General features: G+C 70.1%; 58 protein-coding genes (2 of these 58 only partly in view). 25 read left to right on the top strand and 33 right to left on the bottom strand.

Features of this window, described 5'->3' with window-relative positions:
• Both RTL41_RS05605 and RTL41_RS05600 read right to left on the bottom strand, forming a co-directional pair.
• A protein-coding gene (locus RTL41_RS05605) for a GNAT family N-acetyltransferase (RefSeq protein WP_312162191.1) crosses the window boundary here: on the bottom strand, positions 1 to 960 show its 5' portion. 177 nt of this gene lie to the left of the window's left edge; 960 of the gene's 1,137 nt are visible here — the first part of the coding sequence; it begins with the start codon at positions 958 to 960; its stop codon lies beyond the left edge, outside the window.
• A 73-nt stretch (positions 961 to 1,033) separates the two neighbouring features.
• Positions 1,034 to 1,531: a GAF domain-containing protein gene (locus RTL41_RS05600; protein ID WP_312162189.1), complete on the bottom strand. Its 498-nt coding sequence runs from the start codon at positions 1,529 to 1,531 to the stop codon at positions 1,034 to 1,036.
• Between the two features lie 66 nt (positions 1,532 to 1,597).
• Between RTL41_RS05600 and RTL41_RS05595 the strand changes: the two genes are divergently transcribed.
• The 3 genes from RTL41_RS05595 (at position 1,598) to RTL41_RS05585 (ending at position 6,128) form a co-directional block, all read left to right on the top strand.
• Positions 1,598 to 2,794: a Xaa-Pro peptidase family protein gene (locus RTL41_RS05595; protein ID WP_312162187.1), complete on the top strand. Its 1,197-nt coding sequence runs from the start codon at positions 1,598 to 1,600 to the stop codon at positions 2,792 to 2,794.
• Between the two features lie 176 nt (positions 2,795 to 2,970).
• On the top strand, positions 2,971 to 5,691 hold the full coding sequence (locus tag RTL41_RS05590; protein ID WP_312162185.1) for a TonB-dependent receptor: 2,721 nt from the start codon (positions 2,971 to 2,973) through the stop codon (positions 5,689 to 5,691).
• 59 nt (positions 5,692 to 5,750) lie between these two features.
• Positions 5,751 to 6,128 carry a DUF3597 domain-containing protein gene (locus RTL41_RS05585; RefSeq protein WP_312162183.1) on the top strand — a complete coding sequence of 126 codons (378 nt, stop codon included), beginning with the start codon at positions 5,751 to 5,753 and terminating at the stop codon, positions 6,126 to 6,128.
• A 60-nt stretch (positions 6,129 to 6,188) separates the two neighbouring features.
• Here the strand turns inward: RTL41_RS05585 and RTL41_RS05580 are convergent, their stop codons facing one another.
• From RTL41_RS05580 to RTL41_RS05520, 13 genes are all read right to left on the bottom strand, one after another.
• Entirely contained in the window at positions 6,189 to 6,704 is a 516-nt protein-coding gene (locus RTL41_RS05580; protein WP_312162181.1) for a prepilin peptidase, read from the bottom strand.
• Positions 6,691 to 7,569 carry a tetratricopeptide repeat protein gene (locus RTL41_RS05575; RefSeq protein WP_312162178.1) on the bottom strand — a complete coding sequence of 293 codons (879 nt, stop codon included), beginning with the start codon at positions 7,567 to 7,569 and terminating at the stop codon, positions 6,691 to 6,693. The genes RTL41_RS05580 and RTL41_RS05575 overlap by 14 nt, the downstream gene beginning before the upstream one ends.
• A gap of 1 nt (position 7,570) precedes the next feature.
• Positions 7,571 to 8,416: a LytR C-terminal domain-containing protein gene (locus RTL41_RS05570; RefSeq protein WP_312162176.1), complete on the bottom strand. Its 846-nt coding sequence runs from the start codon at positions 8,414 to 8,416 to the stop codon at positions 7,571 to 7,573.
• 11 nt (positions 8,417 to 8,427) lie between these two features.
• The gene (locus RTL41_RS05565; RefSeq protein WP_312162174.1) at positions 8,428 to 9,366 is read right to left on the bottom strand and encodes a type II secretion system F family protein; all 939 of its coding nucleotides are present in this window, start codon (positions 9,364 to 9,366) and stop codon (positions 8,428 to 8,430) included.
• Positions 9,367 to 9,373: 7 nt separating this feature from the next.
• The gene (locus RTL41_RS05560; protein WP_312162172.1) at positions 9,374 to 10,360 is read right to left on the bottom strand and encodes a type II secretion system F family protein; all 987 of its coding nucleotides are present in this window, start codon (positions 10,358 to 10,360) and stop codon (positions 9,374 to 9,376) included.
• Positions 10,361 to 11,704, bottom strand: coding sequence for a CpaF family protein (locus RTL41_RS05555; protein WP_312162170.1), 1,344 nt, complete (start codon positions 11,702 to 11,704; stop codon positions 10,361 to 10,363).
• Between the two features lie 5 nt (positions 11,705 to 11,709).
• Complete coding sequence (locus RTL41_RS05550) at positions 11,710 to 12,849, bottom strand: AAA family ATPase (RefSeq protein ID WP_312162168.1); 1,140 nt, start codon at positions 12,847 to 12,849, stop codon at positions 11,710 to 11,712.
• An 86-nt stretch (positions 12,850 to 12,935) separates the two neighbouring features.
• Complete coding sequence (locus RTL41_RS05545; protein ID WP_312162166.1) at positions 12,936 to 13,223, bottom strand: hypothetical protein; 288 nt, start codon at positions 13,221 to 13,223, stop codon at positions 12,936 to 12,938.
• 10 nt (positions 13,224 to 13,233) lie between these two features.
• Positions 13,234 to 14,685: a type II and III secretion system protein family protein gene (locus RTL41_RS05540; protein WP_312162165.1), complete on the bottom strand. Its 1,452-nt coding sequence runs from the start codon at positions 14,683 to 14,685 to the stop codon at positions 13,234 to 13,236.
• A gap of 45 nt (positions 14,686 to 14,730) precedes the next feature.
• Positions 14,731 to 15,579: a Flp pilus assembly protein CpaB gene (gene cpaB / locus RTL41_RS05535; RefSeq protein ID WP_312162163.1), complete on the bottom strand. Its 849-nt coding sequence runs from the start codon at positions 15,577 to 15,579 to the stop codon at positions 14,731 to 14,733.
• Positions 15,580 to 15,710: 131 nt separating this feature from the next.
• On the bottom strand, positions 15,711 to 15,887 hold the full coding sequence (locus RTL41_RS05530) for a Flp family type IVb pilin (RefSeq protein ID WP_312162160.1): 177 nt from the start codon (positions 15,885 to 15,887) through the stop codon (positions 15,711 to 15,713).
• Between the two features lie 391 nt (positions 15,888 to 16,278).
• A complete protein-coding gene (locus RTL41_RS05525; protein ID WP_312162158.1) occupies positions 16,279 to 17,274 on the bottom strand; it encodes an ABC transporter permease in 996 nt (331 codons plus the stop codon).
• Positions 17,271 to 18,221 (bottom strand): ATP-binding cassette domain-containing protein, encoded by a 951-nt coding sequence (locus RTL41_RS05520; protein ID WP_312162156.1) that lies wholly within the window; start codon positions 18,219 to 18,221, stop codon positions 17,271 to 17,273. Before RTL41_RS05520 ends, RTL41_RS05525 begins: the two co-directional genes overlap by 4 nt.
• 94 nt (positions 18,222 to 18,315) lie before the next feature.
• On the opposite strand from RTL41_RS05520, the gene RTL41_RS05515 reads away from it, so the two are divergent.
• Positions 18,316 to 18,504 (top strand): hypothetical protein, encoded by a 189-nt coding sequence (locus RTL41_RS05515; RefSeq protein ID WP_312162154.1) that lies wholly within the window; start codon positions 18,316 to 18,318, stop codon positions 18,502 to 18,504.
• 182 nt (positions 18,505 to 18,686) lie between these two features.
• On the opposite strand, the gene RTL41_RS05510 is transcribed toward RTL41_RS05515, so the two are convergent.
• The 6 genes from RTL41_RS05510 to RTL41_RS05485 all read right to left on the bottom strand — a co-directional run bounded on the left by RTL41_RS05510 (position 18,687) and on the right by RTL41_RS05485 (position 24,134).
• Positions 18,687 to 19,067, bottom strand: coding sequence for a TadE/TadG family type IV pilus assembly protein (locus RTL41_RS05510; RefSeq protein ID WP_312162153.1), 381 nt, complete (start codon positions 19,065 to 19,067; stop codon positions 18,687 to 18,689).
• Between the two features lies 1 nt (position 19,068).
• Positions 19,069 to 19,620, bottom strand: coding sequence for a TadE/TadG family type IV pilus assembly protein (locus tag RTL41_RS05505; protein ID WP_312162152.1), 552 nt, complete (start codon positions 19,618 to 19,620; stop codon positions 19,069 to 19,071).
• Positions 19,617 to 21,026 (bottom strand): pilus assembly protein TadG-related protein, encoded by a 1,410-nt coding sequence (locus tag RTL41_RS05500; protein ID WP_312162151.1) that lies wholly within the window; start codon positions 21,024 to 21,026, stop codon positions 19,617 to 19,619. Before RTL41_RS05500 ends, RTL41_RS05505 begins: the two co-directional genes overlap by 4 nt.
• Before the next feature lie 246 nt (positions 21,027 to 21,272).
• A complete protein-coding gene (locus tag RTL41_RS05495; protein ID WP_312162149.1) occupies positions 21,273 to 21,959 on the bottom strand; it encodes a response regulator transcription factor in 687 nt (228 codons plus the stop codon).
• Entirely contained in the window at positions 21,956 to 23,821 is a 1,866-nt protein-coding gene (locus RTL41_RS05490) for an ATP-binding protein (protein WP_312162147.1), read from the bottom strand. Before RTL41_RS05490 ends, RTL41_RS05495 begins: the two co-directional genes overlap by 4 nt.
• 124 nt (positions 23,822 to 23,945) lie before the next feature.
• Positions 23,946 to 24,134: a hypothetical protein gene (locus RTL41_RS05485; RefSeq protein WP_312162145.1), complete on the bottom strand. Its 189-nt coding sequence runs from the start codon at positions 24,132 to 24,134 to the stop codon at positions 23,946 to 23,948.
• A 222-nt stretch (positions 24,135 to 24,356) separates the two neighbouring features.
• On the opposite strand from RTL41_RS05485, the gene trhA reads away from it, so the two are divergent.
• Positions 24,357 to 25,022: a PAQR family membrane homeostasis protein TrhA gene (trhA, locus tag RTL41_RS05480; protein ID WP_312162144.1), complete on the top strand. Its 666-nt coding sequence runs from the start codon at positions 24,357 to 24,359 to the stop codon at positions 25,020 to 25,022.
• Between the two features lie 21 nt (positions 25,023 to 25,043).
• On the opposite strand, the gene RTL41_RS05475 is transcribed toward trhA, so the two are convergent.
• Positions 25,044 to 26,594: a PAS domain-containing protein gene (locus RTL41_RS05475; protein WP_312162142.1), complete on the bottom strand. Its 1,551-nt coding sequence runs from the start codon at positions 26,592 to 26,594 to the stop codon at positions 25,044 to 25,046.
• A 112-nt stretch (positions 26,595 to 26,706) separates the two neighbouring features.
• Here RTL41_RS05475 and RTL41_RS05470 point away from each other — a divergent pair, with 112 nt between their 5' ends.
• From RTL41_RS05470 to RTL41_RS05445, 6 genes are all read left to right on the top strand, one after another.
• The gene (locus tag RTL41_RS05470) at positions 26,707 to 27,414 is read left to right on the top strand and encodes a response regulator transcription factor (protein WP_312162141.1); all 708 of its coding nucleotides are present in this window, start codon (positions 26,707 to 26,709) and stop codon (positions 27,412 to 27,414) included.
• Between the two features lie 96 nt (positions 27,415 to 27,510).
• Complete coding sequence (locus RTL41_RS05465; RefSeq protein WP_312162139.1) at positions 27,511 to 28,830, top strand: DUF1254 domain-containing protein; 1,320 nt, start codon at positions 27,511 to 27,513, stop codon at positions 28,828 to 28,830.
• Positions 28,827 to 29,612 carry a DUF2092 domain-containing protein gene (locus RTL41_RS05460; protein ID WP_312162138.1) on the top strand — a complete coding sequence of 262 codons (786 nt, stop codon included), beginning with the start codon at positions 28,827 to 28,829 and terminating at the stop codon, positions 29,610 to 29,612. The genes RTL41_RS05465 and RTL41_RS05460 overlap by 4 nt, the downstream gene beginning before the upstream one ends.
• An 11-nt stretch (positions 29,613 to 29,623) precedes the next feature.
• A complete protein-coding gene (locus RTL41_RS05455; protein WP_312162136.1) occupies positions 29,624 to 30,184 on the top strand; it encodes a hypothetical protein in 561 nt (186 codons plus the stop codon).
• Positions 30,185 to 30,189: 5 nt separating this feature from the next.
• Positions 30,190 to 31,281 (top strand): BamA/TamA family outer membrane protein, encoded by a 1,092-nt coding sequence (locus RTL41_RS05450; RefSeq protein ID WP_312162134.1) that lies wholly within the window; start codon positions 30,190 to 30,192, stop codon positions 31,279 to 31,281.
• Between the two features lie 267 nt (positions 31,282 to 31,548).
• Positions 31,549 to 32,505 (top strand): formylglycine-generating enzyme family protein, encoded by a 957-nt coding sequence (locus RTL41_RS05445; RefSeq protein ID WP_312162132.1) that lies wholly within the window; start codon positions 31,549 to 31,551, stop codon positions 32,503 to 32,505.
• A 147-nt stretch (positions 32,506 to 32,652) separates the two neighbouring features.
• On the opposite strand, the gene RTL41_RS05440 is transcribed toward RTL41_RS05445, so the two are convergent.
• Genes RTL41_RS05440 through RTL41_RS05430 form a run of 3 tightly spaced genes read right to left on the bottom strand, consistent with a single transcriptional unit; the run spans position 32,653 to position 34,815 of the window.
• Positions 32,653 to 33,432, bottom strand: a complete 780-nt coding sequence (locus tag RTL41_RS05440) for a hypothetical protein (RefSeq protein WP_312162130.1) — start codon at positions 33,430 to 33,432, stop codon at positions 32,653 to 32,655.
• A 28-nt stretch (positions 33,433 to 33,460) separates the two neighbouring features.
• Positions 33,461 to 34,066: a hypothetical protein gene (locus tag RTL41_RS05435; RefSeq protein ID WP_312162129.1), complete on the bottom strand. Its 606-nt coding sequence runs from the start codon at positions 34,064 to 34,066 to the stop codon at positions 33,461 to 33,463.
• Entirely contained in the window at positions 34,063 to 34,815 is a 753-nt protein-coding gene (locus RTL41_RS05430; protein WP_312162128.1) for a DUF2092 domain-containing protein, read from the bottom strand. Before RTL41_RS05430 ends, RTL41_RS05435 begins: the two co-directional genes overlap by 4 nt.
• Before the next feature lie 246 nt (positions 34,816 to 35,061).
• Between RTL41_RS05430 and RTL41_RS05425 the strand changes: the two genes are divergently transcribed.
• Genes RTL41_RS05425 through psbQ form a run of 5 tightly spaced genes read left to right on the top strand, consistent with a single transcriptional unit; the run spans position 35,062 to position 37,895 of the window.
• Positions 35,062 to 35,430 carry a DUF1622 domain-containing protein gene (locus RTL41_RS05425; protein ID WP_312162127.1) on the top strand — a complete coding sequence of 123 codons (369 nt, stop codon included), beginning with the start codon at positions 35,062 to 35,064 and terminating at the stop codon, positions 35,428 to 35,430.
• On the top strand, positions 35,427 to 35,600 hold the full coding sequence (locus tag RTL41_RS05420) for a hypothetical protein (RefSeq protein WP_312162126.1): 174 nt from the start codon (positions 35,427 to 35,429) through the stop codon (positions 35,598 to 35,600). The genes RTL41_RS05425 and RTL41_RS05420 overlap by 4 nt, the downstream gene beginning before the upstream one ends.
• Complete coding sequence (locus RTL41_RS05415; RefSeq protein WP_312162125.1) at positions 35,593 to 36,192, top strand: DUF4136 domain-containing protein; 600 nt, start codon at positions 35,593 to 35,595, stop codon at positions 36,190 to 36,192. The genes RTL41_RS05420 and RTL41_RS05415 overlap by 8 nt, the downstream gene beginning before the upstream one ends.
• 36 nt (positions 36,193 to 36,228) lie before the next feature.
• Positions 36,229 to 37,092: a hypothetical protein gene (locus RTL41_RS05410; RefSeq protein WP_312162123.1), complete on the top strand. Its 864-nt coding sequence runs from the start codon at positions 36,229 to 36,231 to the stop codon at positions 37,090 to 37,092.
• 35 nt (positions 37,093 to 37,127) lie between these two features.
• Positions 37,128 to 37,895, top strand: coding sequence for a photosystem II protein PsbQ (gene psbQ, locus RTL41_RS05405; RefSeq protein WP_409418309.1), 768 nt, complete (start codon positions 37,128 to 37,130; stop codon positions 37,893 to 37,895).
• Between the two features lie 3 nt (positions 37,896 to 37,898).
• Here psbQ and RTL41_RS05400 read toward each other — a convergent pair whose 3' ends face one another.
• Together RTL41_RS05400 and RTL41_RS05395 are read right to left on the bottom strand one after the other, a co-directional pair.
• Positions 37,899 to 38,459, bottom strand: coding sequence for a gluconate 2-dehydrogenase subunit 3 family protein (locus RTL41_RS05400; RefSeq protein ID WP_312162119.1), 561 nt, complete (start codon positions 38,457 to 38,459; stop codon positions 37,899 to 37,901).
• Positions 38,459 to 40,192: a GMC family oxidoreductase gene (locus tag RTL41_RS05395; RefSeq protein ID WP_312162116.1), complete on the bottom strand. Its 1,734-nt coding sequence runs from the start codon at positions 40,190 to 40,192 to the stop codon at positions 38,459 to 38,461. The genes RTL41_RS05400 and RTL41_RS05395 overlap by 1 nt, the downstream gene beginning before the upstream one ends.
• A gap of 191 nt (positions 40,193 to 40,383) precedes the next feature.
• Here RTL41_RS05395 and RTL41_RS05390 point away from each other — a divergent pair, with 191 nt between their 5' ends.
• Complete coding sequence (locus RTL41_RS05390; RefSeq protein ID WP_312162114.1) at positions 40,384 to 41,190, top strand: DUF1080 domain-containing protein; 807 nt, start codon at positions 40,384 to 40,386, stop codon at positions 41,188 to 41,190.
• 102 nt (positions 41,191 to 41,292) lie between these two features.
• Here RTL41_RS05390 and RTL41_RS05385 read toward each other — a convergent pair whose 3' ends face one another.
• Genes RTL41_RS05385 through RTL41_RS05365 form a run of 5 tightly spaced genes read right to left on the bottom strand, consistent with a single transcriptional unit; the run spans position 41,293 to position 46,146 of the window.
• Positions 41,293 to 41,646, bottom strand: coding sequence for a c-type cytochrome (locus tag RTL41_RS05385; RefSeq protein WP_312162112.1), 354 nt, complete (start codon positions 41,644 to 41,646; stop codon positions 41,293 to 41,295).
• A gap of 16 nt (positions 41,647 to 41,662) precedes the next feature.
• On the bottom strand, positions 41,663 to 42,718 hold the full coding sequence (locus RTL41_RS05380; protein WP_312162110.1) for a sugar phosphate isomerase/epimerase: 1,056 nt from the start codon (positions 42,716 to 42,718) through the stop codon (positions 41,663 to 41,665).
• Positions 42,715 to 43,863, bottom strand: a complete 1,149-nt coding sequence (locus tag RTL41_RS05375) for a Gfo/Idh/MocA family oxidoreductase (protein WP_312162108.1) — start codon at positions 43,861 to 43,863, stop codon at positions 42,715 to 42,717. The genes RTL41_RS05380 and RTL41_RS05375 overlap by 4 nt, the downstream gene beginning before the upstream one ends.
• Entirely contained in the window at positions 43,863 to 44,831 is a 969-nt protein-coding gene (locus RTL41_RS05370; protein ID WP_312162106.1) for a sugar phosphate isomerase/epimerase, read from the bottom strand. Before RTL41_RS05370 ends, RTL41_RS05375 begins: the two co-directional genes overlap by 1 nt.
• 28 nt (positions 44,832 to 44,859) lie before the next feature.
• A complete protein-coding gene (locus tag RTL41_RS05365; protein WP_312162104.1) occupies positions 44,860 to 46,146 on the bottom strand; it encodes an MFS transporter in 1,287 nt (428 codons plus the stop codon).
• A 184-nt stretch (positions 46,147 to 46,330) separates the two neighbouring features.
• Here RTL41_RS05365 and RTL41_RS05360 point away from each other — a divergent pair, with 184 nt between their 5' ends.
• From RTL41_RS05360 to RTL41_RS05325, 8 genes are all read left to right on the top strand, one after another.
• Entirely contained in the window at positions 46,331 to 47,341 is a 1,011-nt protein-coding gene (locus RTL41_RS05360; RefSeq protein ID WP_312162102.1) for a LacI family DNA-binding transcriptional regulator, read from the top strand.
• Between the two features lie 181 nt (positions 47,342 to 47,522).
• On the top strand, positions 47,523 to 48,188 hold the full coding sequence (locus RTL41_RS05355; RefSeq protein ID WP_312162101.1) for a class I SAM-dependent methyltransferase: 666 nt from the start codon (positions 47,523 to 47,525) through the stop codon (positions 48,186 to 48,188).
• The gene (locus RTL41_RS05350) at positions 48,185 to 48,616 is read left to right on the top strand and encodes a hypothetical protein (RefSeq protein WP_312162099.1); all 432 of its coding nucleotides are present in this window, start codon (positions 48,185 to 48,187) and stop codon (positions 48,614 to 48,616) included. The genes RTL41_RS05355 and RTL41_RS05350 overlap by 4 nt, the downstream gene beginning before the upstream one ends.
• A gap of 5 nt (positions 48,617 to 48,621) precedes the next feature.
• Complete coding sequence (locus RTL41_RS05345) at positions 48,622 to 49,311, top strand: DUF4336 domain-containing protein (RefSeq protein WP_312162097.1); 690 nt, start codon at positions 48,622 to 48,624, stop codon at positions 49,309 to 49,311.
• A 75-nt stretch (positions 49,312 to 49,386) separates the two neighbouring features.
• Positions 49,387 to 49,662 carry a metal/formaldehyde-sensitive transcriptional repressor gene (locus RTL41_RS05340; protein ID WP_312162094.1) on the top strand — a complete coding sequence of 92 codons (276 nt, stop codon included), beginning with the start codon at positions 49,387 to 49,389 and terminating at the stop codon, positions 49,660 to 49,662.
• 7 nt (positions 49,663 to 49,669) lie between these two features.
• A complete protein-coding gene (gene dmeF / locus RTL41_RS05335) occupies positions 49,670 to 50,620 on the top strand; it encodes a CDF family Co(II)/Ni(II) efflux transporter DmeF (protein ID WP_312162092.1) in 951 nt (316 codons plus the stop codon).
• 65 nt (positions 50,621 to 50,685) lie between these two features.
• Positions 50,686 to 51,513 (top strand): thioesterase family protein, encoded by an 828-nt coding sequence (locus RTL41_RS05330; protein ID WP_312162090.1) that lies wholly within the window; start codon positions 50,686 to 50,688, stop codon positions 51,511 to 51,513.
• A gap of 78 nt (positions 51,514 to 51,591) precedes the next feature.
• Entirely contained in the window at positions 51,592 to 53,526 is a 1,935-nt protein-coding gene (locus tag RTL41_RS05325; RefSeq protein ID WP_312162088.1) for a pyrroloquinoline quinone-dependent dehydrogenase, read from the top strand.
• An 18-nt stretch (positions 53,527 to 53,544) separates the two neighbouring features.
• Here RTL41_RS05325 and rpiB read toward each other — a convergent pair whose 3' ends face one another.
• Positions 53,545 to 53,934 carry the 3' portion of a ribose 5-phosphate isomerase B gene (rpiB, locus tag RTL41_RS05320; protein ID WP_312162087.1) on the bottom strand. 60 nt of this gene lie beyond the right edge of the window, so the window shows 390 of its 450 coding nt (coding positions 61–450); the start codon falls outside the window, past its right edge; its stop codon occupies positions 53,545 to 53,547.

Genomic DNA, 53,934 nt, shown 5'->3' with positions numbered 1-53,934 from the left:
CGAAGCCCCCGCCGCGCGGCCGCGCGGACCGGCGGCGGCCATCATGCCCTCGCCGATCATCCGCGTGGTCAGGGCGTAGGGACGCTTGTAGTGGTCATGGCCGGGGCCGAGGTCGTAGGTCTTCAGGCCCAGGTCCGGCATCGCCGCGATCGCCCGCAGCAGGAACAACTGGCCCGGCGACCAGGCGCCCATCTCCGGATCGGTCGAGGCGATCCACGGATGATAGACCTCGCCGACCCGCACGCCGATGTGCCCGGCCAGCAGCCTGTCGCCGCAATAGAGGTTGATCATCAGCCCCTGGAAATGGCCCTCGCGCATGTCCAGGAACGAGGCCAGCAGTTCGCGCGTCCAGTCCGGGGCCAGGAAGTCGTGGGCGCCGGTGCGCGCCAGTTGCTCGCGCTTCCAGGCCAGCAACTGGTCGAAGGCGGCGCGGTCGTGGTCGGGCGCGCGCAGGGTCAGGGGCCCGACCTCGCGGTCCAGCTTGCCGTCCAGCCGGCGGTAGTTCTTGAAGCGCTTGGCGCTCGCCGCCCGCAGCGCCTCCAGATAGGCCGGCGCCGGGCGGTCCAGTTCGATCACATAGGCCTCGTTCTCGCCGGCGACGGCCTGGCTGAAGTCGCCGTGCGGGTCGACCAGCCCGGTGAAGCGGAAGGCCGACAAGCCGAGCTCGGCCAGGTCGGCGTGGATGTCCAGCGGCCGGTCGGCCACCAGGCCGTGATAGTCCGACAGCGGCGCGCCGATCGGGCGGGCCATGCCGCGCGGCCGGTGGTGGTAGGCCAGGAAGCCGATCGGCCGGTCGCCCTCGCGCCAGACGGCCACGCGCGCGTCCTGGCGCAGGGCGCCGACCGCGATGGCGAAGTCAGGCCCGAGCAGCGGGCTGCGGAACTCTGGGCGCGAGGCGCACAGCGCCCGCCAGGCGCCGACATCGGCGTCGGACAGTTCGAGCGGACGAAGGACTTCCATGCGCAACATCTCAAACACGGTAGCGTATCCCGGTTAGGGAAAGGTGCATCCGCCGTTGCAAGTCCCGGGCCGGTCAGGCCGCGAAGGTGTCCCGCAGGATCTTTTCCAGCCACAGGACGTCGACCTCGTCGAAGGCGGCGAGCTGGTCGGAATCGACGTCCAGCACCGCCAGCAGCTCGCCCGCGGCGTCGAACACCGGGACCACGACCTCGCTCTGCGAGCGGCTGTCGCAGGCGATGTGGCCGGGGAAGGCGTGGACGTCCGGGACCAGTTGGGTCTGGCCGCTGGCCGCCGCCGCGCCGCAGACGCCCCGGCCGAAGGCGATGCGCAGGCAGCCCAGCGTGCCCTGATAGGGCCCGACCACGAGTTCGCGCGCCTTGTCCGGATCGACCACGTAGAAGCCGGCCCAGAAGAACGTCTCGAAGGTCGCCGCCAGCATCGAGGCGACGGTGGCCATCCGCGCCGTCAGGTTCGGCTCGCCCGCCAGCACCGCGGCGATCTCCTGCGCCAGCACGGCGTAGCGCTCGGCCTTGGCCGCGGGCAGGGTCAGTTCGTTGAAGGCTTCGGCCATGGGCGGCTATATACGGGCGCGCCGGCCTCGCCGCCAGCGCGCGGCCCCAGAGTTCCGGAGTGTTTCATGACCAGCGGCATCGGCGGTTCGACGGCGGAGGCGGAACTCGCGGCGCTCGCGCCCTGGCCCGATCCGGCCCCGGCGATCACCCGGCAGGAGCGCCAGGCCCGCCTCGCCCGCGCCCGCGAACTCATGAAGGCGATCGGCGCGCAGGCCCTGATCATCGGGGCCGGCGCCAGCCTGCGCTACTTCACCGGCGTGGCCTGGGGCGCGACCGAGCGGCTGGTGGCCATGATCCTGCCGCTGGAGGGCGACGTGCGGATGATCTGCCCGCGCTTCGAGCTCGGCTCGCTGGAGGCGGCCCTCGGGATCGACGCCGAGCTGCTGCTCTGGGAAGAGCACGAGAGCCCCTTCGACCTGGCGGTCCGCGGCCTGGACGGCGCAGCCTCGCTGGCCATCGACCCGGCCCTGCCCTTCTTCGTGTTCAACGCCATCGCCAAGGCCGCGCCGGGCCTGAAGCTGCTGGACGGCGCGCCGGTGGTCGACGGCTGCCGGATGATCAAGTCTCCGGCCGAGCTGGCCCTGATGTCCCAGGCCAAGGCCATGACCCTGGAGGTCCACCGCCGCGCGGCCCGGATCCTGCGCCCCGGCGTCACCACCGGCGAGGTCCGCCGCTTCATCGACCAGGCCCATCGCGCGCTGGGCGCCGACAACGGGTCCTACTTCTGCGCCGTGCAGTTCGGCCGGGCCAGCGCCTATCCGCACGGCCTGCCCGGCGAGCAGGCGCTGCAGGAGGGCGAGATCGTCCTCATCGACACCGGCTGCCAGGTCCAGGGCTATCATTCCGACATCACCCGCACCTACGTGTTCGGCGAGCCCTCGCCCGAGCAGCGCCGCGTCTGGGACCTGGAGAAGCAGGCCCAGGCCGCCGCCTTCGCCGCGGTGAAGCCGGGCGTCCCCTGCGAGGAGATCGACGCCGTCGCCCGCCGGGTGCTGGCCGCCGCCGGGCTCAGCCCCGACTACGAGCTGCCCGGCCTGCCGCACCGCACCGGCCACGGCATCGGCCTGTCGATCCACGAGGCGCCCTATCTGGTGCGCGGCGACAGGACCCCGCTGGCGCCGGGCATGTGTTTCTCCAACGAGCCGATGATCGTGATTCCCGACGCCTTCGGCGTGCGGCTGGAGGACCACTTCCACGTCACCGCCGACGGCGCGGCCTGGTTCACCGAGCCGCAGCCCAGCCTGGACAGGCCCTTCGGCTGATCCGCCGCCGGTAGGTCCAGCAATCCCGCCACAACCCTTCCGAGCGTCCGTGTAATCGTAGGTCGTTTGACGCTGCGTAATTTACGGCCTTAGCTTGCAGTTCTGAACGGCTCCGCTCGACGAGAGCCGTCGACAAGAAGACCCCCGCATTTCGACTGGGGGCTAGGGAGGGAAGAATGACCAAAGCCTTGCTGGCTTCTGCGTCCGCGCTCGCGCTTGTCTGGTCCACGCCCGTCTGGGCACAGTCCTCAGGCGGCGGCAGTCTCATCGAAGAACTGATCGTCACCGCCCAGAAACGGGAGGAGTCCGTCCAGGACGTCCCGATCGCGGTGTCGGCCTTCAGCGAGCAGGCCCTCAAGACCCAGGGCATCGACGGCGCCGGCAACCTGGTGCAGTCGGTCCCCAACCTCACCTTCACGCGCCGCGCCCTGCGCACCAACTTCCAGATCCGCGGGGTCGGCGCCCAGCTCGTCTCCACCGGCGGCGACGACGGCGTCGGGATCCACCACAACAACGTCCCCCTGACCTCCAACCGCCTGGCCGACGCCGAGTTCTACGACGTCGAGCGGGTCGAGGTGCTGCGCGGCCCGCAGGGCACGCTCTATGGCCGCAACGCCACCGGCGGGGTGGTCAACGTCATCACCAACAAGCCGTCCGACGTCTTCGACGCCTCGATCTCGGCGGAATTCGGCAACTACAACAGCCTGAAGTACCAGGGCTTCATCAACGTGCCGCTGGGCGACATGTTCTCGCTGCGCGCGGCCGGCTTCGCCCTGCAACGCGACGGCTATACGGAGAACACCCTCAACGGCCAGGACATCGACGACCGCCAGATCTGGGCCGCCCGCGTCACCCTCGGCTTCAACCCGACCGACAACTTCCGCGGCTTCCTGCTGTGGGACAACTTCTCCGAGGACGACAGCCGCGGCGCGCGCAAGCAGCTCTGCCAGAAGGACCCTGGCCTGACCAACGTCCTGGGCGTTCCGACCGGCGCGGCCCAGGTCGCCTTCACCCAGGGCTGCCTGCCGGCCTCGGTCTATGGCGACAACGTCTATGGCACGACCAACCAGCTCTCGACCTTCACCGGCATCATCGCCCGGCAGATCGGCCTGCAGACCACCGACTCCTTCGCCGGCAAGACCATCTCGCGCGACCTGCGCGAGATCGAGGTCTACGGCCGCCCGACCTACCGGCCGCGCACCGACCTCTACGAGCTGAACCTGGAGTGGGACGTCACCCCGCAACTCACCGTCACCTCGCTGACCAGCTATAATGAGAACGAGAACTACACCCGCGGCGACTCCACCGGCGGCTACTCCTCGGTGCCGTTCGGGGTCACGCCCTTCACCCCGACCGGGGTGCTGAACGATCCGCAGTTCGGGATCACCGACCGTCTGATGAGCGAGTCCGGCGGCGTCAGCCACAACGAGCAGTGGACCCAGGAACTGCGGCTGCAGTCCAACTTCGACGGGCCGCTGAACTTCAACGTCGGCGGCATCTATCTCGACTACGAGGCGAGCAGCATCACCTATGTCGCCACCAACGCGGCCACCGCGGCGGTCGCCGTCGTCCAGCCCGCCGCCTATATCGACCCGCTGCGCGAGCCGGACTTCACCGGCCACAACTACTTCATCAGCCTCAGCGAGTATAAGCTGAAGTCCAAGGCCGCCTTCGGCGAGCTCTACTGGCAGGCGACCGAGGACCTGAAGGTCACGCTCGGCCTGCGCTACACCGACGACGAGAAGTGGACCCGCGGCAGCGGCGCGACCCTGTTCGCTCCCGGTCGCGGCCCCAGCTTCACCGCCGACCAGCGCGTGGAGTTCAAGGAAACCACCGGCCGTCTGAACGTCGACTGGTCGCCGGACCTGTCGTTCACCGACCACACCCTGATCTATGCGTCCTATTCCAAGGGCTACAAGGGCGGCGGCTTCAACCCGCCGGGCGTCGTGGCCCTGGGCCTGAACCCCAGTTACGAGCCGGAGTTCGTCAACGCCTACGAGGTGGGCGCCAAGAACACCCTGGCCGACGGGCGCCTGCTGCTGAACCTCACCGGCTTCTACTACGACTACCAGGGCTACCAGATCGGCCGCAGCGTCAATCGCTCGGTCTACAACGAGAACATCGACGCCAAGATCTGGGGCGTGGAACTGGAGTCGATCTGGGAGCCGATCGACAACCTGCGGCTCAACGCCAACATCGGCTACCTGAACACCGAGATCGACCAGGGCAAGGTGGTCGACACCTTCAACCGCACCCAGGGCGATCCCGCCTACATCTACGCCAACTCCACCAACGGCGGGTGCATCCTCAACGCCCAGGGCGTCGCCAACCTGCTGCAGGTTCCCGGCGGTCAGGCGCTGCTGGCCAACTTCGCCTGCGGCGGCACGGGATCGGGAACCTCGACGATCCGCGGCCGGCTGCTGGCCGCGGGGCTTCCGGCCGCGGCCGCCGACGTCCTGACCAACGGCGTCTACAACTACGGCCCCAACGTCTCGCTGTTCGGCAACGGCGCGGGCGAGGGCATCATCCAGGACCTCTCGGGCAACGACCTGCCCAACGCCCCGGAATGGACCGTCTCGCTCGGCGCCCAGTACAAGTGGGAGCTCCCGAACGGCTGGAACGCCACCCTGCGCGGCGACTACTACCGCCAGTCCGAGAGCTTCATGCGCTACAACAACGCCTTCTTCGACAACATCGAGGCCTGGGAGAACGTCAACGCCGCCCTGATCTTCGCCAACCCCGATCTCGACCTGAACATCCAGCTCTTCGTGAAGAACCTGCTCGATGACGACACCATCGTCGGCTTCGACATCAACGACGAGAACCTGGGGGCCACGCGCAGCGTCTTCCTGCTCGATCCGCGCCTCTACGGGATCTCGATCACCAAAGGTTTCTGAGCGGGAACTCTCGTCATGGTCGAGCTTTATAAGGGGGCGATCCAACAGGGAGACGGCGCATGGGCATCTTCAGCTCGATCATGGACAAGGTATTTCACCGCAAGAAGCCCGAGGCCGCTCCGGCCGCTCCGGCTCCGGCCGAGGCCCCGGCTGCGGCGGCCCCGCCCCCGCCGCCCGAGCCGGTGGACGTCGAGGCCGTGCTCACCGAACTGGCGACGCTGAAGGGCGGCGGCGGCAACTGGCGCACCTCGATCGTCGACCTCCTCAAGATGCTCGACCTCGACTCCAGCCTGGACGCCCGCAAGGAGCTGGCGGCCGAGCTGGGCGTCGCCGCCGGCCCGCACGGCAGCGCCGAGCAGAACATCGCCCTGCAGAAGGCCGTCTGGGCCGCGCTCGCCAAGAACGGCGGCGTGGTTCCGGCCAGCCTGCGCGACTAGGCTCCAGTCTCTGAACGGGAAGCGCGTCGGCCGCCCGGCCGGCGCGCTTTTTCGTGGGCGCTAGGTCCGGCTGAGGATGTCCACCGGCAAGGCGCCGGTCAGCGCGCCCCAGACGGCGATCAGCCCGCCGGCCGCGATGGCCACGCCATAGGGGATGCCGCGGCCGAAGTCCCCCCTGCCCTTCAGCGTGAACATCACCAGCGCGCGCCGGGGATTGGCCGTCAGCGTGACGATCGCCATGACCCCGCCGACCAGCACCGTGGCCAGCGCGAAGAGGTGCAGGTAGCTGAGCCCGGTGAACAGCGCGACCGCCGCGAACAGCTTCACGTCGCCCGCCCCCATGACCCCCAGGGTGTAGAGGACGAAACCGACCCCGAAGCCGATCGCCGCCGCCGCCAGCCCGGGCCCGAGGCTGGCGCCCCGATCGGCCAGCGCCCAGAGCGCGAACAGCCCCACCAGGGCCGCCACCGCCGCATTGGGAATCCGGCGGTTGAGCACGTCGCTCACCGCCACGCAGATCAGGATCCCCGACAGCAGCGCGGCGATGACGTTGTGGACGTTCTCAGCGGACCACATTCGGATTCGGCTCGCTCCGCGCCGCCAGCGAGCGCACCATCTTCAGGTTCTCCGAGGCCCGCGCGTAATATTCGCTCTTCAGCTCCAGCGCCTGGCCCAGCAGCAGCTCGGCCTTGGCGTAGTCGCCGCGCATGCCTGCCGCGAAACCCGCATTGTTCAGCAAGGCCGCCTGGTCGTCCGGCGCGCCGCCGACCAGCGCCCTGTCGTAGTCGCCGCGCATGGCCAGGGCCAGGCGCAGATTGGTCCGCGCCTCGGTGAACGAGGGACGCTTGGCGAGCGCGGCCACGAAGTCGGCCACCGCCTCGTCGCGGCGATGCTGCAGCAGCCGCGAATAGCCGCGGTTGTTCAGGACCAGCGCGTCGCCGTTGGAGATGGTCATCGCCTGGCCGTAGGCCGCCTCGGCCTGCGTCCAGTCGGTGCGGTTGTCGTATTCCCGGCCCAGCGCGTTCCACGCCCGCCAGGCGCCGGGGTCGGCCTCGACCGCGCGCTGCAGCACCGCCAGCGCTTCGTCGGAACGCCCTTGCAGCGAGAGCGTGATCCCCTGCCCCTGCAGCGCCCTGGCGCGCACGCCGGGATCGGCCTCGGCGGCGCGGTAGTTGGTGAGGGCCGCGTTCAACCGGCCCCGGCGAAGATTGAGGTCCCCGCCCAGCAGCACCAGCCGCGGATCGCGGACCCCGGCCACCTGGGCGCTGTCGAGCATCCGGCCCGCGTCCAGCAGCCGTTGCTCGTCGAGGGCCCGCTGGATCTCGACGACCGCGACCTCGCTCATCGCGACCGGGGGCTTGGCGGCGCGTCCGAATATCCCCGCCTGGGCCGGCGTCACGGCCAGCATCAGGGCCAAGGCGGTCAGTGTCAGCGTGCGCACTTCAATCTCCTCTCAAGACCTGGTCGGCGCGGTTGGGCCAGGCCCAACCGACGGCGTCGGCCCCGATGGCCAGGCGGATGCCCTGGCAATCGTCGTTGCACCTGATCAGGCTCGCGGGCCCCGGAAGGGTCCGCTGCAGAGCCTGCGCGACCATGGCGTTGCGATCGCCGTAGGTGATGGTCGTCCGGGCCTGGCGCTCGCCGCCGACGACGGCCTCGCCCACTGACCAGCCCAGCCGCCGCAGCGCCGAGCGAACCGGCTCGGCGCCGCCGGCCCGTCCGGAGAGGTCGGCCAGCTCGAGCGGGCGGCCCATCTGCCCAGGCCCCGTCCGGGCGACCAGGATCGGCTGGACCGGCCCCAGGCGAACCACGGCCGGCCGCGCCGCCAGCGCCGGCTCGGACCTGACAGGCGCCGCGGCGGGGGCAGGTTGGAGCGCCGCATAGGCGGGCGCCGCCAGCCGGGTCTGCAGGCTGGCGGAATAGGCCATGTTGCCGGCGAGGATCTGCGAGCCCGGGTCCAGGCGTTCGGCCTGTTCGTAGTAGCGGGCGCTGAGATCGAAGCGGCCGAGCTTGTCGTAGACCACCGCGAAGGCGTTCAGCACCCGCACGTCGTCCGGGTTGTAGGCGCGCGCGCCCTGCAGCATCTCCAGGGCGCCGGCATAGTCGCGCCGGGCGATCGCGCGCGTGGCGCTGTTGTAGTAGCCGTCTTCGCGCGTGAAGCGCTGGACCTCGCTGGTCTGGACGGACTTGAAGTCCACCCATGCCGCCGCCTTCGGAAAGAGCGCGCATCCGGCCAGTCCGGGCGCCAGCGCCAGGAGGGCGAGGCTGCGGGCGAGAAGGGTGGTCATCGGGGCCTCCGTCATCGCCCGGCCAGGGCGGGCACCAGCGTGCGCACGACGTCGATCGCCGGCGGCAACAGCAGGGCGACAATGATCACCGGCATGAAGCAGGCGACGATCGGCATGGTCATCAGCACCGGGATGCGCATCGCCTTCTCCTCGGCCTTCATGAACCGGCTCTCGCGCATCTCGGCCGAGTAGGTCCGCAGGCTCTGGGCGATGCTGACCCCCAGCAGGTCGGTCTGGATCAGCAGCGCCACGAACGAGCGGATGCTGTCGACATTGACCCGCTCGGCCAGCGCCCGCAGCGCCTCGGCCCGGCCCCTGCCGGCGCCGAGCTCGTCGGCCAGGCGGCCGAACTCCTGGGCGATCCGCGGATGGGACTCCGTCACCTCGGCGGCGACCCGCACGAAGGCCGCCTCCAGGCCAAGGCCGGCCTCGACACAGACGACCATCAGGTCCAGCGCGTCGGGGAACTCGTGCTCCAGTTGCTCGCGCCGGGCGTTGATGCGGTTGTCGAGCAGCGCCTTGGGGGCGATGAGCCCGAGCCCGCAGAGCACCAGCGGGAACATGAACGCCCCCAGCCCGGTCAGGGGCCGGCCAGCCAGGGCCAGCCCGCCGATCAGCCCCATGGGCAGGCCGATCGCCAGCGAGAACCGCAAGATCACGTACCAGATCGGCGCCGAGGGCTGGTCGAATCCGGCCAGCGACAGGTCCCGGCGAAGCTTCTGGGTCTCCTTGACTTGGCCGCCCGCCGTCGCCGACTGCACCCAGAGCAGGAACGGGTTGCTGACCTTGTCGGCCTTCAGCACCGATCCTTCGCTCGGGCTCGTCTCCTCCCGTCCCAGCCGGCGGCGGACCGCCAGTTGGGCGGAGACCGCGCGCTGGGTCAGGTTGACCATCCCGACCACCGCCAGGAAGGTGAAGACCTGGATGGCCACGTCGAACCACTGGGTCATCGCCGCCTCAATATTTGAAGTTGATGATGCGGTGCACCATCAGCCAGCCGCCGAGGTAGATGAGCGCGGTCAGGAACACGACCGGCCAGAATATCGGGTCGGAGAACTTCTCGGAGTACACGGTCGGGCGGAACACCAGTTGGCCGCAGATCAGCAGCACCGGCAGCACGCTCAGCAGCACCGCCGAGGCCCGGCCCTCGCTGGCCAGCGACTTCACCCGCTTGCCCAGCGAATGGCGCCCGCGCATGACCGAGGCCAGTCCCTCGAGGATCTCGGCGAGGTTGCCGCCGGTCTCCGACTGGATGCTCACCGCCACCGCGAAGAAGTGGCCGTCGGCCGACCCCGTCCGGCGGGCGAAGTTGGCCAGCGCCTCCTTGAATTCGACGCCATAGGTCGTCTCGTCGACGATGAGGCCGAACTCCGACCCGACCGGATCGCCCATCTCGTCGGCCGCAAGCTGCACCGCGGAGATCACCGGATGGCCCGCGCGCACCGCGCGATTGACCACGTCGAGCGCCAGCGGCAGTTGCTCCTCGATCTTCCGGATCCGGGTGTTGCGCTGGTGGCGCAGCCACAGGCCGACCCCGACCAGCGCCAGCACGCAGGCGCCGATCAGCGAGATCGCGCCGCTGGCCAGGACGCCCGGCCCCTTGCCCGAGGTCGCGACGCTGAGCCCGACCAGCCAGAGCGCGCCGGCCACCCCCGCGGTGATCGCGCCCAGCCGGGCCGGCGACATCAGCAGCCCGGCCTGGCGCATGTAGAGCTCCAGCCGCTCATAGAAGGCGTCCAGCCGGCCGGAGGCCCGAACGCCGGGCGGGCGGCGGACCAGCGCGCTGAAGATCTCCTCCCGGCTCATGCCGGAATCCATCATCGCCAGCCGGCGATTGACCCGCTGCGTCCGGTCCCGGGCCGAGAAGACCAGCCCCGCGAGGGCCTGGACCACGACCACCACGGCCACGAAGGCCAGCACGTAGATCATGGGGGAGCCCGTCATCTAGACCGACCTCCTCCCGGCGGAAAAATCGATGTACGGCAGCTCGACGCCCCGCGCGGCCAGCACGTCGATGAAGCGCGGCCGCACGCCGGTGGTCTCGAACTCGCCCGAGACGCCGCCGCCGCTTCCCCGGCCCTGGCGGCGGAAGCGGAAGATCTCCTGGATCGAGATCACGTCCTCCTCCATGCCGACGACCTCGCTGATCGACACCACCCGGCGCCGGCCGTCGTCCATCCGCTCGGCCTGGATCACGATGTTGATGGCCGAGGCGATCTGCTGGCGGATCGAGCGCGGCGAGATCTCCAACCCCGCCATGCCGATCATCTGCTCCACCCGCGAGAGCGCGTCGCGCGGGCTGTTGGCGTGGACGGTGGTCATCGATCCGTCATGGCCGGTGTTCATCGCCTGCAACATGTCGAAGGCCTCGCCGGCCCGCACTTCGCCGACGATGATCCGGTCGGGCCGCATCCGCAGGGCGTTGCGGACCAGGTCGCGCTGGGCGATCTCGCCCTTGCCCTCGATATTGGCCGGCCGCGTCTCCAGCCGCCCGACGTGCGGCTGCTGCAGTTGCAGCTCGGCGGAGTCCTCGATCGTCACGATCCGCTCTTCGTCGGAGATGAACGCCGACAGCGCGTTGAGCAGCGTCGTCTTGCCCGAGCCCGTCCCGCCCGAGATCAGCACGTTGCGGTGCGACTGCACGATGGCGCGCAGCAGGTGGCTCATGTCGCTCGATATGCTGCCCAGCTCCAGCAGCCGCTCCATGCGGATCGGGCTCTTGGCGAACTTGCGGATCGAGACCAGCGGGCCATCGACCGCCAGCGGCGGGATGATCGCGTTGACCCGGCTGCCGTCGGCCAGGCGCGCATCGACCATGGGCTGGGATTCGTCGACCCGCCGCCCGACCGCCGCGACGATCTTGTTGATGATGCGGACCAGGTGGCGCGTGTCCTGGAACCGCACGTCGGTCCGCTCCAGCCGGCCGAACCGCTCCACATAGACGACGCTGTGGGTGTTGATCAGGATGTCGCTGACGGTCTCGTCCTTCAGCAGCGGCTCCAGCGGCCCCAGGCCCAGCAGTTCGTCCAGCACGTCCTCGATCAACTGGTCGGTCTGGCTGAGATTGAGGATGCGCTTCTCGTCGGCCAGCAGGGCGCTGACCGCGCCGCGGATCTCCAGGCGCAGGCTCTCGCGCGGGGTCTTGTCCAGCAGGCCGAGGTTCAGGAACTCGAGCAGGCGCTGGTGGATGCGGACCTTCAGAGCGGTCGCGCCCTCGATCGGCGTCGGCTGCGGCGCTCCGATCACCGGGGCGGCGTCGCCGGAGGATGTGGCGGGCTTCCAGAGCATGTTCGTCATCCTCGCCTCCAGCCGGAGGCCGCCGCGGGCGCCAGGGTCGCCAGCTTGCCGGCCAGTTCGACGACGGCCTTTTCGAGCTTGGTCCCCTTGCGCACCGCCGAGAGCTCGACGCCCTCGTTGATGGCGGCGATCATGGTCTTGCGGTCCTCGGGAACGACCACGTCGAACTCGCGCCCGATCGCGCGTTCGGCGGCCTTCAGCGACACCAGTCCGGCCTGGTCGTTGTTCACGCCGTTGCAGACCAGGGTGAGCGGCCGGCCCTCCAGGCCCTGGGCGCTCAGCACCCGTAGCTGCCGCTTGACCAACTGCACGTGCGGCACGGTGAGCTGGGTGACCAGGACGATGCGGTCGGCCTCATGCAGCACCTGGTTGGTCCAGGCGGTCCACACCGGCGGCAGGTCGACCAGCACGAGCTGGAAGTCGCGGCGCAGGCCACGCAGCAGCGCCTCGATCTGGTCGGGCGACAGCATCTCCAGCGCCACGATCTCGCGCGGCGCGGCCAGCACCCGCGCGCCGGAACGATGCCTGGCCAGGGCGGTGGCGAACGGCGTGTCGGCCAGGTTCGCGCCCGAGCTGAGGCAATCGGCCAGGGTGATCGCCTCGGGAAGGTCGAGATAGAGGCCGGCCGCGCCGAACTGCAGGTCCAGGTCCGCCAGGCAGACCTCGACGGCGCCGCGCGCGGCGACGCAGGCGGCGGTCTGCACGCCCAGCGCCGTCGCCCCGACCCCGCCGCCGGCCTTCAGGAAGGCCACGACCTCGCCCCTCGCGCGGCCGGAATCGGCGTCGCTCCGGCGGTCGGCCAGCAGGCGCTCCAGGCTGAGCGCCAGGGCCGGCTCGCTGATCGGATAGGTGACCACGTCGGCGGCGCCGGCCCGCACCAGCCGCCGGGTGGTGGTGACGTCGGCGTCGTGCAGGGCCACCACGATGCTGGTCGCCGGCCCGGCCGACGACAGCCGGCGCACCGCGGCCTCGACCGCGTCGGCGGCGCCGCCTTCCAGGCTCACCACCAGCACGTCCAGGCCGGGGGGCGGCTCGGGCCAGTCTCCCGCCAGGGCCTCGAACTCGACGTGCGGGAACAGCGCGGCGATCGAGGCGAACCGTTCGGCGCCGCCGATGGCGCGCTCGGCGACGCCCACGCGCCACCCCTGAACGGCCTCGACTCCGCCACGACCGCTGGGGCTGAAACCTCGGAGCATCTTTGGCATGTCGACCATCTGGCGCGTCAGTTGCTGTCCGCCCCGACCGAGGCCGCCGAACTGATCGTCGAGGCGATGCCCGTCGGCGCGATGACCTTGCCGGTCCGGTAGCGCTCCTGCGCGCCGGCGGCGCGCGCGCCGTCCGCGCCGGGGGCCGGAACCCCGGCATAGACGGCGTCCGGGTTGGCGATCTGCGCCACCGCCGCCTGCCGCAGGGCGTAGCCGAAGTCCGAGCCCAGATGCGCCTGGCTCTGGACGCAGCCCGCCAGGCCGGAGGCCGCCGTCACGACGACGAATGTCTTCAGAGCGCTCATCTTGGCTTTCCTAGTAGAGGACATGGCCGTGGGGGCCTTCGACGCCGCCGCGCCCGGGCTCGGCCGACATCAGCGCGCGGTCCTCGGGGCGAACCCAGCGGGGCGAGCCCTGCTGGGCGCCGAACAGGAACAGCTCGAAGTCCGACGGCGGCATGAAGTTCTCGCCCGGCCCGGCGATCCGGCCCTTGCGCGGCGTCACCAGGTGCGGCGTCACCACGATGACCAGTTCGGTCTCTTCGCGCTGATAGCCGCTCGACCGGAACAGCGCCCCCAGCACCGGCATGTCGCCGACGAACGGGAACTGGCGGATCTGGTTCTGGTAGTCTTCCTTCAGCAGGCCGGCGACCATGAAGGACTCCCCGTCCCTCAGCTCGACCGTGGTCTTGGCGCGGCGCACCTTGATCCCGGGGATCTTGATCAGCCCCAGGTCCACCGAGACCGAGGGATCGATGCTCGACACCTCCGGATTGACCACCAGGTTGATCAGCCCGTCCTTCAGCAGGGTGGGCGTGAAGCCCAGCGCCACCCCGAACTGCTTGAACTCCACCGTGATGGTCGGCGCTGAACCGCTGCCGGTGTTCGACTGGGCGACCGGGATGGGGAACTCGCCGCCGGCCAGGAAGCTGGCGGTGTCGCCGGACATCGCCACCAGGTTCGGCTCGGCCAGGGTCTTGGTCAGGCCCTTGGTCTCCAGCGCGTCCAGCAGGATCTCCAGATTGCCGTTGTAGAGCGCCGCCACCGCCCCGAAGCTGTCGATCAACTGGCCGCCGTTCTTGACGATCGTGTCGCCGGTGAACACCGCCAGGAACGGGTCGTCGCCCGAGCGGCTCGCCCCGCTGGGCGGTCCGTTGGCCGGGTCCCAGTCGCTGCGGTTGACGTTGAGCTTCAGGCCCTTGGCGACCGTGCGGTTCATCTCCACGAAGCGCACCGACAGCATGATCTGCTGGGTGCCCTCGACGCCCAGCATGTTGACCACCTTGGTCGGGGCATAGGTCTCGGCCAGGGCCAGCACCTGCTGCAGGGCCGCCGGGCTGCTGACCGTCCCGGATACCACCACCGACTGGTTGGCCGGCCGCACGCCGATGTCGCGCTCGTTGGGCAGCAGCTCGTGCAGCCGCCGCTTCAGCCCGTCGATGTCGGCCGAGACCACGACGTTGGCCGCCGAGATCAGCCGCTTGCCGGGACCGTAGATCGTCAGGCCGGTGGCGCCGGGCTTCTTGCCCACCACATAGATCGAGCGGGTGCTGAGCGGCAGGACGTCGGCGATCTCGGGATCGGCGATCATCACGTCGGCATAGGGGGCCGGCAGCTCGATCACCTGCGACTTGCCCGCCGGCACCTCGACCTCGACCGCGCCGCCCGGATCGAAGGCCCCGGTCTGGGCCAGGGCCGTGGGCGCGACGGCCAGGGCCGTGCTCGCCGCCATCAGCGCCGCCGTCAATAGCTTGGCTGTCTTGTTCATTTTCGTGCCCCCTTGGGCCGCGGCGCGGCCGGGATTTCCGAAATCCTAAAAGGCGCGGACCGAGTAGCCCGAGGTCTCCACCCCACGCGTGACCTTGACCTCGGTCATCCCCGACGGGGACGGGCCGGTCCGGGCCGCGGGGCGGCGGACGGGCGCGGCCTTGCGCGCGCCGGGTTCGACCAGGTCGGCGACGGTGGTCACCTTGCGGCCCAGCGCATCGACGTCCGTGGAGGAGCGCAGCATCAGCGACACCGCTCCGACCGACTGGCCCAGCGAGATCGCCTGCGCCTGTTCGGGCGTCACCTGGACGGTGACGGCCTTGGAGACCTGCGGCTTGTCCGCCTCCTGGTCGCTCATCTGGTCGATCCCCAGCACCAGGCTGTTCTCGGCCAGCACCTGGGTGACGGTGGTTTCCGTCTCGCCCTTGCCGACCGTGCGGGTCAGCAGGATGTCGACATGGTCGCCCGGCAGGGCGAAGCCGCCCACCGCGACCACGTCGCTGGAGGGAATGCTCACCGCCCGCATGCCCTTGGCCAGGGTGTTCGACAGGTTGGTCTTGTTCTCGGCCCCGCTGAGCTTGGCCGCCAGCACCGGCTCGTTGGCCGCCAGAGACCGCACCGCCGTCCGCGCCGGCACGTCCTTGCCGACCAGCAGGTCGGCCGAACGGAACGATCCCGCCGGCACCGCGTCGTTGGGATAGTTGACGGTCTTGAGCATGGCGGGCTTCAGTTCGACCCCGCGCTCGATCGGCGTCACGGCGACGACGACCGGAGTCATGGCCGCGGTCTGCGCCGCCGCCGGCTTCTGCGAGGCGATCACGCCCCGCACCATCAGTACGGCGATCAGGCCAAGGAAGATGGCGACCGCGAACGAGGCGAGCGTACGCAAAGACATAGACGGCCTTCCCTAGAGAATGGCTCTAGCGGGATGCGGGCTCGACGAGCCCGCGGGTCGCTTGTGCGGATAAGGTCCGTCCGGCGCGTCGCCGTGTCACGTACGGCGGCGCGCCGTGCGAACTTCAGGATTTAGCTGACAGAGACGCCGGTCACCGCAGTCACGGTTTCTGTCAGCACGCGTTCGATTTGGACCCCGAGAGCCCCGGCAGCAAGCGCAACGCCGCTGCCGATGATGGCGAGGATCAGAACATACTCGGCAGCCGAGGCGCCGGACTCGTCTTTGAGGAACGCAACAAACTTGGACATGTGTAGCTCCTACTCAATTGACGACTGGCCGCGCCACCATGGCTAACGGCGGAATTGGGCTGAAGTGCTGGGAACCCCCCAATCGCTTCTAGCGTGGGAAATTTAATCCACAGCGTTAACCGTCTGTAAACCTAAATACATGGTTAACAGCGAAAATTTTAAGAATTCATTATTGAATTCACTTGCGGAACACACAACCCACGGTCCGCGTCCTAATGTTAGCGAATGTTAAAATTCGCAGACCTGAAAGACGACCTGGAGAGGCCGCTTCAGGACTTTTCGCCCAGGAGGCGTATCTGCATTTGACTGACATTCGCCCCAGGCGAACACCTCAACTGGTCGGTGTCGGCGGGACGCCCCTGGGCCACAACCCCTGGAGAGGTGCGCAAATTCAGTAATCGCGGACGGGTGTTTTCCGACGCGCAAATTTCGGCCAGCGAAAGTCGGGCGGCGACACCGATCTATGCAGGACTCGCCCTGCGCCCCAGCCGGCCAGCACCGTCGCCAGCGCCAATTGCAGGGTCACGAAGACCTCGACCGCCGCCGAAACCGGCGCCGCCAGCAGCATGAACGGCGTGAACGGCGGCAGATAGACCAGCCACGCGAACTTCGCCCCGCCATGCGTCGCGGTCATCGCCACGAAGAACGCCACCAGCAGCACCGCGAACATGGGACGGGCCAGGTTCTGGGCGTCGGCGCTGTCGCGCGCCATGGCCCCGACCATCACCGTCAGGAAGCCGAAGAAGCCGAACGCCAGCAGGTAGATCACCCCGGCCCGCAGCAGCATGAGCGGGTCGGCGAAGACCTGCAGAAGCCCGGCCATCGGCCCGCTCGTCGCCGGCGCCAGGAACGCCATGGCCACGGGCGCGGCCAGCCAGGTCGCGACCACCAGCACCGAGACGGCGCCCACGCCCAGCACCTTGCCCAGGACGATGTCCAGCGGCCGCGCCGCCGACAGCAGGATCTCCAGCGCGCGGTTGGCGCGCTCGCGCACCGACGCCTGCAACAGCATGCCCAGCGAGCCGACCAGCGTCACCCAAAGCAGCAACAGCAGCAGGAAACGCGAGGCGCCGGCCGCCGCCTCACCCGCCGCCGCCGGCGTCTTCACCGGCGCCGGGCGCACCAGGCTTCCCTCGCTGCGCACCAGGTCGAGGACCTGGGCCCGGCCGGCCGGCGAAAGCGGGAAGTCGGCGCTGAACCGCGCCTGGAAGCCTCCGTCGGCCTCGCCGGTCAGCACCATCGCCGGCTGGGGCGGCGGCGGGGCGCGGACCAGCAGCATGCCCCCGCCGGTCAGCAGCGGCCCGATCGCCAGGGCCAGCCAGAAGCTGCCGGTGGTGGCGTAGGCGCGAAATTCCCGCGCGGCGATCAGCCAGATCGGCGAGGTCATGCCACCCGCCGCTCCGGCGCCGCCTCGGCGGCCAGCCCCCAGAACGCGCCCTCCAGGTCGGCCTTGATCGGCTCGAAGGCGAAGATCGGCACCGAATGGTCGGCCAGGGCGCGCATGAGCGCCGGATGGGTGACCTCGCGGGGCAGGGTCACGCGCCAGCGCGCCGCCTCGCCCATCCGCGCGGCCATCGGCGCCAGGGTTCCGCCGACCGACGCCGCCGCGGTCGCCAGGCCCAGATCGTCCGGCGTGACCACCACCGCGCCGTGCGGCGAGGACGCCGCGGCCTCGTCGACGCGCCCCTCGAACACCGTCCGGCCCCCGGCCAGGATCACGACATGATCGCAGAGGCTTTCGGCCGCCGCCATCGAGTGGGTGGAGAACAGGATCGCCCCGCCGCCGGCGCGGAACTCCGAGAACAGCGAATGCACCTCGCCCTGCGCGATCGGATCGAGGCCCGAGAACGGCTCGTCCAGGATCAGCAGGTCCGGCCCGTGCGCCAGGGCGCACAGCAGTTGCACCCGCTGGGCGTTGCCCTTCGACAGCTCGCCGACCCGGGCGCGCCGGCGCTCGGCCAGCCCGATCCGCTCCAGCAGCCGGTCGGCGGCGCGGAAGGCGTCGGCCCTGGCCATGCCCTTCAGCCGCGCATGGAAGGCGATGACGTCGCGCGCCCGCTCGCGGGGGAACAGGCCCCGCTCCTCCGGCAGGAAGCCCAGTCGGCGGCGCGCCTGGTGATCGGCCGCGCGGCCGAACAGCTCGATACGTCCCGCATCGGGCGTCAGCAGGCCGAGGATGCAGCGAAGCGTCGTGCTCTTGCCCGCGCCGTTGACCCCGATGAAGCCGGTGACGCCGCCCCGCTCCAGCCGCATCGAGACGTCGATCACTCCGCCCCCGCCCGCGAAGCGTTTGGCGAGCGAGTCAACGCGCAGGGCGGTGGCCGCAGTTTGCATGCGGCAAGGCTCTCATCGCCGCGTTTAATCTTTTGCTAACGACGTTGATTACGGCCATGCTCGACTGCGACCGCAGCGTTCCCGGAGGCGTGAATTGTCCCGCTTCAAGCGACTGGCGCCCTATTTCATCGTCGGCCCGATCAGCGGACCGCTGCTGGCCGGGGTCGTGATCAATTTCCGCGGGGGGCGCCCCGTCCTGGGCTCGCTATATGCGATCGCCCTGGCCCTCTACACCCTGCTGCTGCCCGCCTTCACCGCCAGGCTGGGCCTGGGTCTGGCCTAGGCTCCGGCCGCCTCCGAGCGTCATCCCGGCTTGCGAAGCAGGACCGGGACCCATTCGCGCCGAGATGCAGAACGCGCGCCGACGGATCAGGTGTTCATGGGTCCCGGTCTTCGGCTGCGCCGAAACCGGGATGACACCTCAACAATCGCCCACATCCCTTCTCCCTCACGGAAAGGGCGGCTTCAGGCCGGATAGCAGGCGCTGGCCGAGAGCGGGATCGTCGTCGAGGTCAGGCCGGTCGAGAACACGTAGTTCGTCGTTCCCACGACCCGGCTGCCGCAGGGCGCATTGGTGGCGGCGAAGTTTGGCGCGCCCGGCCCCATGTACCTGCTCCTGGCGTAGGTGTCGGTGGTCGCGGCGTTGGTGCAGATCAAGGTCTTCACCGCCCGGCAACGCGCGGCGTCCTCGGCGGCGTAGTTCAGGGTCGCGACCGTATAGATCATCAGGCTCAGATTGATCGCGCCCAGGGTCAGCAGCACCATCGGGATCAGGATCAGCACGAACTCGACGGCGGCGGCGCCCCGCTCCTCGCGCAACAGGCTGGTCGGCGACGGGATCTTCATCTCAGTTGAGCCGCATCCAGGCGGTGTGGGTGATCGGCGTGGTCAGCAGGTTGGCCATCGAGACCTGGTCGAAGACCGGCTGATAGGGAAAGGAGACGGTGACCTGCACATAGTCGCCCGGCGCGGTGGTGCTGCCGGTGATCCGGGTCGCGCAGGTGAACGGGGTGGGCCTGGTCGGGGCGCTGCCGATCGTGCCGGCCACGCCGACCACCTGCAGCGCGCCCGCGCCGTCGACGCAGTAGTAGCCCTCGGTCGGGCTGCCGGCCACGACCGTGATCTGCGAGCCCAGCGAGGTCGATTGCGCCGCGGTCTGGATGGTGGCGGCCAGGCCGGTGCAGTTCGTCACCGCCGGCAGCTTCGCCGGGGCGTCGCAGGCGCGCCAGACCGCGTGGGTCGCCGCCTGGGCCGCCATCTGCACCTGCATCTTCTGGAAGACGTAGATCCCCAGGTCCACGGCGTTGAGCAGCGGCAGGGTCAGCAGGGCCAGCCACAGCACGAACTCCGCCGCCGCCGCGCCGCGCGTCTCGCGCCAGAAGGCCGTCAGCGCGCTCATTGGATCAGCGCCGTTCTGGACGTGTAGTCGGACGCCGTCGGCGGCTTCAGCCCGGCCTGCGGGCACTCGCTCTGGTCCAGGAACTTGGTGGTGCCATTGGACTCGAACGTGTTGACCACCAGGGCGAAGCAACTGCGGCCGCCGACGCTGGCCTTGTTGACGATGCCGCTGACCGTCACGTCGGCCTTGGGCAGATAGACCAGGCCGGTGATGTTCCAGGTCGGACTATTGCCCGCCGCCGACCAGTTGACGCCGGAGGTGAGGGCCGGATTCTGGTAGATCGCCACGCCTGACCAGTCTCCGGAAGTCGGCGCCGCGAAGTCCAGCGTGCCTCCTCCGGCCGGGATGTAACTGGGGCTCAGCCCCGAGATGCCGGTCGGCCCAGTGAAGACGATGGTCAGTGCTGACCCTGCCGCTGTTTTCAGAGTGTTGCTGCCGACGTTCAGGCGTCCATTTCGGATCACTATGACCGAACCGCCTGGGGGCGTGGTGATCGTGGTAGTTCCCGTCAGATTGACGTTCCCACAATACTGTTGAACGGCGGGCAGCGTGACGTTGCCCGTCAACGGGTTGCTGGCTGTTGTCTGCGGGTACCCGCTTTTGTCGTTGGCTGGCGTACAGGGATTGTTGCTGGGAATATTCGCCGCCAGCCCCGCATAGGGGTCTTCGATCTTCGGCACGCCGGTGTTGTTCGTCACGCCGCAATTGTTCTGGGCGCCGACGGCGTCGGAGATGTCGGCGTTCAGGTTGTGGCCGTTGCAGCGCGCAGTGCCGTTGGTCCCGATCCGGCATCCCGACAGGTCCACCTTCGAGCAGCCGTTGCAGCGGATGCCCTGGGTGTTGGCGTTCCCCCCGGCCAGGGCCAGCAGGCAATAGGTGGCCTTGCTCTTCGGCGAGGCGATGGCCGTGGCCATCACGCTCTGCGCGCGCCCGCTGTCCAGGTCGGCGTCGCCGTTGAAGCCGACGATGCGCGTGAGGTTCAGCGGCATCAGCCGGGTGATGGTCACCTGATAGCAGTCGCTGCCCGACGCCGGGGCCGGACAGGGCGCGCTGTTTGTCGCCGCCACCGTCGTGTTCGCCACGCCGTTGGTGAAGCCGAACTTGCTGGCCACCGACCTGGCCTCGGCGTCGTAATAGGGCGTCCTGGCGGTCACGCAGCCGGGGATCGTCGCGGCGCAGCCGTTGGTCGCCGCGGCCAGGGCGGCGGCGTCGGCGGCCGCCTGCATGGAGCGCTGCGCGAAGAACCAACTGGAGGCCTCGGTCGCCATGCCCAGCATGCCGATGATCGGAATGAGCAGCAGGGTCAGCATCGGGCTGACGCTGCCCCGGCCATCGGACGTGAACCCGAACAGCCGCCGCAGCCATCCCTGCCGCTTGCGATCCTTCGCCTTGCAGACCTCGCCCATCACAGACAGCCCACATGTTGGTTGGCGCGCCGAGCTGGCGCCGAGCAATATAGAGATACAAGTTGATCTCTATATCAATACCCGGACACCCAATACGCGAACGTGCAAGACGATCGCAAACATAGTTCCCAGCGAATTTTCTTAACAGGAATCTTAACACCCAATAGATGCAAGGGATTACGTGGACATCACTTGCCAGACCTCTCGCGCGTAGCGAGATACAACCCTGAATTACGGGTGCAATCTTCAGTCGAGGCTAAGCCGGTAGCCGAGGCCGGCCTCGGCGATCAGGAACCGCGGCGCGGCGCCGTCCGGCTCGATCTTGCGCCGCACCTGCCAGGCCAGCACCCGCACGTTCATGTAGTCGGCGTCGGCGCCGCGCCCCCAGATGCCCTCGATGATCGCCTCGTGGGACACGACCGCCCCGTCGGCCTCGATCAGCAGTTGCAGCAGCTCGGTCTCCTTGCGCGACAGCCGCACCGAGGCGCCGTCGACCGTGGCCCGCCGCACCGCCACGTCCACATGCAGCCCCTTGGCCGCCGGCTTGGCCGCCACGCTGACGGCCTGGGGGATGCGCAGCGCCACCCGGATCCGCGCCAGCAGCTCGCCCATGTCGAACGGCTTGGCCACATAGTCGCTGGCGCCGAGGTCCAAGGCGGCGATCTTCTCGCGCTCCGAGCCGCGGGCCGAGACCACCAGCATCGGCGCGCGCGAGATGGTCCGCGCACGGGCGATCACCTCCTTGCCGTCCATGTCCGGCAGGCCGAGGTCGAGCAGCACCACCCCGAACTCGTTGCGGACCATCTGCTCCAGGGCTTCGAGCCCGGACCTGGCCGTCACCACCAGGTAGCCCGCCTGGGTCAGGGTGGAGCGCAGCATCCGCTGGAGCTGCTCCTCGTCCTCCACGATCAGAATGCTCGCCGCGCTGCTCATGCCGCCCCCGTCGCCGGCAGGCTGACGGAAATCACCAGCCCGCTTTCCCCATCCGTTCGGTTACGCGCCGTGACTGTCCCGCTCAGCATCTCGACCAGGCTGCGGGTGATGTAGAGCCCCAGGCCCAATCCGGGCGCCTGCGTCGCCTGGGCGCGGAAGAACCGGTCGAAGATGCGGTCCTCGTTGCCCGGCGCGACGCCACACCCCTGGTCGGTGAAGTCGATCACCATCTGGGCGCCCTCGCGCCGGCAGCGGATGTCGACCATCGAGCCCTCGCCGCTGAACTTGATGGCGTTCTCCAGGATGTTGCCGAACACCTGGCCCAGCAGGCTGCGGTCGGCCAGCACCGCGGCCTCGCCCACCGGCGCGTGCAGGAACCGCCGCGCGCCGCCTGCCTCGCCGAAGGTCTCCCAGACGTCGTAGAGCAGCGGCTCGAGCGCCACCTCGGTCAGGTTGACGTCGATGGCCCCCGACTCCAGCCGCGCCACGCTCAGGAAGTTCTCGACGTAGCGGTTCAGGCGGTTGGCCTGCTCCTTGATGATCAGCAGCAGTTCGCGCCGCGCCTCGCGGTCATGCTGCTCGGGCAGGTTCAGGATGCTGGTCGCCGAGCCCAGGATGCCGGCCAGCGGCGAGCGGAAATGATGCGAAACGGCGTCCAGCAGGATGGTGCGCAGTTGCTCGGTGCGGGCCCGAAACTCCATCTCGGCCTTCTCGACCCCCAGCCGCGCCCGCACGATCGCCGAGGCGCCCAGGTCGATCACCGAGACCGCGACGTCGTCGCCGTCCTTACGGCCGTCGCCCGCGCCCGGCAGCCAGCGCACGGTCCCGACCACGCGGCCGTCGGACGAGAGCGTGCGCTCGCGCCATCGCCCCGCCACGGTCCGGCCGGGCGAGGCCAGGCTGGCGCCGCCGACCTCGTCCACCAGTTCGACCGCGCCGCCGCCGGTGACCTTGACCAGGCTCTCCAGCAGGATCTTGCGCACGCTGGCCTCGTCGGCGCCGGCCGAGAACTCGCGGCTGGCCGAGGTCAGGCTGTCGATGGCCCGCCGCTCGTGCTGCAGCCGGTCGGCCAGCCTGCCGACCCCCCAGCCGAAGCCGGCGAACATCAGCAGATCGAAGGCGACGATCGGCGGCGCGGCGGCGAACTGGGCCTGGGCCGCGGCCGGAAACGCCATCGAGGCCAGCACCGCCAGGACGCCCCCGGCCAGTCCCAGGCTGGCGCCCAGCGCGCCGCCCGCCACCAGAACCGCGCCGATCAGCAGGATCAGGGCCGCGCCTGGACCGAACCCGCCGCCGACGACGTGGGCCAGCGCCCAGCCGGCGGCGATGATCAGCACGCAGGCCGCCGTGCGTCCGGTGTTCTCAAGCGCGTCGGACCGGCCGCTCCGCTCGCCGCCGGCGCTGCGCATGAACTGGCCCAGCGCCGTGTCCGAGACATGGGCCGAGAGCCGCCCGCCGGCCGCCAGCAGCGCCCGCGTCGCGCTCTCGCGCCTGCGGGCGAAGTCGGCATAGAGGCCGGCCGACACCACCGCCGCGCACAGCAGGCCGAACAGCAGCCCGTCCTGCGACAGCCATCCCTGCGGCAGCAGCGGCGTCTGGGCCAGGAAGTGCAGCGCGGCCAGGGCGGCCCCGCCGGCGGCCAGGCCGTATCCCAGCCCCAGGGCGGTGGCGATCACCAGCACGCCGGCCAGCAGCGCGGCGCTGAAGCGCTCCAGGCGATATTCGCCCATCAGGGCCAGGTCGACGCCGACCGCGACGATCAGGACCAGCAGGAACGCTGCGAGGTATGCGCCCCCCTCGTGACCGACGAGCCGCGCGCCCGCAGGACGGGTTTGCTCGACATCCTGGGGCACGCGGGACATGGACACATCCTTGCGCTGTTGTGGCCGGAAGCATCACCCTTCGATTACTTCAATGATCGTAAGCACATAAATCCAGTTCCAATAAGCCCCTTGTCGAGCTTGAATGAGAACTGGACGAGCCGCGTCAGGCCGGCGGCGGGGCCGGCAGCGGCGCCCAGCGGGTCGGGCTGGCCTCCCGCCAGGGCTGGCCCAGCGGCTGCCAATGGTCTTCGAGCCAGTCGGACCAGAACACGACCATCGGTCGCCGGTCCTCCACCAGGGCCAGTATCTCGCGCCCGTCTCGCGGCGCGCTTTCCATGTCTTGCCAGATCATGTCGGAACCTCGTCTGTTGGACCGAGGCGCTTCCACTCCAGGGATCAGCATGGCGGCGTCGAGGCCGCCTGCCCATGCTATAATTCTCCAGATGGTGAATAGTTCTCGACATGGCGCGCAAACGGGCGCCGCGCCGCCGACCTGCCTGCTTGACGCGGTTGCTGCTGCGTGGCGGCGCGAAACTGCTATCGTCCACCAGGCCCCAGGATCAGGAGCGACATGATGAGCCCGCCCGCCGCCGTCCCCCCGCGCCATTACCCGACGCCCAGCGCCAAGTGCGCCGACCTCGTGGTGCACGTCGTCGGCCTGACCCTCGCCCTGGTGGGCGGCGTCGTCCTGCTGACCCTGGCCGTGCGAGCCCAGTCGCTCAGCATGGCGCTGGCGGTCGGGATCTACGCCGCCGGCCTGCTGGCCATGCTCGGCTTCTCGACCGCCTACAATTTCGCCAAGCCGCGCTTTCGCCCGACGCTGCGGCGGCTGGACCACGCCGGCATCTTCCTGATGATCGCCGGCTCCTACACGCCGTTCACCACCCAGACCCTCAGCGGAGCCTGGGCCTGGGGCATGACCGCCGCGGTCTGGGCGGTGGCCGCCTTCGGCGCGCTCGGAAAGGTCCTGCTGCCGGGCGTCGGCCGCCGGGTCTGGGTCGCGGCCTACCTGCTGCTGGGCTGGATCGTGCTGGTGGCGCTCAAGCCGCTGGTGGCCAACGCCACCAGCCTGACCGTCCTGCTGCTGGCGATCGGCGGGCTGCTCTATTCCAGCGGCGTCGCCTTCTACCTCAACAAGCAACTGCGCTACGCCCGGGCCATCTGGCACGGCCACGTCGTCGCCGGGGCCGGCGTCCACTGGGCCGCGGTGCTGCTGGGCGTGGTGCTGACCGCCAGGTAGCGCTGCAAGCGCCGAACGAGGTCAGGCCAGCCGCGGCGGCGCGCTCCTGGCCTCGACGCCCAGCCGGCGCGGGGCGAAGGAGCGTTCCTCCGGCGCGATCAGGTGCTGGATGTAGCCGCCGACCCGGATCGAGGCCTTGCGCGGGTCCGATTGCAGAGGAACCTGCGCCCGCAGCCTCAGGCCGCCGGCCCCGGGTTCGAGGTCCAGCCGGCCGCCCAGCTCGATCAGGCGCCCGCGCATGCCGCTGATCCCGACGCCGGTCTCGTCGTCGGCCGTCGGCAGGCGTCCATGCGGCGGCTTGCCCCCGTCGTCCTCGACCAGCAGCGATATCTCCCCGCCCACATAGCCGAGCACGGCCCGCACGGTCCGCGCCGTGGTGTGGCGGTGAACGTTCATCAACGCTTCCTGGAAGATCCGGAACAGCGCCGTTTCCATTGCGTTCGACGTCTGCTGCGGCTTGCCCGCCACCTCCACCGAGATCCGCAGCGAGGCCCTGCGCCCGAACCCCTCGGCGAAGACGCGCAGCCGTTCCAGCAGGTCGTGCGGCCCCTCGCGGGGCGGATGCAGCATGAACGAGAAGGCCCGGATCTCGCGATGCGCCGCGGCGATCGAGCTGCGGATGTCCTGCAAGATCGCCTGATGTCCCTCGTCGAACGCCATCCGCCGCTCGAGCGCGGCCAGCGACAGGCCGATCGCGACCAGATGCTGGGCGGTGGAGTCGTGCAGCTCGCGCCCGATCCGCCGGCGCTCGTCCAGTTCCGCCCGGTCGATGTCGTCGCGGGCCTTGGCCAGCGCCTCGGCCTGGGCGACCATCGCCGTCACGTCCGAGGCGACGCCGATCACCCGGCGGACCGAACCGTCCGACGCCCGGGAGAACACCCGCACCCGCGACTGCAGGACCAGCCAGCTTCCATCGAGCGCGCGCATGCGCGCCTGGGCCTCGGCCACCTCGAAATTGCCCAGGCCGGCCATCTCGGCGATGTGACGCTCGAAGATCGGCCGGTCGTCCGGATGCACCCGCGCCTGCACCTCGGCGAGGCCCGCTCCGGTCGGCGAAAGGCCCAGGCTCTCGGCCAGCTCGGGATGCAGGTAGCGTGTGCGCCGCTGGACGACGTCATAGACGTACAGCATCCCCGAGCTGATCGGTCCCAGGTGGTCGAACAGCGTCTCGCTATGGTTGGTCAGGTGGTGCGAGCGGCTACCCGACGCGATCGACAAGATCACCTGCTCGGCGTCGCCGACGGTCCACTCCACCGGATAGGCCCAGATGCGGCGCCCCTCGGGGCGATCGTCCGAGCGCAGGACATGGTCGATGCGCCCGACGCGGCCGCCGCGCACGCAGCGCTCGATCAGCGACTGGATCCTGGCGGCGTCGTCCGGGCAGAAGACCGCGTCGAGCCGGCCGCCGCCGGCCTCGCCGTCCGCTATGCCCGCCCATTTTCGGAACGCGGGATTGGCTGAAATGAGCGTACTGAGGGTCTTGTGATGCTCGGCCAGGGCGAGGGCGAGGCCTGCATGCCCTGAAACACGGCGGGTTTCCGCCGCGCTTGCGCCGGTCTGGACTAACGCCATCGTCCGTCTCCCGCTTCCCTGGCCGATCGGCCTCAGGAAGTCCCAAACTTCGGCGCCCGTTCCCCCGACGGAAAAAACACCCTCCAAAATACATGCCCCGGCTCAGAGGTATATGGGTGATCTTACTGATGCACGAACTAATCCATTAGGTGTATTCCCTAGCGACTCTTACCTGGGGTGTTCAATGCTAAGGATTCTTATCGCTGACGATCATGAGATCGTCAGACGAGGTATCAGGGACATTGTCGAAAGCCACCCAGGGTGGGAGGTTTGCGGTGAAGCTTCGGACGGCCAATCTGCAGTAGAGCTTGCGGTTGTTGAACAGCCGGATGTCGCCGTGATCGATGTCTCGCTGCCGCTGATGAACGGCTTGGCCGTAACGCGGCGACTACGGCAGGACTCCCCGCAGACCAACGTCCTGCTCTTCACCATGCACGACGACGACGAGACGGTCAGCGGCGGCCTGGCCGCCGGCGCCCGCGGATACCTCCTCAAGAGCGAGAGCGAACAGCATCTGGAGGCGGCCATCTCCGCCCTGGGCGCCAACCGTCCCTACTTCTCGTCGTCCGTATCCGAACTGCTGCTGGAGGCGGCGGTCAGCGAGCGCAAGCGCTCCCGGCTGGAGAGCTTCACCATGCGCGAGCTGGAGGTCGCCCAGCTCATCGCCGAGGGCAACTCCAACAAGCAGATCGCCCGCCGCCTGCTGATCAGCGTGAAGACCGTCGAGAGCCACCGCGCCGCGGCCATGCGCAAGGCAGGCGTGCGCACCGCCGCCGAATTCGTCCGCTTCGGGATCAAACACAACCTTATCCAGCCCTAAGTCCCATAAAGGCGGGGCCGGAGGTCGGGTTTGACCCGATAGCGGCGGATTGCCCGCGCTGGAACGCTTCCTCCCGACAAGGAGGCGTCCTGGCCCATGGCGTCGCACTTAGAGACCAATCCATTCGACGTCCGGCGGACCGCCGCCGACGGGGTCGTTCTGGGATTCCCGCTGCTGCTCGTCGACGCCGTGCGCCGCACGCATCCCGTCGGCATGAACCAGGTCCTGATCCTGCCCGAGGATTGCAGCGTCATCGCGCCCGGCCTGGCCGACGACGACGAACTGATCGTCCGCGCCAGCGCCTGGGTCGATCTCAGCGGCGGCCCGGTCCTGCTGTCCCTGCCCAACCTCGACGGACGCTACTGGGCGATCTCGCTGTTCGACGCCTGGGGCGACCGCATCGGCCGCGTCGACCCGCGCACCCACAAGGGCGGCGTCCAGCTCATGCTCGCGGGCCCGGCCTGGCGCGGCGAGGCGCCCAAGGGCGCGGTCGCCCGGCGCGCCCACACCGAGCTCATCTGGGCGGTCATCCGCATCGCGGCCCGCTCGCCTCAGGACCTCGAGGCCACGCGCGGCCTGCTGGCCAACATCGCCATCGGCCCGGCGGACGGCGACGGCCCCAAGCTCCGCAAGCTCCACGGGCGGGTCGACCCGCCGCTGCAGCCGGCCCTCGACGCCCTGACCTCGCTCAGCCCGCACCGGCTGTTCCATCACCTGGCGCGCCTGCTGGCGCGCTACCCCGCCGAGGACGGGCGCGAGATCGCCGCCCTGGCCGGCATCGGCATGACCCCCGGAAAGGCGTTCCACCTCCCCGAGGAAGCCGCCCTGCGCGACGCCCTGACCCTGGGGATCGCCGACGGCTTCGCCCGCGTGATCCACGCCCAGGCCCTGCCGGAGGCCACGGTCTGGCGCCGCCTCCCGGCCGGTCCCGGCCCGCCCGACGCGCCGGCCGCGACGATCCTGGCCGCCCTCGGCGCCGCCGCGGCCGAGGACATCCAGCACTGGATCTGCGACTGCGACAGCGACGGGCGCCCGCTGATCGGGTCCGAGCCCTACATCCTGCGCTTCCCGCCCGGCGAGGCCCCTCCGGTCGACGGCTTCTGGACCCTGAGCCTGGCCAGCCGCGCGCCCAGCGGGGCCCTGCGCGCGGCCCGCCACGTCCTCGATAGCCGCAACGACCTGATCGTCGACGCCGACGGCTCGCTCACCTTGCACATCGAGCATCAGCCCCAGCCGGCCGAGACGCAGGCCAACTGGCTCCCCGCGCCCCCAGGACGGCTGCGGCTGCGCCTCAAGCTCTACTGGCCGCGGGCCTCCGCGCTCGAAGGGAGTTGGCGACCGCCCGCTCCCGAACGGATCGGCGGCGTGCGCCGAACATCTTCCCCCCAACGTGAAAACCGGGAGTCCCCCTCATGAGACAAGTTCCCTGGCTCTCAGCCGTGGTCGCCGGCGCGCTGCTCGCCACGCCCGCCCTGGCCCAGCAGACGAGCGGCGCGGCGCCCAGCACGCCCGCCGCCGCCGCGGCCGACAACCCCATCGATCCCGAGGCGATCGAGGCCCTCAAGCGCATGAGCGCCTTCCTCGGCACGCAGACCGCCTTCGAACTGGTCTCCGACGGCGCCATCGACGTGGTCCTGGACGACGGACAGCGCCTGCAGTTCGGCGAGCGCTCGACCTACAAGGTGCGCCGGCCGAACGGCTTCGTGATCGAGCGGGTCGGCGATTACAAGGACCGGCGCTTCACCTATGACGGCAAGCAGCTCACCGTCTCCTCGCCGCGCACCGCGTACTACGCCCAGGTCGATGCGCCCCCCACCATCCGCGAGACCCTGGCCGTGGCCCAGGACCGCTACGGCATCGAACTGCCGCTCACCGACCTCTTCCGCTGGAGCGAGCCGGACGGCGGCCGCGTCGACGACGTCAAGGAGGCGCTCTATGTCGGCCCGGCCACGATCGGCGGCACGCCGACCGACCACTACGCCTTCCGCGAGGCCGACGTCGACTGGCAGATCTGGATCGCCACGGGCCCCTCGCCGGCGCCCCGCAAGGTGGTCATCACCGACCGCACCGATCCGAGCTCCCCGCAGTTCGTCACCACCCTGACCTGGAACTTCAAGCCGGCCTTCGACGCCCAGACCTTCGCCTTCAAGGCGCCGGCCGGCGCCCTGCCGATCCGTCTCACCGCGATGAACCAATAGGGAGATCCGCCATGTCGAAGTTCGGCAAAACCTCGCTCGCCGCCGCGGTGCTGGCTGCAGCGCTGTTCCCCGTCCTCGCCGAGGCCCGTCCCGGCGGCGGCGGCGCCGGCGGCCATCAGGTGCGCGGTTCGGCCCGGACCAGCGTCCAGGGTTCTCGCCCCGCCGCGGCCCGCGCCCCGGCCCAGCGCCCGGCCGCCGGCGCCAACCGCGCCGCAGTATCCAACCGCGCGGCCGCCGGCAACGTGAACCGCTCCGGGAACGTCAACCGCAGCGGCAACCGCGTGAACACCGGCAACATCAATGTCGGCAACAACGTCAACGTGAACGTCGACCACGACAACGGCTGGGGCTGGAACGACCGCGACTATCATCCCGTCGCCGCGGGCGTGGCCTTCGGAACCGCCGCCGCCGTGACCTCGGCGGCGCTCGGCTCGCGCTACTACTCGCTGCCGCCGGCCTGCGCGCCCTACCCCTATTCCGGCTACACCTACTACTCGTGCGGCGGCGTCTACTATGCGCCCCGGTATGAGGGCGACACCGTGGTCTATGTGGTCGTCGATCGTCCAGGCTAGGGTTCATGCGTGTCACAGTCCTGGCGTTCTGCCTGGCGCTGGCCTCCCCGGCGCTCGCGCAGGAGGTCGCCCCGGCCGCCGAAGCGCCGGCCGACAAGCCGGCCAAGCCGTTCAGCTTCGTCGCCATGCCGATCCCGGTCTCCAATCCGGCGATCGGCAACGGCCTGGCGGTCGCCGCCCTCGGCCTCTACACGCACGACCAGGCCTCGCCGCCCTGGGTCACCGCCGTCGGCGGCATGTACAGCGACACCCATAGCTGGGCCGTCGGCCTCGGCCAGCAGGCCAACCTCCGCAAGGACGCCGTGCGCCTGACGCTCGGCGGCGGCGGCGGCGACTTCCACCTCGATTTCTACGGCGTCGGCGCGGGGGCCGGCGCGCGCAACCGGGCCATCCCCATCGACCAGAAGGGGGGCGGCCTGCTGGCCGAGGCGTTGTTCCGCGTCCACCCCCACACCTATGTCGGGGTCCGCTACCGCGGCATCGCCGTCAAGACGACGCTGGACCTGTCGGAGATCCCGTTTCCCGACCTGCAATTGCCCGAGCTCGAACTCGACAGCGCCTCGTCCGCCCTCGGCCTGGTCGCCGAGTACGACAGCCGCGACAGCCAGTTCGGCCCGCGCAAGGGCTCCTACGCAACCGCCCAGTGGCTGGTCGCCGCCGAGGCGCTGGGCAGCGACTTCGACTACGGCCGCTTCGAACTGGCCGCGAACACCTATCACGCGCTCTCCGACAAGTCGGTGGTCGCCGCGCGGCTGGCGCTCTGCGACACCGGCGACGGCGCGCCGTTCTACGACCTCTGCATGTTCGGCCAGAACAACGACCTGCGCGGCTACGATCCCGGCCGCTACCGCGACCACACCCTCGCCTCGGTGCAGGTCGAGTACCGCCGCGACCTCTTCTGGCGGTTCGGCGCGGTGGCCTTCGCCGGGGTCGGCGGCGTCGCCCCGTCGTTCGACAAGCTCGGCAAGCTGCTGCCGGCCGCCGGCGTCGGCCTGCGCTTCAAGGCCTCCAAGGCCCACGCCGTCAACGCCAGCGTGGACTTCGCCTTCGGCGAGGACAGCCAGGCCTTCTACTTCTACATCGGCGAAGCGTTCTGAAGTTCTCGGGGTTAATCACACCGCACATGAGGCGCCGACCTGATCACCCCGCCCGCCCGCCGGTGCTGTGATGCGCCTGTCGGAACGCTCCTTCCCCTCCCCCCGGGGACGCTCCGTCAGTCGGGTCTCATGCCCGACCTCCTGGACAGGGCCCCGCGTTCTCTCAAGGCGCGGGGCCTACCTGATTGCCCGCCGCCCTCAGGGTTTCGCCGGATCGCCAGCCGCCCGCGCCGGGTGTTGAGATCGCACGACAGGAGGATCGGCCCGATGCCCCACATGCAGCGCAAGCTTCGCCCGCGCACGGCCCCCAGGCCCGGAATGGTCTGGATACCGGGCGGAAGTTTCCGCATGGGCTCGGACGTCCACTACGCCGAGGAGGCGCCGACCCGCCAGGTCGAGGTCGAAGGCTTCTGGATCGACGAGCGCCCGGTGACCAACCGCGACTTCGCCGCCTTCGTCGCGGCGACCGGCTGGGTGACCACCGCCGAGCAGCCGGCCGACCCCGCCGACTATCCGGGCGCCGATCCGGCCATGCTTGCCCCCTCGTCGCTGGTGTTCTTCCCGACCGCCGGCGCGGCGCCGCTGCACGACATCCGCGCCTGGTGGCGCTACACCGCCGGGGCCGACTGGCGTCATCCCTATGGGCCGGGCAGCTCGATCGAGCAGCTCCTCGACCATCCGGTGGTCCACGTCTCCTGGGCCGACGTCGAGGCCTACGCCGTCTGGGCCGGCGCCGACCTGTCCACCGAGGCCGAGTGGGAGTTCGCCGCCCGCGGCGGGCTGGAGGGCAAGGAATACGCCTGGGGCGACGCCTTCGAACCCGGCGGGCGCCCGATGGCCAAGACCTGGCAGGGCCGCTTCCCGTTCGAGAACCTGGACAGGACCGGCTGGCCGCGCACCGCGCCGGTCGGCTCCTACCCGCCGAACGGCTATGGCCTCCTCGACATGATCGGCAACACCTGGGAATGGACGTCCGACTGGTGGTCGACCGCCTCGACCGAGCCGGTGAAGGGCTGCTGCGCGGCCAGCCGCTCGCAGGCCGCCATGGTCGCCAGCTACGATCCGAACCAGCCGGAGATCCGCATCCCGCGCAAGGTGCTCAAGGGCGGCTCCCACCTCTGCGCCCCGTCCTACTGCCGCCGCTACCGGCCGGCCGCGCGCCACGCCCAGCCGGTCGACACCTCGACCAGCCACGTCGGCTTCCGGGTCGTCGTGCGGCCCTGACGGGGGGCCTTCTTCCTCCCAGGGCGATGGCGCCGTCGCCTTGCTCCCACGTCCTGCGATCGTCATCCCCGGCCGCGCAGGCGGGCCGGGGATCCACACGCGCTGACCTGGCGGCCCGGCCATGACGAACCATAGGGGGGCCGGCCTCTAGGACGGGATCAGGAACGTCACCAGGAACCGCAGGCCCCAGTCGGCCCCGCCGTCGGGCTTGTCCAGGTAGTAGCGGCCGAAGATCCCGGCCTGGATCCGCTGGTCGCCCAGCTTGTACATGTGGGTCACGCCGACGTTCAGCGGAATGGTCCACTGCTCGTGCTCCCAGTCGTAGGAGCTTTCCAGGTTCACCACGACGCCGGTGGTGCTCGGGAAAGTGTAGTTGAAGAACGGCTGCAGCATGGTCAGGTTGACCTCGTCGGCCCGCTCGTTCCCCGCGAACGACCACAGTTGGGTGGCCAGTATGCCATAGGTCATGTGCCCTTCCTGCTTCAGCACCAGCGCGCTGGGCCCCGCCGCCCACTTGTCGCTGCTGAAGCCGTCGGTTCCGGTCGGATAGTAGAACGCCGGCCCGAAACCGACCGTCACCCCCTGGGTCTTCGGCGAGAAGAAGAAGGTCTGGGTCGTGTCGCCGAACCCCAACTGGTTTCCGCCGCCTGGCGCCGTCTCGCCCTGCGAGATGAACGGCACGATCGTCCGGATAATCAGGTTCCAGTCGTCGTTGAGGTGCAGCGGCACCACGGGCTGGACGTTCAGCGTCACCCGCTCTCCGTCGGACGGGCCATAGCAACAGTCATAGTTGAACTGGAACGGCAGGCTGACCAGGTCCGAGACCGGATTGGCCAGCTTCTTGGCCAGCTCGACGTCGGACTCCTGGGCCAGGGCCAGGCTGGGGGCGGCCATGGCGAGGGCGCCCAGCAACGCGATGAACTTCATGATCGACTGCTCCTGAAAGTTCAGCGCCCTATGGAGGCGGCGCCACGACGACGTAGGTCACGCCGCTGCCCAGGTACTGGGGCTGGTACCAGACCGACCCGCACTGGAAGTAGGTGAGGTCGCCGCTGAACACCGTCACGCAGTTGGCCGGCAGGGTGTAGGCCGTGCTGCCCAGCGCCGCGGACGTCACCGCCGCCGCCGTCCCGGCTGCGACCCCGACCGCCGCGGCCGTGGCCACCGGATAGTTCCAGAACGGATCATCGTCCCATCCCCACCACGGCCCCCAGGCCGGCGGCGGAGGCGGGGGTGGCGGACGCGGGCCGGGGCCAGGGCGGGGACCAGGATCGGGCCCAGGATGCCACTGCTCTCCCCCGCCGCCCTGGCCAGGCCGGCTGATCGCGCCGCCGCCGCCCGCATGCCATTGCTCGCCGCCGCCGCCCGCGCCCGGCCGGCTGAGCCCGCCGCCGGCGAAGGCGCCGCCGCCCGGGGCATGGATGCTGCTGGCCGCGCCCATGTGGCTGAAGCCGCCGGCGGGTCCTGGGCCGCCCAGCCGCGGCCGGCTGTCCGCAGGACTTGCGACAAGCGCCAGGGCCGCTCCGGCGAGCAGGCACCGGCCGATCGGGAAGCCGCTCATGGGTTCACCTTCGCCAGCGCGATCGGCTTGGCGTCCTTGGCGGGGTTGAAGGCGAAGGTGTCGGGGGCGAAGGTCGGGCTGAGGTCCCAGCTCAGCGTCGCCGAATAGGTCGGCCTGGCGGGGTCGTCCAGGGTGGTGATGGTGATCTTCCGCGGCAGCGGCTGCGCCCCGCGCTGGATCCACAGGTCCCAGGCCAGATCGGCGCTGCGATAGCTGTAGTGGTCGGTCGGCGTGCCGCCGACGTTCTCCTGGCCGACCTTGCTGGCCGCCGTCACCGCGCCGGTGGGCGAGGCCCCCTCGCCCCAGTAGAACAGGTCGGCCAGCGGCAGCGCGACGCCGTAGGTGTCGTAGATGACGTCGACGGTCTGCCGGATCGTCGGCGGGGCCGAGACCGAGGCGTAATAGCCGACCTTCGGGGCGAACACGGTGAAGGACTTGCCGTCATAGATGAACTTGCGGGCCTTCCTCTCGCCCGTGGTCTCGATGACGAAGCCGTCCGGCCGCCGGACCTTGTAGCTGGCGCTGGCCTTCAGCTCGCGCCGCTGGCCCTCCTCGATCGCGCCCAGGGTGACGTCCGAGGTCACCTGGAAGGTCTTCAGCGACTGCAGATATGTCCCCATCCGCTCGGCCGCCTGCAGGGCGGCCGGGTCGGGCCTGGCCTGGGCCGTCGCGCCCGAGCCCAGGCACAGGGCCAGCACGGCGCCGGCCAGCGGCGGCGCCGCCGCCATGCCGTTGATTGATCGCAGCATCGGGCGTCCCTTCATCGTGACGCCTGACGGTTCCACCCGTCCCATCACGCGGCTATCGGGTTCAACCCTGACACCGCCCTCAGGTTTGGCGCATCAGGCATCGCCTGGACGTCGACGCGGCCACCGTCCGCTCCATGGCGCGCCGGTGCGAAAGGCCGCCGCAGGCGGCCTTCCCAGGCGCTTCCCCGGGCGGAACTCAGGGTTTGCCCGATGGCGTGGCCACCACGGCTGGGCTTGGGTCGGGGCATGGAAGCCTTGCTGCAGGAATTTGCGACCTATGTCGCGCTGACCACTGAACTGGTCTGCGTGCTCTGCATCGCCATCGGCGCGGCCGAGGCCATTGTCCTGGCCGCCCGCTACCTGATGACCAGGCCCGAGAACGTCGACGCCGCGCGGCGACGGGTGTGGAGGCGGTTCGCCCGCTGGATCGTCCTGGCGCTGGAGTTCGCCCTCGCCGCCGACATCGCCCGCACCGCCATCGCGCCCACCTGGGACGACATCGGCCAACTGGCCGCCATCGCCGTGATCCGCACCGCCTTGAACTATTTCCTCGAACGGGACCTGGAAGCGTTCTCCGACGACCTGCGTCCCGCACGCGAGAAGACCCAGGCATGATCACCCGCCGCCCGCAGCTCGCCAGGGCGCGTCGTCAGCCGCCCCTTAAGCGCAGCCGCGGGTTTGACCTGATTGCTGGCCTCGGCGTGCGGTTGGAAATTTCAACCTGTGAGGCGCCTGTCGCGACCTCGGATTTTCAGATCGACACAAGGGGAAGCTCCAATGCCTAGCGGCGTCCTGAAGTCTCTGGCCCTGTCGGCGAGCCTGACGCTCGCCTCCCTGGCGCTCGCCGCCTGCGAAAGCCCCGGCGGCAAGGTTTCCGTCCTCTCCGGCGACAGCGTCCAGGTCGCGCCCGGCTCCACCTGGGCCTGGGCCCCCGGCGCGCAGCCCGGCTCGGGCGATCCGCGGATCGACAACGACATCATCCAGGGCCGGATCAAGTCGGCGGTCGAAGGCGCGCTGGCCGCCAAGGGCTATCGCCTGGTCGACGCGTCCTCGGCCAACCTGCTGGTCCAGTACCACATCGGCCTGCAGAACAAGACCGAGACCCGGGTCGACACCTTCGGCGGGCCGCGCCCGGCCGTGGCCTGCGGCATCCGCGGCTGCATCGGCGGCTATGGCTGGGGCATGTACGGCGCGCCCATGGACGTCGACGTGCGCAACATCGACTATGTCGAGGGCACCGTGATGCTGGACATGATCGACCGGGCCAGCGGCAAGCTCGCCTGGCGCGCCACCTCCCAGAAGCGCCTCGACGAGAAGGACGCCGACCAGGCCGGGGTGAACGCCATCGTCACCGACATGGTCAAGTCCCTGCCCTGATCCCCTCGATCTGCGAACCGCGGAGGCGGCTGGAATATGGAAGCCCTCAAGCAAATCCTGCCGCTGCTGCTCACCCTGAGCCTGGCCGGCCTCGTGCTCACCGTCGGCCTGAAATCCGGCCCCGGCGACCTGATCTACGTACTGCGGCGCCCCGGCCTGCTGGCCAAGGCGATCCTGGCCGTCGAGATCATCCCGCCGCTGGCCGCCGCGGCCCTGATCTGGCTGCTGCCGCTGGAGCCGGTGGTGAAGGCCGGGATCATGCTGATGGCGATCGCGCCGGTGCCGCCGCTGGTGCCCGGCAAGGAACTCGGCATCGGCGCGCGCAAGGAATACGCCTACGGCGTCTACGTCGCCATGGCGCTGCTCACCATCATCGCCGTGCCGCTGGTCTTCGACCTGGCGGCGCGGCTGTTCGGTCACGGCGTCACCCTGCCCGTCCGCCTGATCGCCGCGACTGTCGGTACGGGTGTCCTGATCCCGCTCGGCCTGGGCGTCATCATCGGGCGCCTGGCCCCCGACATCGCCCACCGCGCCGCGCCGTGGGTCTACAAGCTCAGCATGCTGCTGGTGCTGCTGGCCTTCGTGCCGATCCTGGCGGCGATCTGGCCGGCGATCCAGGACCTGATCGGCAACGGCACGGTGATCGCCATGGCCGTGCTCGCCCTGGCCACCCTGGTCGGCGGCCACCTGCTGGGCGGCCCGGCCGACCTCGACCGCGCGACGCTCGCCGTCGCCAGCTCGGTGCGCCATCCCGGCATCGCCATGCTGATCGCCAACACCGCCTTCAACGACAAGCGCATCACCGCCGCCGTGCTGCTCTACATGCTGGTCAGCATGGTCGTCGGCGCGCTCTACAAGACCTGGTTCAAGCGCGCGCACCCCGCGCCCCGCGTCAGTTGAGGCCTCGCCAGAGCGCCTGACCCGGCTCTCGGGGTTTGCCCCGATATCAGGGCCCCGCGGCCAAGCGCATTGTGACGCCGATCAATCGTCAGGGAGCCAAAGCCATGACCCGCCGCGTCCTTACCGTGCTCGCCGCCGCCTGCCTGCTCGGGAGCGTGGCCCCACAGGCCGGCGCGGCCGCGCCGCCCGCCACCTGGGACGGCCTCAGCAATGTGAAGTCCAAGCGGTTCGACGCGGCCTACGTGCTGCCCGGTTCCGACTTCCGCGTCTACACCAAGGTCATGCTCGACCCCACCGAGGTCGCATTCAGGAAGAACTGGGTTCGTGACTACAACAACGACGCCATGGATCTCTCCCAGCGGATCGACAAGGACGACGCCCAGAAGATGCTCAACATGGTCAGCACGGGCTTCGAGGAGATCTTCCACAAGGCCTACACCAACGCAGGCTATCAGGTCGTCACCCAGCCCGGCCCCGACGTCCTGCGGGTGCGCACCGGCGTGGCCAACCTCTATGTCACCGCACCGGACCGTCCCACCGCCGGCCGTTCGCGGACCTTCAGCGACGAGGCGGGATCGGCCACCGTCGTGATCGAGGTGCGCGACTCCGAAACCGGCGCCCTGCTCGGCCGAGCCGTCGACTCCCGCACCGCCGGCGACACCGGGCCCTTCATGCGCAACAGCGTCACCAACCGCGCCGACTTCAGTCAGTTGTTCGAGCGGTGGGCGAAGATCAGCGTCGAGGCCATGGCCGAACTGAAGGCCATGTCCCCGATCCCCGAAAACCCGACGGCGGCGCGCTAGAGCCTACAGCGCCCAGGCGCGCCCGACGTCCGCCAGCGGGATGCAGCCGTGGTACTCGCCCGGCACCGGGTCGTAGTTCAGCGCCAGGGTCGCGCCCGGCTCGGACGTGAAGTAGCCGATGGTCACGTACTCCTTCAGCACCGAGAAGAAGTGGCGCGGCTTCCACGCCTTGCGCGCGGCGATCGCCTCCTGCTCGTAGCGGGTCAGCAGTTCGGCCTGCTGCGCGGGCTTGAGCGCCGCGAACACCACGCCGTGCGCCGCACGCGCGTCGGCGTCCATCTGGGTCAGCCCGGACTTCAGCAGTTGCGCCTGCGCCGGCTCGCAATAGGTGGCGATCGCGCGGTCCACGAACTGCGGAACCTTGGCCTCGCGGGCGCCGGGCGTGTCGGTCCTGGGGATGATCAGCTCGGCCGCGGCGTCCAGCGCGCGGGCCTGCTCGGCGTCCAGCGCGGCCGGCGTCCAGTTCAGTGGCGGCAGGGCCGCGGCGGCTGGCCCTGCGAAGCCGACCGACACCATGCCCATGGTCAGGGCCAGGCCCCGGAATGCGTCGCGTCGGTTCAGCATCACAGCTCGCCCTTCTTCTTCGCCTTGACCGCGTGATCGACGGCCCGGGCGGTCAGCGCCATGTAGGTCAGCGACGGGTTCACGCACGAGGCCGAGGTCATGGCCGCGCCGTCGGTGACATAGACGTTCGTGCACTCGTGGACCTGGTTGTGCGCGTTCAGCACCGAGGTCTTCGGATCACGGCCCATCCGCGCCGTGCCCATCTCATGGATGCCCAGGCCCGGCGCATAGCCGAGGTCGGCGGCCTGCACGTTCTTGAAGCCGGCGGCCTCCAGCATCTCGACCGCGGCGGCCTGCATGTCCTTGCGCATGGCCTTTTCGTTCTCGCGGATCGTGACGTTCGCCGACAGGGTCGGCAGGCCGTACTTGTCCTTGACCGCGTGGTTCAGCGTCACCCGGTTGTCCGCATAGGGCAGCATCTCGCCGAACGCGCCCAGCGACATGATCCACGGCCCCGGCTGGCTCAGCGCCGCCTTGCGGCCGGCGCCGAAACCCTCGCCCGCCAGGTCGCGGTCCCAGCCGGGCCGCGAGGCGCCGCCCTGGTAGCCGTAGCCGCGGATGAAGTCCTTCCGCGCCGTGGCCGCGTCGCCCAGGTTGCGGAAGCGCGGCACGTAGATCCCGTTGGGACGCCGGCCCGAATAGTACTTGTCGGCGAACTCCTCGACGTCGGCCTTGGCCCCGACCCGGAAGTGGTGGTCCATCACGTTGCGGCCCAACTGGTCGCTGCCGTTGCCGAAGCCGTTCTCGAACCGCGAACTGGTCGAGTTCATCAGGATCCAGGTCGAGTTGAGGGCCGAGGCGCAGAGGAAGATCACCTCGGCGTAGAACTCCTCTTCCTGCATGGTCTCGGAATCGAGGATCCGCACCCCGCTCGCCTTGCCGGCCTTGGCGTCATAGATCAGCGAGGTGACGATCGAGTTCGGCCGCAGGTTCAGGTTGCCGGTGCGCTCGGCCGCCACCAGCGTCGCCGAGTTCGAGCTGAAATAGCCGCCGAACGGGCAGCCGCGCATGCACATGTTGCGGTGCTGGCACTTGCTGCGCCCCAGGCTCAGTTGCTCCTCGGTCGGCTCGGTCAGGTGCGCCGTGCGCCCCATGGTGATCCGCCGCTCGGCGAACCGCCCCTCGACCCGCGACTTGAAGGCGGTCTCGACGCAGTTCATCTCCATCGGCGGCTGGAACTGGCCGTCCGGCAGGTGCGCCAGGCCCTCCTTCGCGCCGGAGACGCCGATGAAGCGCTCCACATAGTCGTACCAGGGGGCCAGGTCGTCATAGCGGATCGGCCAGTCGATCGCGACGCCGTCGCGGGCGTTGGCCTCGAAGTCCATCGGGCTGTGGCGATAGCTCTGCCGCCCCCAGGTCAGCGAGCGCCCGCCCACCTGATAGCTGCGGATCCAGTCGAACCGCGCTTCCTCGGTATAGGGGTTCTCGTCGTCGCGGACGAAGAAGTGCTTGGTGTATTCGGTGATCGTGTAGCCGGTCCGCGACTGGACGGGATAGGTCGCCTTCAGTTGCTCGGCCGGCAGCTTGCCCTGCGGGTACTGGGTGTCCCACGGGTCGGTCATCGCCGTGGGATAGTCCTCCAGGTGGCGGACCATCGGCCCGCGCTCCAGCACCAGGGTCTTCAGACCCTTTTCCGTCAGCTCCTTGGCGGCCCAGCCGCCGGTGATCCCGCTGCCGACGACGATGGCGTCATAGGTGTTTTCCTGGCGCGAACGGCCGTTCAGATTGGCCATCAGTCCCCCCTGATATCCGCCCGGCGGCGCGATCCGCCTGGCCCTGTCGCGCGCCCGCCAACGATGAATCGCCTCGTGGCCGACGACGCCTTTTCTGGCTCCCAGGTTTCATGAAATGGGTTACATTGCAAGTAGACAAGGGAACGCCAAAACGCGCGTCCACATGATTTGGGGAGGAGACTGACATTTCCATGCCGCCACGCCGCCTGACCGCCGCGCGCCTTGCGCCCTTGGCCGTCCTCGCCCTGTCGCTCGCCGCGCCCGCCCATGCCCGGGCGGTCGAGGCCGGCGCGTGGCGCCCGATCTTCGACGGCGCCAGCCTCGAGGGCTGGACGCCCAAGATCGCCGGCTATCCGGCCGGCGAGAACCACGCCCAGACCTTCGTCGTCCAGGACGGCGCCATCGCGGTCTCCTACGCCGGCTACGACGGCAGGTTCGCCGGCCGCTTCGGCCACCTGTTCTACAAGACCCCGTTCAAGGCCTATCGCCTGCGGCTGAACTACCGGGTGCTGGACCCGGCCCTGCCCGACACCCCGGCCTGGGCGCGCAGCAACAGCGGCGTGATGTTCGCCAGCCAGAGCCCGCAGAGCATGACCCTGGCCCAGCCGTTCCCGATGTCGGTGGAGTTCCAGATCCTCGGCCGCGACGGCGACGCCCCGCGCCCCACCGGCGCGGTCTGCACGCCCGGAACCAGCATCACCTTCGACGGGGTCAAGGCCAAGGAGCATTGCGTCCCGTCCAAGACCGCCCCGACCATCGAGAACGGGACCTGGACCCGCCTGGAGCTGGAGGTGCTGCCCAGCGGCGAGGTGACCCAGAAGATCAACGGCGCGGTGGTCCACCGCTACGCCGACGTCGCGCTCGACCCGACCGACAGCTTCGCCGCCGTCGCCAGGCCCTATTTCGAGGCCCACACCCGGACCGAGGGCTACATCGCCCTGCAGAGCGAGGGCCACCCGATCGAGTTCAAGGATATCGAGGTGCAGGAGCTGCGGTAGGCTCTATCCGCGTGTCATCCCGGTTTCGGCCGCGGGCCGAAGACCTGGATCCATGAACACCAGATCTCGCAAACCGGGATGACGCCCGTGGCCGCCCGCCGCCTAGTTCTTCAGCGTGCCCAGGTACTGCACCAGGGCCGCCCGTTGTTCGGCGTCGGGCGCGCCGACCAGCATCTTGGTGCCCGGCACGCTCTTGGCCGGCGCCTTCAGGTAGGTGTCCAGCGCCGCGGCGTCCCAGACCAGCTTCGAGCCCTTCATCGCCGCGCTGTAGGCATAGCCCGGCAGCGTCCCGGCCTTGCGTCCGGCGACGCCGGCCAGCGGCGGCCCCATCTTGCCGGGGGCCGGCGCGATCGAGTGGCAGACCGCGCAGCGCTGCTTGAACACCGCCTCGCCAGAGGGCGCGGCCGAGGCCGCGCTCGCCGCCAGGGTCGCGGCCAGGATGATCGCGAACTTCATGCTGTGAACTCCAGGCTTACAGGCCGAGCAGGCGCCGGTTGCGGCCGGCGTCGGGCGCGCTGCCGGCGAAGTCGTCGAACGCCCGCTCGGTGACGCGGATGATGTGATCGGCGATGAACTGGGCGCCTTCGCGCGCGCCGTCCTCGGGATGCTTGAGCGCGCACTCCCACTCCAGCACCGCCCAGCCGTCGTAGTCGTACTGCGCCATCTTCGAGAAGATCGCCTTGAAGTCGACCTGGCCGTCGCCCAGCGAACGGAAGCGGCCCGGCCGCTCGCCCCAGCCCTGATAGCCGCCATAGACGCCCGACCGCGCATCCGGCCGGAACTCGGCGTCCTTCACATGGAAGGCCCGGATGCGCTCGTGATAGCGGTCGATGTAGCCGAGATAGTCCAACTGCTGCAGCAGCAGGTGGCTGGGGTCGTAGAGGATGTTGGCCCTCTTGTGGCCGCCGACCTCGTCCAGGAACCGCTCGAAGGTCGCCCCGTCGTGCAGGTCCTCGCCCGGATGGATTTCGTAGCAGAGGTCGACCCCCTCCTCCTCGTAGGCGTCGAGGATCGGGCGCCAGCGGCGGCCCAGCTCGGCGAAGGCTTCCTCCACCAGGCCCGCCGGCCGCTGCGGCCAGGGATAGAAATACGGCCAGGCCAGGGCGCCGGAGAAGGTCGCGTGCGCCTTCAGCCCCAGCCGCCGGCTGGCCACGGCGCCGGCCTTCACCTGCTCCACCGCCCAGGCCTGGCGCTCGGCCGGCTTGCCGCGCAGCTCGGCCGGCGCGAAGCCGTCGAACAGTTCGTCATAGGCCGGATGCACCGCGACGAGCTGGCCCTGCAGGTGGGTCGACAGCTCGGTGATCACCAGGCCGTGCTCGGCCAGCACCCCGGCGATCTCGTCGCAATAGGTCTGGCTCTCGGCGGCGCGCGCCAGGTCGAAGAACGAGCCCGCCCCGCCGGTCGGCATCTGCACGCCGACATAGCCCATCGACGCGACCCATTTGGCCATGGTCTCCAGCCTGTCGAACGGCGGCTCGGTCCCGATGAACTGGGCCAGGAAGATCCCGGGTCCCTTGAGCGTCTTCATTGCGCGTCTCCAAGCAGCGCGACCCAGCCCTCGCCCGCGGCGCTGGCCGCCACCGCGCGCTCCACGAAGGCCATGCTGCGCACGCCTTCGCCGATGTCGGGAACCAGGCCCGCGCCCGGCGCGCCGGCGACGATCGCGCCCGCAAAGTCTCGGTAGATGTTGGCGAAGGCCTCGATGAAGCCCTCGGGATGGCCGGTCGGAATGCGCGATCCGGCCCGCGCCGCCGCGCCCAGATAGCCCGAGGCCGCGTGCAGGATCTGGGTCGGCCCGTCCAGCCAGTCGACGGCCAGTTCGGCGTGCCGCTCGTGCGACCAGGTCAGGCCGCCCTTCTCGCCATAGACCTTGATGGTCAGGCCGTTGCGCGCCCCGGCCGAGATCTGCGAGGCGATCAGCACGCCGCGCGCACCGCCCGCAAAGCGCAGCAGCACGTTGCAGTCGTCGTCCAGCGTCCGGCCGGGCACCACCGCCGCCAGGTCGGCGCAGAGCCGCTCGACCCGCGCGCCGCTCACGAACTCGGCGAGGTTGAAGGCGTGCACCCCGATGTCGCCGATGGCGCCGCCCACGCCCGCCTGGGCCGGATCGGCCCGCCAGCCGGCCTGCTTGTCCCCCTCGCGCTCGATCGGCCGCGACAGCCAGCCCTGCGAGTACTCCACGATCACCTTGCGCACCGCGCCCAGGTCGCCGCGGGCGACGATCTCGCGCGCCTCGCGGACCATCGGATAACCCGTATAGACATAGGTCAGGCCATAGAGCCGGCCCGACCCCGCCACCACGTCCGCCAGTTCCTGCGCCTGCGCCAGGTTCAGGGTCGCGGGCTTGTCGCTGATCACGTGCATCCCGGCCTGCAGCGCCGCGGCCGCCACCTCGAAGTGCAGGTGGTTGGGCGTCACCACCGCGACGAGCTGCGCGCCGTCGGCGCGCGCGGCTTCCGCCGCCAGCATCTGGCGATAGTCGCCATAGGCCCGATCCGGCGCGACGCCCCAGGCCTGGGCGGCCTGGGCGTTCTTGGCCAGGTCGCGGCTGAACGCGCCGGCGGTCAGTTCGACGGCGCCGTCCAGCTCGGCCGCCATCCTGTGCACCGGGCCGATGAACGACCCCGGTCCGCCGCCGACCATGGCCAGCCGCAGGGGAACTCCACGCGTCATCAGGCCGCCACGCCCGCCAGGTAGTCGTGGCTGATCTTCGCCGCCTCGATGCGCGGATGGGCGAAGGGCGCCTCCTGCTCGACGAAGAACCCGCGCACGCCGGACTCGTAGGCCGCCGGCAGCAGCTTCTTCCAGTCGATCATGCCGCTGCCGACCTCGGTCGGGTCCTGCTTCAGCGCGAAGTTCGGCTGGGTCGTCGCCTTGATGTCCTTCACATGCATCAGGGTGAAGCGGCCCTTGTACTGCTTCAGCAGCGCGAACGGGTCCTGGCCCGCGGCGGTCACCCAGCCGGCGTCCATCTCGAAGGTCACCAGCGACGGATCGGTCTCCTTCAGCAGGATATCCATGCCCGTCGTGCCGCCCACCGGCGCGAACTCGTTGTTGTGGTTGTGATAGCCGACCGCGACGCCGGCGCTCTTCAGCGCCTCGCCCTTCTGGTTCAGGAAGTCGGCGTTCCACTTCCAGTCGTCGATGGTCATCTGCCCGGCCATCCGGCTCAGGAAGGCCGGGCCGTCCTCGCCGGCCTGGGGCTTCAGCTCGAAGCGGTCGGGAATGTAGAACAGCGGCATCACCGCCGACGTCACGCCCAGCACGTTGAGGTCGTCGGCCAGCTTGGCGAGGTCGCCGCTGAAGCTCTGCGAGCCCATCGGCCGGCCCTGGATGTGGGCGCTGGTGCAGGCGAGGCCCGCGCGGTCCATGGCCGCCTTCATCTCCGCCGCCGTGCGGCCCAGCAGGCCTGCCAGTTCGATGGTCCTGAAGCCGATCTTGGCGACCTGGGCCAAGGTCCCGTCCAGGTCCTTCGCCGCATCCGGGCCCAGCGTATAGAGCTGCAGGCCGATCGGCAGGTCGTGGCGCTGGAAGAACGGCTTGCCGCCCGCCGCGTTCGCGCTCGTCGCATATCCGGTCATGACCGCTCCCATTCCTGCCAGGCCCGCCAGCACGCTGCGCCGCTGAAATCCTCGTGTCATCCTAGGTCTCCTTCTCGGGCGCGCGCCGTCAGTGCGGCGCGGCGACGCTGTGTTCGCGGGTCAGGGTCTGGTCCTCGCCCGCCGGCTCGGCGGCGACCGGCCCGCGGGTCGGCGGGCGGAAGAACAGCGCCAGCAGCACCACCGCCGCCAGCGCCATGCCGGTCGGGACCATGAACAGGGCCGGATAGTCGACGGCGCTCTGCGCGACCCCGTCGGCGCCGGTCGTCGTGGTGGTCAGGCGGCTCATCAGGGCCGGGAACAGGAAGCTCGCCACCACATTGCCGACCCCCAGGATCAGCAGGTTGAACAGGCCCTGGGCGCTGGAGCGCACGTCCTTGGGGAACACCGCGTCGACGAAGATGTACACGGTGGCGAAGAAGAAGGCGTAGCAGATCCCGTGCAGCAGTTGCACGGCCACGATCACCGGGATGCTGTCGGCGAAGAGGGCGAACACCGCGAACCGCGCGGCGTGGCCCAGGATGCCGACGATCATCGTCACCTTCCAGCCCAGGCGGATCAGCACCCGGCCCAGCAGGAACATGGTCAGGATCTCGGCCACCTGGCCCAGGCTCAGCACCACCATGGAAAGGTTGCCGGCGATCCCGACCCGGTCGGTCAGGAAGGCGTCGGAGACCACGAAGTAGCCGTTGTGGATCACCGAATCGATGAAGGTGACCAGGAACAGCACCAGCACGAACGGCGTGCCCAGCAGCTTCAGCGCCCGGCGCCAGGCCAGGTTGTCGATCCCCGGCGCATCCTTGCGCGGCGGCGTATGCGGCAGGGTCAGGGAGTAGGCCGCCGCGATGAAGGAGACGGCCGCCGCCACTAGGAAGATCCAGCGCACCTGGTCTGCGGTCGCGTGCGCGCCCAGCAGGAACACGAACGGCCAGCTCACCAGCACCCAGCCGACCGTGCCGCCCATCCGCACCGCCCCGAAGTCGGCGGCCGGGTCGCGCAGGTTGGCGAAGGCGATCGAGTTCGACACCGACAGGGTCGGCACATAGAGCAGGCTGTAGAGCAGGTAGCAGGCGAAGAACGGCCAGAAGCTGGTCGAGAACGCCACCCCGACCAGGGCCAGGCCGCCGATCAGGTGGCTCGCCGCCAGGAACCGCTCGGCCGAGAAGTTGCGGTCGGCGAACTGGTTGGAGAAGAAGATCCCGACCAGCGCCGCCACGCCCCAGCAACTGCCGACCAGCGACTGCTGCCATGGCGCAAAGCCCAGCATGGTCATGTAGGGGAACAGCTTGGGCACCCACGCGCCCCAGATGGCGAGCTGAAGCACCATCATCAGGAAGAGCCGCACGTTCGCCGTCATGTTCCTGGCCCTCCCCGACCGGCCCCCGCGGCGGTGTTTGCGGCCATGAATCGGCCCCCGCTCGCGCTGATGTAATCGAAATCATCCGTAACAGGCGCCCTGACGCCCGGCAACTGCATTGTGCGGGGCCGGTTCGCCAACCTGCGCCTTGAAATGGAAGGCGCTTCTCGCCAGTGTCGCGCCGATGCCTACCATTCAAGATGTCGCGCGCGACGCGGGGGTTTCCACCGCGACCGTTTCCCGGGTGTTCAGCGCCCCCGAGCTCGTATTGGAAGGCACCCGGCAGAAGGTCATGGAGGCGGTCGCCCGCCTCGGCTACGAGCCGAACTTCGCGGCCAAGAGCCTGCGGACCCTGCGCACCGAGAAGATCCTGGTCACCGTGCCGGACATCTCCAACCCGTTCTTCTCGCGGGTCATCCGCGGCGTCGAGGAGGCCGCCCACGCGGCCGGCTACTCGGTGCTGCTCGGCGACACCCGCCACCAGGAGGAGCGCGAGGAGCAGTACGCCACCATGCTCCGCCGCAAGGAGGCCGACGGCCTGATCTTCCTCGGCCACCGGCTGCCCGACACCCTGGTCGACATGGTCGCGGCGATGGGGCCGCGCACCCCCATCGTCAACGGCTGCGAGTTCGCGCCCGACCTGGGCGTGGCCAGCGCCCACATCGACAACACCCGCGCCGCCAGCGAGGTGATGGATCACCTCTACGGCCTTGGCCACACCCAGGTCGGGGTGATCACCGGCCCCCTGGCCAGCCCGCTCAGCGTCGACCGCCTGGCCGGCGTCCGCGCCGCCGCCGAGCGCCATGGCCACGCCGACGCGCTGCAGGTCATCACCGGCGACTTCTCCATCGAGTCGGGCCTGCACCAGGCCGACGCCCTGCTGGCCCGGCCGCTGCGCCCGACCGCGATCTTCTGCTTCAGCGACGAGATGGCCATGGGCGCGCTGGAGGCGATCCGCCGCCGAGGCCTGTCCTGCCCGCAGGACGTCTCCCTGGTCGGCTTCGACGACATCCGCTTCGCCGAGTACCTCGCCCCGCAACTGACCACGGTCAGCCAGCCGATGGACGAGATCGGCCACGAGGTCGTGCGCCTGCTGCTCGACATCCTCTCGGGCCGCGCCACGACCCTCCAGCAGGTGACGCTCCCCCACCGCCTGGTCATCCGCTCCAGCACCGCCGCCCCGGCGGCGGGGTAGGGCTGACCCGACACCGCCCTTCGCCCAAATCCCCCGACGGGGACTGACTAGCTGCACCGTTGCGCTGCCCCCTCACGCCCAGCACTATGCCCTCATGGCTGGGGACGCCCCGATCGATCAATGGAAGCGGGACGCTGCGGCGCCTTTCGAAGGCTGGGACTTCGCCTATCTGGATGGGCGCATGGTCGAGAGCGAGCCACCCTGGTCCTATCGCGATCTCGCCCGTTCGGCCGTGCCCCAAGCCCACGACATCCTCGACGTGGCGACCGGCGGCGGCGAGGTGTTCGCGTCCCTGGCCCCGTTCCCCAGGGGAGCCACGGCGGTCGAAGGCTACGTCCCCAACCTCGCGGTCGCCCGGCGCCGGCTGGCGCCGCTCGGCGTCAAGGTCTTCCAGGCGAACCCCCGCTCGGGCATGCCGTTTGTGGACAGGGCGTTCGATCTCGTGCTCAACCGTCACGGCGGCTTCCGGGCCGCCGAGATGCACCGGATACTAAAACCCGGCGGCGTCTTCCTCACCCAGCAGGTCGGCGGCGACAATCTCGCTGATCTGACTGCCGCCTTCGGCGCGCGCCTGCCATATCCGGGCAACACCCTGGCGCGCGCGCTCGAAGACTTTACGACACTCGGCTGCGAGATCGAACAAAGCGAGGAATGGCGCGGTCCGGTGACCTTCCTGGACGTCGGAGCCCTGGTCTACTTCCTCAAGGCCGTCCCCTGGGTGATCGCAGACTTCGACGTGGAGCGCTGCCGCGACATCCTGGTTTCCCTGCACGACCAGCTCCAGGCAGGCCGCTCATTGCAGTTCACCTACTCGCGCTTCCTGATCCAGGCGAAGAGGGTTCGATGATCCAGATACGGCAGTTGGTTCCCGACGAAGAACGCCTGACCCTGCTGCGGGTCTTCACGCACTCCGACTGGCTGGCTCACATCGTCTTTGCGATCCTGCTGGCGTCGATCGTCGCCACGATCATCGTCTGGGCCGCCCAGGCGCTCGCCGTGGCGAGAGGCCGCGGCGCCTGGCGCGAGAGCGCCCTCGCCTATCTGTCCGCCATCATCATCGCCGCGCCTCTGCTCGCCTTCGTCCGCGCCATCTACGAGGTGATGAAGGTGTGTATGGGACTGGTGAACGTTCGCCCTGCGCCCGACCTGGTCATGTTCGCGCCGGCCCTGGCGGAGGCGGCGATGTTCCTGCTGATAGGCGCGCTCGCAGCGGCCATCGCCGCCGCGGCCCGCGGCCATCTGCTGATCCTCATCCACGCCCCGCCGCGGAGATGACCGCTATGCTGGCGCCGTTCGGCGAGGACATCTGGGTGGCCGACGGTCCCGTCACCTCGGTGGCCGGCTTTCATTACCCGACCCGAATGGTGGTGATCCGGCTGGAAGGCGGCGCTCTCTTCCTCTGGTCGCCCACCCGAATCTCCGACGAGCTGCGCGCCGAGGTCGAGGCCCTGGGCCAGGTGCGATACCTGATCGCGCCCAACTCGCTGCACCACCTGTTCCTGGCCGAGTGGCGCGGCGCCTATCCCGCCGCCCGGCTCTATGCCGCGCCCGGGCTGCGCCAGCGGCGCAAGGACCTGGCCTTCGACCGCGACCTGGGCGACGCGCCGCCCGCCGAGTGGGCGGAGGAGATCGACCAGGTGCTGATGCGCGGCAACCTGATCACCACCGAGGTCGTGTTCTTCCACCGCAAGAGCGGCACGGCGATCTTCACCGACCTGATCCAGCACTTCGACCGCGCCTGGTTCACGGGCTGGCGCGCCCTCGTCGCCCGGCTGGACCTGATGACCGCCGGGGAGCCGCAGGTCCCGCGCAAGTTCCGTAACGCCTTCGTGGGCCGCCGCCACGCCCGCGCCGCCCTGCAGCGGATCCTCGCCTGGCCGACCCGGCGCGTGCTGATGGCCCACGCCCCGCCCGTCGAGACGGACGGCCAGGCGTTCATCGCCCGAACCTTCCGCTGGCTGTCGGGCTGAGCTCAGCGCTCCCGGAGGGCTCAGGACGGCGACCGCCTTGTCAGCGGGCTTCATATACCATAGGGGGGGTATCCTATGGCTCACCTTTCCTCCCACAACGAGGCGCTGCTCAAGCGCGTCCGCCGGATCGCCGGCCAGGTCGAAGCGATCGAGCGGTCCATCGCCGGCCACGCCGACTGCGCGGCCACCCTCCACCTGGTCGCCGCCACGCGCGGCGCGATCAACGGCCTGCTGGACGAGGTGGTCGAGGCGCACCTGCGCGAACACGTCGCCAGGCCGGGCCTGGACGACGCCGCCCGCGCCCAGGCCGCCGAGGAAATCATCGAAGCCATCCGCCGCTATTCGAAGTGAGCCGCCCATGACCACGCCCACGGATCTCGACGCCCTCACGCACGACCATGTGTTCCTCGGCGCGGCCCACGACGACCACGCCCGGCGCACCCTCTGGGTCGTGGGGCTGACCGCGGTGATGATGGCGGCCGAGATCGTCGCCGGCTACTGGACCGGCTCCATGGCCCTGCTCGCCGACGGCTTCCACATGGCCACCCATGCCGGCGCGCTCGGCGTGGCGGCGGCGGCCTACGCCTATGCCCGCAAGCACGCCCGCGACGCCAAGTTCAGCTTCGGGACCGGCAAGGTCGGCGACCTGGCCGGTTTCGCCTCGGCCCTGGTGCTGGGCGTAGTCGCCATCGGGATCGGGGTGGAATCCGTCAAGCGCCTGCTGGAGCCGACCACCGTCGCCTTCGGCGAAGCGACCATCGTTGCCGTCGCCGGCCTGGCGGTGAACATCGTCAGCGCCCTTCTGCTGGGCGCCGGCCATCATCATCACGGCCATGACCATGATCACCACGGCCACGATCACCACCATGCCCACGATCACCACCACCACGTCCACCACAGCGGCGACAACAACCTGCGCTCGGCCTACATGCACGTCCTGGCCGACGCCCTGACCTCGGTCCTGGCCATCGCCGCGCTGGTGGCGGGGCGCCTGCTCGGCTGGGTGTGGCTCGATCCGGTCATGGGCATGGTCGGGGCCGTGGTGATCGGCCGCTGGTCCTGGATCCTGATGCGCGACACCGCCCGCGTGCTGCTGGACGCCACCGACGAGCATGTCGCCGCCGAGATCCGCGAGCTGCTCGAAGGCCCCGGCGACGCCCGCATCTGCGACCTGCACGTCTGGCGCGTCGGCCCCGAGGCCCACGCCGCCATCGTCAGCGTCGTCGGCGGCCTGGACGCCGGCGAGGTCCGCCGCCGCCTGATCCCCGTCCACGAACTGCGCCACCTCACCGTGGAGGCGCGCGCCTAGCCGGGAACCGTCGCGCCGATACCGGCGCTTCTTGCGCCGACGCGCCCGCTCGGTAGAACGTCGGCATGTCCACGACGTCTTCCAATCCCGCCTACGACATCGCCCTGCGCGCCGCCGCGCCCGGACGATGGACCACGTTCGCCGCGCCCGAATGGCGCAATCCCGGCGGCGGCCTCTGGGGCGGCTATGCGCTTGGCCTCTGCGTCCGCGCGCTGGAAGCCGAGCCCGAGGCGACCGGCGAAGTCCTCTCCATGCCCCTCACCTACGCCGCGGGCCTGCCGCCCGGCGAGCTCGACGTCCGCACGCGCCGCCTGCGCCAGGGCGGCTCGATCGGCGTCTGGGAGGTCGAGCTGCGGCCGCAGGGCGTCGAGGACGTGGGCGTCCACGGCATGATCACCCTGGCGCGGCGGCCGCCCACCCCGCCGTTCGCCTTCGCCAGCCTGCCGCAGGCGCCCCCGCCCGAGGCCCTGCCCAGCCCCGAGCACCCGGCCGGGCCGGCGCATTTCGGGGCCTCGGCCTTCGAGCGGCGGACCCTGGACGGCTTCCCGCCCAGGCCCGGCGGCGATTCCCGCTCGCTGGCCTGGGTCCGGCCTCGCAACGGCGCCTGGGACAAGGCGCTGCTGGCCATGGTCACCGACAACTCCGCGCCGCGGGCCATGTACGCGCTCGAGCGCGTCATGACGACCACCCTGACGCTGACGGCCTATCTGCACGCCCGCGCCGAGGAACTGGCCGCGCTCGGCGACGACTACATCCTGATCGAGTGCGAGGGCCGCGTCGGCGGCGGCGGCGCTTCGGACGAGCGCTCCAGCTACTGGTCCCGCGACGGACGCCTGCTGGCCACCAGCGAGCAACTGGCCTGGTATCGCCAGGCGCCGGCCTCGCCGGAGTAGGCTCACCGCTCGCCCCGTCCCGTTCGCCGCTCGTCCCAGGGCGCTTTCCACGGCCAGGCTGGGCGCGAACATCGGGCCATGATTCAGCGCTTCCCGTTCGCCGCCTCGGCCCTTTCCGCCCTCGCCCTTTCCGCCTGCGCCCCTGGCGCGGCGCCGCCCGCCCCGGCCGCGGAGGCCGACTGGCCCTATTACGGCGGCGACGCCGGCGGCCAGCGGTTCTCGACGGCCGCCCAGATCACCCCGGCCAACGTGAAGGGGCTGAAGGTCGCCTGGACCTATTCCACCGGCCACATGCAGACTCACGCCGAGGCGGTCGAGCGCGCCGCCTTCGAGGCCACGCCGATCCTGGCCGGCGGGCGGCTTTTCCTGTGCAGCCCGTTCAACGTCGCCAGCGCCCATGATCCCGGCGACGGCAAGGCGCTCTGGACCTTCGACCCGAAGATCGACGACACGCTGCGCTATCCCAACAGCTTCAACTGCCGCGGCGTCGCCTACTGGCGCGATCCCGCCGCCCCGGCGAACGCGCCCTGCGCCGAGCGCATCTTCATGGCCACCAACGACCGGCGGCTGTTCTCCCTCGACGCCGCCACCGGCAAGGCCTGCGCGGGCTTCGGCCAGGGCGGACAGGTCGACGCCATGCCCGGCGCCCAGCTCGCGCGTCCGGCCGGCGCCCAGATCACCTCGGCCCCGGTGGTGATCGGCGGGGTCGTGGTCGTCGGCTCGTCCATCGACGACAACCAGCGGGTCCGCGAGATCCCCGGCGCGGTCCGCGCCTTCGACGCGCTCACCGGCGCGCTGCGCTGGACCTACGATCCGCTGCAAGCGGCCGGCCCCGGCGTCGTCGCCGGCGCCGCCAACGTCTGGGCCCCGATGTCGACCGACCCGGCCCGCGGCCTGGTGTTCCTGCCCACCTCCAGCCCCAGCCCGGACTTCTACGGCGCGGCGCGGCCGGGAAACGCCGCCCACGCCAACTCGGTCGTCGCGGTCAAGGCCGCCACCGGCGAGGTCGTCTGGGCCTTCCAGACCACCCACCACGACGTCTGGGACTACGACGTCCCGGCCCAGCCGACCCTGGCCATGCTCGGCTACCAGGGCGGCCCGGTCCGCCCGGCGGTGATCCAGACCACCAAGCAGGGCCTGGTCTTCACCCTCGACCGCGAAACCGGCCAGCCGATCATTCCGGTCGAGGAGCGCCCCGTGCCGCAGGGCGGCGAGGTCGGCGAGGTGCTCTCCCCGACCCAGCCCTTCCCCGTCGCGCCCGAGCCCCTGGCCCCCAACCGCATCCGCCCGCAGGACGCCTTCGGCCTGACGCCCTGGGACCGCGACGCCTGCCGCAAGCTGATCGCCGGCGCCCGCAACGAGGGCCTCTACACCCCGCCCAGCACCCAGGGGACGATCCTCTACCCGTTCACCGGCGGCGGCTCGAACTGGGGCGGGCTGGCCTTCGACGCCCGCCGCGGCGTCGCCTTCCTCAACACCTCCTCGGCCCTGCACAAGGTGACCCTGATCCCCGCCGAGCGCGTGGCCGGCGAGAAACAGGCCCATCCCGGCGTCGAGATCAGCCCCCAGGCCGGCGCGCCCTACGGCATGCGTCGCGAGCTGCTGGTCTCGCCGCTCGGCCTGCCCTGCAACCCGCCGCCATGGGGCGTGCTCACCGCGGTCGACATGACCACCGGCAAGGTGCTGTGGCGCACGCCGCTGGGCACGACCCGCGACCTGGCGCCCGGCTCGCAATTCCTGATCCGCGGCGTCGGCACGCCCAATATCGGCGGCCCGATCGCCACCGCTTCCGGCCTCGTCTTCATCGGCGCGGCGATGGACAACTACCTGCGCGCGTTCGACGCTGCGTCGGGCCAGGAGCTCTGGAAGGGCCGCCTGCCCGCCGGCGGCCAGGCCACCCCGATGACCTATGTCTGGAAGGGCCGGCAGTACGTCGTCATCGCCGCCGGCGGCCACGCCAAGGGCGACACCAAGCGCGGCGACCAGATCATCGCCTTCGCCCTGCCGCAGTAGGGCCGGGAGACCGGGGCGCTACGCTTCCAGCGCCCCGATCATCTCGACCCGCGGCGCATGCCGGCCGCCGTCGAACGGGGCGGCCAGGAACGCATCGACGATGTCGAGCGCCAGCCCTTCGCCGACCACGCGCGCGCCGATCGACAGCATGTTGGCGTCGTTGTGCTGGCGGATCATGCGGGCCGAGAAGGTGTCGGCGCAGACGCCGCAACGCACGCCCCTTATCTTGTTCGCCGCCATCATGATGCCCTGGCCGGTGCCGCACAGGATGATCCCGAACCGGCAGTCGCCGGCGGCGACGAGCCGCGCCGCCGCCGCCCCGTGCTCGGGATAGGGCGTGCTCTCCGGCGTCGTCGGTCCGATGTCGACCACCGTCCAGCCCTGAGCCGCCACATGCGCGGCGATCGC

This window comes from Phenylobacterium sp., from assembly GCF_031984885.1.
Classification (GTDB): domain Bacteria; phylum Pseudomonadota; class Alphaproteobacteria; order Caulobacterales; family Caulobacteraceae; genus Phenylobacterium.
Note: the sequence above shows the minus strand (reverse complement) of the source record. Positions and strands in the feature narration are given on the sequence as shown.

Excerpts from the sequence above, each read along its gene's own strand:
- RTL41_RS05560 (WP_312162172.1), bottom strand. The coding sequence starts at position 10,360 with ATGACGGGCTCCCCCATGATCTACGTGCTGGCCTTCGTGGCCGTGGTG.
- RTL41_RS05540 (WP_312162165.1), bottom strand. The coding sequence starts at position 14,685 with ATGAACAAGACAGCCAAGCTATTGACGGCGGCGCTGATGGCGGCGAGC.
- RTL41_RS05365 (WP_312162104.1), bottom strand. The coding sequence starts at position 46,146 with ATGACGGCGAACGTGCGGCTCTTCCTGATGATGGTGCTTCAGCTCGCC.
- RTL41_RS05375 (WP_312162108.1), bottom strand. The coding sequence starts at position 43,863 with ATGACGCGTGGAGTTCCCCTGCGGCTGGCCATGGTCGGCGGCGGACCG.
- RTL41_RS05415 (WP_312162125.1), top strand. The coding sequence starts at position 35,593 with ATGCCTAGCGGCGTCCTGAAGTCTCTGGCCCTGTCGGCGAGCCTGACG.
- RTL41_RS05400 (WP_312162119.1), bottom strand. The coding sequence starts at position 38,459 with ATGCTGAACCGACGCGACGCATTCCGGGGCCTGGCCCTGACCATGGGC.
- RTL41_RS05440 (WP_312162130.1), bottom strand. The coding sequence starts at position 33,432 with ATGAAGTTCATCGCGTTGCTGGGCGCCCTCGCCATGGCCGCCCCCAGC.
- RTL41_RS05370 (WP_312162106.1), bottom strand. The coding sequence starts at position 44,831 with ATGACACGAGGATTTCAGCGGCGCAGCGTGCTGGCGGGCCTGGCAGGA.
- dmeF (WP_312162092.1), top strand. The coding sequence starts at position 49,670 with ATGACCACGCCCACGGATCTCGACGCCCTCACGCACGACCATGTGTTC.
- RTL41_RS05530 (WP_312162160.1), bottom strand. The coding sequence starts at position 15,887 with ATGTCCAAGTTTGTTGCGTTCCTCAAAGACGAGTCCGGCGCCTCGGCT.
- RTL41_RS05600 (WP_312162189.1), bottom strand. The coding sequence starts at position 1,531 with ATGGCCGAAGCCTTCAACGAACTGACCCTGCCCGCGGCCAAGGCCGAG.
- RTL41_RS05490 (WP_312162147.1), bottom strand. The coding sequence starts at position 23,821 with ATGTCCCGCGTGCCCCAGGATGTCGAGCAAACCCGTCCTGCGGGCGCG.
- RTL41_RS05450 (WP_312162134.1), top strand. The coding sequence starts at position 30,190 with ATGCGTGTCACAGTCCTGGCGTTCTGCCTGGCGCTGGCCTCCCCGGCG.
- RTL41_RS05500 (WP_312162151.1), bottom strand. The coding sequence starts at position 21,026 with ATGGGCGAGGTCTGCAAGGCGAAGGATCGCAAGCGGCAGGGATGGCTG.
- RTL41_RS05345 (WP_312162097.1), top strand. The coding sequence starts at position 48,622 with ATGCTGGCGCCGTTCGGCGAGGACATCTGGGTGGCCGACGGTCCCGTC.
- RTL41_RS05445 (WP_312162132.1), top strand. The coding sequence starts at position 31,549 with ATGCCCCACATGCAGCGCAAGCTTCGCCCGCGCACGGCCCCCAGGCCC.
- RTL41_RS05385 (WP_312162112.1), bottom strand. The coding sequence starts at position 41,646 with ATGAAGTTCGCGATCATCCTGGCCGCGACCCTGGCGGCGAGCGCGGCC.
- RTL41_RS05390 (WP_312162114.1), top strand. The coding sequence starts at position 40,384 with ATGCCGCCACGCCGCCTGACCGCCGCGCGCCTTGCGCCCTTGGCCGTC.
- trhA (WP_312162144.1), top strand. The coding sequence starts at position 24,357 with ATGAGCCCGCCCGCCGCCGTCCCCCCGCGCCATTACCCGACGCCCAGC.
- RTL41_RS05435 (WP_312162129.1), bottom strand. The coding sequence starts at position 34,066 with ATGAGCGGCTTCCCGATCGGCCGGTGCCTGCTCGCCGGAGCGGCCCTG.
- cpaB (WP_312162163.1), bottom strand. The coding sequence starts at position 15,579 with ATGTCTTTGCGTACGCTCGCCTCGTTCGCGGTCGCCATCTTCCTTGGC.
- RTL41_RS05505 (WP_312162152.1), bottom strand. The coding sequence starts at position 19,620 with ATGAGCGCGCTGACGGCCTTCTGGCGCGAGACGCGCGGCGCGGCGGCG.
- RTL41_RS05470 (WP_312162141.1), top strand. The coding sequence starts at position 26,707 with ATGGGTGATCTTACTGATGCACGAACTAATCCATTAGGTGTATTCCCT.
- RTL41_RS05555 (WP_312162170.1), bottom strand. The coding sequence starts at position 11,704 with ATGCTCTGGAAGCCCGCCACATCCTCCGGCGACGCCGCCCCGGTGATC.
- RTL41_RS05360 (WP_312162102.1), top strand. The coding sequence starts at position 46,331 with ATGCCTACCATTCAAGATGTCGCGCGCGACGCGGGGGTTTCCACCGCG.
- RTL41_RS05595 (WP_312162187.1), top strand. The coding sequence starts at position 1,598 with ATGACCAGCGGCATCGGCGGTTCGACGGCGGAGGCGGAACTCGCGGCG.
- RTL41_RS05510 (WP_312162153.1), bottom strand. The coding sequence starts at position 19,067 with ATGAAGATCCCGTCGCCGACCAGCCTGTTGCGCGAGGAGCGGGGCGCC.
- RTL41_RS05460 (WP_312162138.1), top strand. The coding sequence starts at position 28,827 with ATGAGACAAGTTCCCTGGCTCTCAGCCGTGGTCGCCGGCGCGCTGCTC.
- RTL41_RS05395 (WP_312162116.1), bottom strand. The coding sequence starts at position 40,192 with ATGGCCAATCTGAACGGCCGTTCGCGCCAGGAAAACACCTATGACGCC.
- RTL41_RS05495 (WP_312162149.1), bottom strand. The coding sequence starts at position 21,959 with ATGAGCAGCGCGGCGAGCATTCTGATCGTGGAGGACGAGGAGCAGCTC.
- RTL41_RS05425 (WP_312162127.1), top strand. The coding sequence starts at position 35,062 with ATGGAAGCCTTGCTGCAGGAATTTGCGACCTATGTCGCGCTGACCACT.
- RTL41_RS05380 (WP_312162110.1), bottom strand. The coding sequence starts at position 42,718 with ATGAAGACGCTCAAGGGACCCGGGATCTTCCTGGCCCAGTTCATCGGG.
- RTL41_RS05520 (WP_312162156.1), bottom strand. The coding sequence starts at position 18,221 with ATGCAAACTGCGGCCACCGCCCTGCGCGTTGACTCGCTCGCCAAACGC.
- RTL41_RS05455 (WP_312162136.1), top strand. The coding sequence starts at position 29,624 with ATGTCGAAGTTCGGCAAAACCTCGCTCGCCGCCGCGGTGCTGGCTGCA.
- RTL41_RS05430 (WP_312162128.1), bottom strand. The coding sequence starts at position 34,815 with ATGCTGCGATCAATCAACGGCATGGCGGCGGCGCCGCCGCTGGCCGGC.
- RTL41_RS05590 (WP_312162185.1), top strand. The coding sequence starts at position 2,971 with ATGACCAAAGCCTTGCTGGCTTCTGCGTCCGCGCTCGCGCTTGTCTGG.
- RTL41_RS05585 (WP_312162183.1), top strand. The coding sequence starts at position 5,751 with ATGGGCATCTTCAGCTCGATCATGGACAAGGTATTTCACCGCAAGAAG.
- RTL41_RS05355 (WP_312162101.1), top strand. The coding sequence starts at position 47,523 with ATGGTCGAGAGCGAGCCACCCTGGTCCTATCGCGATCTCGCCCGTTCG.
- RTL41_RS05330 (WP_312162090.1), top strand. The coding sequence starts at position 50,686 with ATGTCCACGACGTCTTCCAATCCCGCCTACGACATCGCCCTGCGCGCC.
- RTL41_RS05525 (WP_312162158.1), bottom strand. The coding sequence starts at position 17,274 with ATGACCTCGCCGATCTGGCTGATCGCCGCGCGGGAATTTCGCGCCTAC.
- RTL41_RS05340 (WP_312162094.1), top strand. The coding sequence starts at position 49,387 with ATGGCTCACCTTTCCTCCCACAACGAGGCGCTGCTCAAGCGCGTCCGC.
- RTL41_RS05580 (WP_312162181.1), bottom strand. The coding sequence starts at position 6,704 with ATGTGGTCCGCTGAGAACGTCCACAACGTCATCGCCGCGCTGCTGTCG.
- RTL41_RS05565 (WP_312162174.1), bottom strand. The coding sequence starts at position 9,366 with ATGACCCAGTGGTTCGACGTGGCCATCCAGGTCTTCACCTTCCTGGCG.
- RTL41_RS05570 (WP_312162176.1), bottom strand. The coding sequence starts at position 8,416 with ATGACCACCCTTCTCGCCCGCAGCCTCGCCCTCCTGGCGCTGGCGCCC.
- RTL41_RS05410 (WP_312162123.1), top strand. The coding sequence starts at position 36,229 with ATGGAAGCCCTCAAGCAAATCCTGCCGCTGCTGCTCACCCTGAGCCTG.
- RTL41_RS05475 (WP_312162142.1), bottom strand. The coding sequence starts at position 26,594 with ATGGCGTTAGTCCAGACCGGCGCAAGCGCGGCGGAAACCCGCCGTGTT.
- RTL41_RS05465 (WP_312162139.1), top strand. The coding sequence starts at position 27,511 with ATGGCGTCGCACTTAGAGACCAATCCATTCGACGTCCGGCGGACCGCC.
- RTL41_RS05350 (WP_312162099.1), top strand. The coding sequence starts at position 48,185 with ATGATCCAGATACGGCAGTTGGTTCCCGACGAAGAACGCCTGACCCTG.
- RTL41_RS05545 (WP_312162166.1), bottom strand. The coding sequence starts at position 13,223 with ATGAGCGCTCTGAAGACATTCGTCGTCGTGACGGCGGCCTCCGGCCTG.
- RTL41_RS05485 (WP_312162145.1), bottom strand. The coding sequence starts at position 24,134 with ATGATCTGGCAAGACATGGAAAGCGCGCCGCGAGACGGGCGCGAGATA.
- RTL41_RS05420 (WP_312162126.1), top strand. The coding sequence starts at position 35,427 with ATGATCACCCGCCGCCCGCAGCTCGCCAGGGCGCGTCGTCAGCCGCCC.
- RTL41_RS05325 (WP_312162088.1), top strand. The coding sequence starts at position 51,592 with ATGATTCAGCGCTTCCCGTTCGCCGCCTCGGCCCTTTCCGCCCTCGCC.